The 57671-nt window shown below is 59.5% G+C and carries 50 protein-coding genes, 1 tRNA gene and 1 pseudogene (1 of these 52 only partly in view); 30 read left to right on the forward strand and 22 right to left on the reverse strand.

Annotation, left to right across the window (positions count from 1 at the left end; genetic code table 11):
* The 6 genes from BK658_RS20170 to BK658_RS20195 form a co-directional block, all read right to left on the reverse strand.
* Nucleotides 1-1488, reverse strand: the 5' portion of a protein-coding gene (locus BK658_RS20170; protein WP_123583840.1) for a hypothetical protein. It extends 522 nt beyond the left edge of the window; the window shows 1488 of its 2010 coding nt (coding positions 1-1488); it begins with the start codon at nt 1486-1488; the stop codon falls past the left edge of the window.
* A 195-nt stretch (nt 1489-1683) separates the two neighbouring features.
* The gene (locus tag BK658_RS20175; protein WP_123583841.1) at nt 1684-2565 is read right to left on the reverse strand and encodes a DUF4434 family protein; all 882 of its coding nucleotides are present in this window, start codon (nt 2563-2565) and stop codon (nt 1684-1686) included.
* A complete protein-coding gene (locus tag BK658_RS20180) occupies nt 2565-5729 on the reverse strand; it encodes an NfrA family protein (RefSeq protein WP_123583842.1) in 3165 nt (1054 codons plus the stop codon). Before BK658_RS20180 ends, BK658_RS20175 begins: the two co-directional genes overlap by 1 nt.
* Nucleotides 5726-7900, reverse strand: coding sequence for a cyclic di-3',5'-guanylate-activated glycosyltransferase NfrB (gene nfrB / locus BK658_RS20185; RefSeq protein ID WP_123583843.1), 2175 nt, complete (start codon nt 7898-7900; stop codon nt 5726-5728). The genes BK658_RS20180 and nfrB overlap by 4 nt, the downstream gene beginning before the upstream one ends.
* Complete coding sequence (gene wecB / locus BK658_RS20190) at nt 7897-9048, reverse strand: non-hydrolyzing UDP-N-acetylglucosamine 2-epimerase (RefSeq protein ID WP_123583844.1); 1152 nt, start codon at nt 9046-9048, stop codon at nt 7897-7899. Before wecB ends, nfrB begins: the two co-directional genes overlap by 4 nt.
* Nucleotides 9049-9164: 116 nt before the next feature.
* Nucleotides 9165-9617 carry a thioredoxin family protein gene (locus tag BK658_RS20195; RefSeq protein ID WP_123583845.1) on the reverse strand — a complete coding sequence of 151 codons (453 nt, stop codon included), beginning with the start codon at nt 9615-9617 and terminating at the stop codon, nt 9165-9167.
* Between the two features lie 358 nt (nt 9618-9975).
* On the opposite strand from BK658_RS20195, the gene BK658_RS20200 reads away from it, so the two are divergent.
* From BK658_RS20200 to BK658_RS20235, 8 genes are all read left to right on the forward strand, one after another.
* A complete protein-coding gene (locus BK658_RS20200; protein WP_123583846.1) occupies nt 9976-10824 on the forward strand; it encodes a transporter substrate-binding domain-containing protein in 849 nt (282 codons plus the stop codon).
* 52 nt (nt 10825-10876) lie between these two features.
* Complete coding sequence (locus BK658_RS20205) at nt 10877-11539, forward strand: amino acid ABC transporter permease (protein ID WP_123583847.1); 663 nt, start codon at nt 10877-10879, stop codon at nt 11537-11539.
* A 10-nt stretch (nt 11540-11549) separates the two neighbouring features.
* The gene (locus tag BK658_RS20210) at nt 11550-12212 is read left to right on the forward strand and encodes an amino acid ABC transporter permease (RefSeq protein WP_123583848.1); all 663 of its coding nucleotides are present in this window, start codon (nt 11550-11552) and stop codon (nt 12210-12212) included.
* Nucleotides 12209-13006 carry an amino acid ABC transporter ATP-binding protein gene (locus tag BK658_RS20215; RefSeq protein WP_123583849.1) on the forward strand — a complete coding sequence of 266 codons (798 nt, stop codon included), beginning with the start codon at nt 12209-12211 and terminating at the stop codon, nt 13004-13006. The genes BK658_RS20210 and BK658_RS20215 overlap by 4 nt, the downstream gene beginning before the upstream one ends.
* Before the next feature lie 29 nt (nt 13007-13035).
* Nucleotides 13036-13425, forward strand: a complete 390-nt coding sequence (locus BK658_RS20220) for a RidA family protein (RefSeq protein WP_123583850.1) — start codon at nt 13036-13038, stop codon at nt 13423-13425.
* Nucleotides 13426-13601: 176 nt separating this feature from the next.
* A complete protein-coding gene (locus tag BK658_RS20225; RefSeq protein ID WP_123583851.1) occupies nt 13602-14366 on the forward strand; it encodes an IclR family transcriptional regulator in 765 nt (254 codons plus the stop codon).
* A gap of 37 nt (nt 14367-14403) precedes the next feature.
* Nucleotides 14404-15621, forward strand: coding sequence for an amino acid deaminase (locus BK658_RS20230; protein WP_123583852.1), 1218 nt, complete (start codon nt 14404-14406; stop codon nt 15619-15621).
* 146 nt (nt 15622-15767) lie between these two features.
* Nucleotides 15768-16703, forward strand: coding sequence for a sugar kinase (locus BK658_RS20235; protein WP_123583853.1), 936 nt, complete (start codon nt 15768-15770; stop codon nt 16701-16703).
* A gap of 136 nt (nt 16704-16839) precedes the next feature.
* On the opposite strand, the gene BK658_RS20240 is transcribed toward BK658_RS20235, so the two are convergent.
* The gene (locus tag BK658_RS20240) at nt 16840-17115 is read right to left on the reverse strand and encodes a peptidylprolyl isomerase (RefSeq protein ID WP_123583854.1); all 276 of its coding nucleotides are present in this window, start codon (nt 17113-17115) and stop codon (nt 16840-16842) included.
* Nucleotides 17116-17168: 53 nt separating this feature from the next.
* Complete coding sequence (locus BK658_RS20245) at nt 17169-19706, reverse strand: PAS domain-containing hybrid sensor histidine kinase/response regulator (protein ID WP_123583855.1); 2538 nt, start codon at nt 19704-19706, stop codon at nt 17169-17171.
* A 143-nt stretch (nt 19707-19849) separates the two neighbouring features.
* Between BK658_RS20245 and BK658_RS20250 the strand changes: the two genes are divergently transcribed.
* Nucleotides 19850-20968 carry a PilT/PilU family type 4a pilus ATPase gene (locus BK658_RS20250; RefSeq protein ID WP_123583856.1) on the forward strand — a complete coding sequence of 373 codons (1119 nt, stop codon included), beginning with the start codon at nt 19850-19852 and terminating at the stop codon, nt 20966-20968.
* Between the two features lie 19 nt (nt 20969-20987).
* On the opposite strand, the gene BK658_RS20255 is transcribed toward BK658_RS20250, so the two are convergent.
* The 11 genes from BK658_RS20255 to BK658_RS20305 form a co-directional block, all read right to left on the reverse strand.
* Entirely contained in the window at nt 20988-22943 is a 1956-nt protein-coding gene (locus BK658_RS20255) for an acetoacetate--CoA ligase (protein WP_123583857.1), read from the reverse strand.
* 91 nt (nt 22944-23034) lie between these two features.
* The gene (locus tag BK658_RS20260; protein ID WP_123583858.1) at nt 23035-23808 is read right to left on the reverse strand and encodes a 3-hydroxybutyrate dehydrogenase; all 774 of its coding nucleotides are present in this window, start codon (nt 23806-23808) and stop codon (nt 23035-23037) included.
* A gap of 7 nt (nt 23809-23815) precedes the next feature.
* Nucleotides 23816-25207 (reverse strand): GntP family permease, encoded by a 1392-nt coding sequence (locus tag BK658_RS20265; protein WP_123583859.1) that lies wholly within the window; start codon nt 25205-25207, stop codon nt 23816-23818.
* A gap of 314 nt (nt 25208-25521) precedes the next feature.
* Nucleotides 25522-26937, reverse strand: coding sequence for a sigma-54 interaction domain-containing protein (locus BK658_RS20270; protein ID WP_123583860.1), 1416 nt, complete (start codon nt 26935-26937; stop codon nt 25522-25524).
* A gap of 136 nt (nt 26938-27073) precedes the next feature.
* Complete coding sequence (locus BK658_RS20275) at nt 27074-28654, reverse strand: ABC transporter ATP-binding protein (protein ID WP_123583861.1); 1581 nt, start codon at nt 28652-28654, stop codon at nt 27074-27076.
* A 40-nt stretch (nt 28655-28694) separates the two neighbouring features.
* Nucleotides 28695-29717, reverse strand: a complete 1023-nt coding sequence (locus tag BK658_RS20280; protein WP_123583862.1) for an ABC transporter permease — start codon at nt 29715-29717, stop codon at nt 28695-28697.
* Nucleotides 29717-30775 (reverse strand): microcin C ABC transporter permease YejB, encoded by a 1059-nt coding sequence (locus BK658_RS20285; RefSeq protein WP_123583863.1) that lies wholly within the window; start codon nt 30773-30775, stop codon nt 29717-29719. Before BK658_RS20285 ends, BK658_RS20280 begins: the two co-directional genes overlap by 1 nt.
* Entirely contained in the window at nt 30775-32643 is a 1869-nt protein-coding gene (locus tag BK658_RS20290) for an extracellular solute-binding protein (protein ID WP_123583864.1), read from the reverse strand. Before BK658_RS20290 ends, BK658_RS20285 begins: the two co-directional genes overlap by 1 nt.
* 137 nt (nt 32644-32780) lie before the next feature.
* On the reverse strand, nt 32781-33062 hold the full coding sequence (locus tag BK658_RS20295; protein ID WP_123583916.1) for a peptidylprolyl isomerase: 282 nt from the start codon (nt 33060-33062) through the stop codon (nt 32781-32783).
* 140 nt (nt 33063-33202) lie between these two features.
* Nucleotides 33203-34084 (reverse strand): esterase/lipase family protein, encoded by an 882-nt coding sequence (locus tag BK658_RS20300; protein ID WP_123583865.1) that lies wholly within the window; start codon nt 34082-34084, stop codon nt 33203-33205.
* Nucleotides 34085-34347: 263 nt separating this feature from the next.
* Nucleotides 34348-35427 carry a 3-deoxy-7-phosphoheptulonate synthase gene (locus tag BK658_RS20305; RefSeq protein ID WP_123583866.1) on the reverse strand — a complete coding sequence of 360 codons (1080 nt, stop codon included), beginning with the start codon at nt 35425-35427 and terminating at the stop codon, nt 34348-34350.
* Nucleotides 35428-36053: 626 nt separating this feature from the next.
* Between BK658_RS20305 and BK658_RS20310 the strand changes: the two genes are divergently transcribed.
* The 7 genes and pseudogenes from BK658_RS20310 to BK658_RS30840 form a co-directional block, all read left to right on the forward strand.
* Nucleotides 36054-36812, forward strand: a complete 759-nt coding sequence (locus tag BK658_RS20310; protein ID WP_123583867.1) for a carbon-nitrogen hydrolase family protein — start codon at nt 36054-36056, stop codon at nt 36810-36812.
* A 9-nt stretch (nt 36813-36821) separates the two neighbouring features.
* A complete protein-coding gene (locus BK658_RS20315) occupies nt 36822-37256 on the forward strand; it encodes a GNAT family N-acetyltransferase (protein ID WP_123583868.1) in 435 nt (144 codons plus the stop codon).
* 136 nt (nt 37257-37392) lie between these two features.
* The gene (gacA, locus tag BK658_RS20320) at nt 37393-38034 is read left to right on the forward strand and encodes a response regulator transcription factor GacA (RefSeq protein WP_071555134.1); all 642 of its coding nucleotides are present in this window, start codon (nt 37393-37395) and stop codon (nt 38032-38034) included.
* A gap of 2 nt (nt 38035-38036) precedes the next feature.
* The gene (gene uvrC, locus BK658_RS20325) at nt 38037-39860 is read left to right on the forward strand and encodes an excinuclease ABC subunit UvrC (protein WP_123583869.1); all 1824 of its coding nucleotides are present in this window, start codon (nt 38037-38039) and stop codon (nt 39858-39860) included.
* Nucleotides 39861-39893: 33 nt separating this feature from the next.
* Entirely contained in the window at nt 39894-40454 is a 561-nt protein-coding gene (pgsA, locus tag BK658_RS20330; RefSeq protein ID WP_123583870.1) for a CDP-diacylglycerol--glycerol-3-phosphate 3-phosphatidyltransferase, read from the forward strand.
* Between the two features lie 63 nt (nt 40455-40517).
* Nucleotides 40518-40593: transfer RNA gene (locus tag BK658_RS20335), tRNA-Gly, on the forward strand.
* Between the two features lie 71 nt (nt 40594-40664).
* A pseudogene (locus BK658_RS30840) lies at nt 40665-40835 on the forward strand (Arm DNA-binding domain-containing protein); the annotation flags it as partial.
* A 244-nt stretch (nt 40836-41079) separates the two neighbouring features.
* Here BK658_RS30840 and BK658_RS20340 read toward each other — a convergent pair.
* From BK658_RS20340 to BK658_RS20350, 3 genes are read right to left on the reverse strand one after another with little or no spacing between them, the layout of a single operon-like run.
* On the reverse strand, nt 41080-41559 hold the full coding sequence (locus BK658_RS20340) for a YbaK/prolyl-tRNA synthetase associated domain-containing protein (protein ID WP_123583871.1): 480 nt from the start codon (nt 41557-41559) through the stop codon (nt 41080-41082).
* 10 nt (nt 41560-41569) lie between these two features.
* On the reverse strand, nt 41570-42334 hold the full coding sequence (locus tag BK658_RS20345) for a sulfite exporter TauE/SafE family protein (protein WP_123583872.1): 765 nt from the start codon (nt 42332-42334) through the stop codon (nt 41570-41572).
* A gap of 4 nt (nt 42335-42338) precedes the next feature.
* Nucleotides 42339-43424: a TauD/TfdA family dioxygenase gene (locus BK658_RS20350; protein WP_123583873.1), complete on the reverse strand. Its 1086-nt coding sequence runs from the start codon at nt 43422-43424 to the stop codon at nt 42339-42341.
* A gap of 110 nt (nt 43425-43534) precedes the next feature.
* On the opposite strand from BK658_RS20350, the gene BK658_RS20355 reads away from it, so the two are divergent.
* The 14 genes from BK658_RS20355 (at nt 43535) to BK658_RS20420 (ending at nt 57577) form a co-directional block, all read left to right on the forward strand.
* The gene (locus BK658_RS20355; protein WP_123583874.1) at nt 43535-44464 is read left to right on the forward strand and encodes a LysR family transcriptional regulator; all 930 of its coding nucleotides are present in this window, start codon (nt 43535-43537) and stop codon (nt 44462-44464) included.
* Nucleotides 44465-45087: 623 nt separating this feature from the next.
* Complete coding sequence (locus BK658_RS20360; protein WP_123583875.1) at nt 45088-45810, forward strand: helix-turn-helix domain-containing protein; 723 nt, start codon at nt 45088-45090, stop codon at nt 45808-45810.
* Nucleotides 45811-45814: 4 nt separating this feature from the next.
* A complete protein-coding gene (gene sctC / locus BK658_RS20365; protein ID WP_311196267.1) occupies nt 45815-47470 on the forward strand; it encodes a type III secretion system outer membrane ring subunit SctC in 1656 nt (551 codons plus the stop codon).
* A 1-nt stretch (nt 47471) separates the two neighbouring features.
* On the forward strand, nt 47472-48575 hold the full coding sequence (sctW, locus tag BK658_RS20370) for a type III secretion system gatekeeper subunit SctW (RefSeq protein WP_123583876.1): 1104 nt from the start codon (nt 47472-47474) through the stop codon (nt 48573-48575).
* Nucleotides 48576-48596: 21 nt separating this feature from the next.
* Nucleotides 48597-50648 carry an EscV/YscV/HrcV family type III secretion system export apparatus protein gene (locus tag BK658_RS20375; protein ID WP_123583877.1) on the forward strand — a complete coding sequence of 684 codons (2052 nt, stop codon included), beginning with the start codon at nt 48597-48599 and terminating at the stop codon, nt 50646-50648.
* Between the two features lie 11 nt (nt 50649-50659).
* Nucleotides 50660-51067: an InvB/SpaK family type III secretion system chaperone gene (locus tag BK658_RS20380; protein WP_123583878.1), complete on the forward strand. Its 408-nt coding sequence runs from the start codon at nt 50660-50662 to the stop codon at nt 51065-51067.
* Nucleotides 51064-52353, forward strand: a complete 1290-nt coding sequence (gene sctN, locus BK658_RS20385; RefSeq protein WP_123583879.1) for a type III secretion system ATPase SctN — start codon at nt 51064-51066, stop codon at nt 52351-52353. The genes BK658_RS20380 and sctN overlap by 4 nt, the downstream gene beginning before the upstream one ends.
* Nucleotides 52337-52792 (forward strand): hypothetical protein, encoded by a 456-nt coding sequence (locus BK658_RS20390; RefSeq protein WP_123583880.1) that lies wholly within the window; start codon nt 52337-52339, stop codon nt 52790-52792. The genes sctN and BK658_RS20390 overlap by 17 nt, the downstream gene beginning before the upstream one ends.
* A 569-nt stretch (nt 52793-53361) precedes the next feature.
* Nucleotides 53362-53934: a SpaN/EivJ family type III secretion system needle length determinant gene (locus BK658_RS30380; RefSeq protein WP_123583881.1), complete on the forward strand. Its 573-nt coding sequence runs from the start codon at nt 53362-53364 to the stop codon at nt 53932-53934.
* Nucleotides 53931-54839 carry a FliM/FliN family flagellar motor switch protein gene (locus BK658_RS20400; protein WP_123583882.1) on the forward strand — a complete coding sequence of 303 codons (909 nt, stop codon included), beginning with the start codon at nt 53931-53933 and terminating at the stop codon, nt 54837-54839. Before BK658_RS30380 ends, BK658_RS20400 begins: the two co-directional genes overlap by 4 nt.
* Nucleotides 54832-55494: an EscR/YscR/HrcR family type III secretion system export apparatus protein gene (locus tag BK658_RS20405; protein ID WP_311196268.1), complete on the forward strand. Its 663-nt coding sequence runs from the start codon at nt 54832-54834 to the stop codon at nt 55492-55494. The genes BK658_RS20400 and BK658_RS20405 overlap by 8 nt, the downstream gene beginning before the upstream one ends.
* 9 nt (nt 55495-55503) lie before the next feature.
* Complete coding sequence (locus tag BK658_RS20410; protein ID WP_123583884.1) at nt 55504-55758, forward strand: EscS/YscS/HrcS family type III secretion system export apparatus protein; 255 nt, start codon at nt 55504-55506, stop codon at nt 55756-55758.
* A gap of 6 nt (nt 55759-55764) precedes the next feature.
* Nucleotides 55765-56544, forward strand: a complete 780-nt coding sequence (gene sctT, locus BK658_RS20415; RefSeq protein ID WP_123583885.1) for a type III secretion system export apparatus subunit SctT — start codon at nt 55765-55767, stop codon at nt 56542-56544.
* Nucleotide 56545: 1 nt separating this feature from the next.
* A complete protein-coding gene (locus BK658_RS20420) occupies nt 56546-57577 on the forward strand; it encodes an EscU/YscU/HrcU family type III secretion system export apparatus switch protein (RefSeq protein WP_123583886.1) in 1032 nt (343 codons plus the stop codon).
* Nucleotides 57578-57671 lie beyond the last annotated feature (94 nt).

Below are 57671 nucleotides of genomic sequence, written 5' to 3' on the forward strand. Positions count from 1 at the left end.
TGCGTTGACAGCCTGCCAATAACCTTTGAGGGCATCACGAGCAGCGCTGCCATCGAGCCCGTCGGCGGTCAGTTTTTGGTAGGCGCGGGCGTATGCCGCCATGACCTGAGTGTAAGGTGCGGTCAACGTACCGTATTTGTTCGCGGCAGCGCAGGTCTGGTTGATGGTTTGCAAGCCGGCGTTGATCTTCGGTTCGATACGCTTCAGGGCATCCCAGTCTTCGAAGCGTACGGCGAAGTAATAGGGCACGGCGTAGAAGTAGTCGGACTTGGTGGCGATCTCTTGGGGGTACTGCTTACAGAGGAAATCCAGCGCGGCATAGCGGGTGGTGTTTTCCACCAACTCCTCGGCCATGTTCAGCGCTTCGTTCTGGCGCCCTTCGATGGACAGCGTCCAGGTCAGGAAGTGAATGTTATGACCCAGATAATGCAGCGGGTACGGGCTCTGCGGGTCGATCTGATGGGTGTAGGCGCGGTCGACCGATACCGCCGTATAGTTGGCGACGCTGGCCAGGGCATTGTTACCGGTGCGTTGGTAAATATGTGAAGCCATATGCACCAGATGACCGATGGCCGGGTTCTGATCGCGAAAGCGGTCGGCCATGGGCAGGCCGCTGGCGGGGAAGGGCGACTCTTCAATGGCATGGATATAGAAGTGGTTGGCGCCGGTGTGCAGTTTGTCCTGCACCAGTACCCGGTTGAGCACTTGTAATGCCTCATAGGCGGCGGAGGTGGGTTTGACTTTATCGGACACTGCTTCATCGCCCTCCCACCATTTCCAGGGGCTGAGGTTGAGCAGGGCATCGGCATACAGCGTAGCGGCGTCAAGATCGTCGAAGTAGTTTTCCGAGAGGGTTTTCATCGCGTCGGCATAGCGCCGCTTGCCTTCGTCGGGCAGGCTGAGCTTGCCGTCCTTCTCGCTGTAGAGAGTCAGGAACGCCTTGGCGTAATCGACCTCGCGTTGCAATTGCCGTTCGCTGAAGCGCTCTTTGGCGGCGGGGTCCTTGAGGCGCGCCATGGCGTTGTCCAACGCTATGTGTGCCGAGCGGTAGGCCAGTTGATCACAACCCGTGGTGGCGTCGCTGTTGATGTTGGAGTTGGCAGACAGCGCGATGCCCCAATAGGGCATCGACGCGCCTTCATCGAAGCGGCTGGCCTGGTAGAACGCTCCAATAGCCTCGGAAAAATTGAAGCCGTATTGCAAGGCGATGCCCTGGCTGTAGAAGGCTTCGACCTGATCGGCGTCTTTGAGACTCACCAGTGGATAGTGTGTGCCACCGAGTCCTGAGAGCAGGTGAGCGTTGTCGGTGTCCTGCTGGCTGACGCACTGATGCAGCACCTCCAGATATGGCGTGTCGGGTGGTGCGGGAGCAAAGCTTTTCAGGTTCTCGGTCGCGCCGTGGCCCAGGGTGTGGGCCTGGGCAACAGGAAGTCCGGCCAGTAGCAGATTGCCAATCAGGGTGGCGCGCAGAAGGCAGGGTACGTCCATGAGTCAGTTGCTCCTTGAGACCTCATCCGTCTGCGACGAAGTATTGTTGAACTTCGCTGAAATACCAGTCTGCCATCACACTGTTCCAGTGCAGCCATCCGGCTATTTGCTCATCGCTGTCCGGTACTGGCGTGTGCGTTTGGCGATGTACAGCTGGTCGAGGATCAACGCCCAGAGCGCCAACACGCTTGAGCTTCAATGGTTTTGTACAGCGCCTGGCTGGTTTTTATGTTGATTGTCCAGAATCACCCGTCCCCACGGACGGTAGCGCAAGTCGAATATGGCTGTTGGATGGCAGCCACTGGGCGTGGCGTCCGGGGTGGCCGGCTCGGCACGGAACGGTTGGCCTTCGGCGCTGACCTGGCGGAACGCTTCACGCACGATACCGACCGAGCAGGGCAGTGCACTGGCGTAACTGTTGCGCACCACCGGCGGCAGGCGTCCCGTGCCGGCGCCGTCCTGCCACCAGACCCGAATCCCGCTGCCGGCCAACTTCCCCAGCCAGTCTGCATTGACCTGCGGCGCCAGTTTGCCGGCACTGAACGCGCTGATGTGTAGCGGCGCGTCAAGTTGGTGGGCGAAGTCCTGGAGTTGCCGTTGCAAGTGCTCGCGCCTGTCGACAGCGGTGAAGTGCGCGTCATCCAGTTCCATCGGCAAGTACCAGCCGCTGACAGGCAGCTGCCAGTCCTTGCGCAGTTTTTGCTGCTGGGCCAGTGACTGCCCAAGTTGCGCTTGCCAGTAGGATGCCAGCCCGGCGCTGTCGAGCTGGTCGATACGCTGGTAAAACGCCGGGTCCATCGACAGCCCGAGCACCAGTTTCAAGCCCTGCGCCTGAGCCAGGCGCAGACTGTTGGCGAGCCAGCCGCTTGCTTCGCCAAAGGCCGAATCACCGTACGCCGTCCACTGCACGATGACGGTGGTCGCGCCTTGTTCGGCGCTGGCTTGCCAGACCTGTTGCCATTGCGCCTGACTCAGGCTGGCGTCGACATTCAACGGTTGATAGAAAATCCGCTCATCAGCGCAAAGCTGTTGGCTACCCAGTATCAGCAAGCAGAGAACAAGCATCGTTCGATTCATCAGAAGTTCAACTCCACGCCCAACAGCGCGCCATTGCCACCTTCATACAAATTGCCGCCCAGCGATTGTTGATACTCGGTGCGCACGGTCAGGTGCGCGCGGTAGGCGTTGTAAGTGTCGTCGTCGAACCACCATTGCCAACGCAGGCCGAGACCGGTGCGCAGGTCCTGGCGCCAGTCGTTGTTCGGGTCCTGACTGGCAAACTCGAGGAAGCCATACGGCATGATGGTTTGCGCGCTGTTGAACGGTAGCTTCCAGGCGTGCCCTTGCTGGAAGCGTGACAGCCATTGATGGTCACCGGCTTTGGTCCACCATGCCGCATCGAGGTAGAGAAAACGTTCTTCCCAGTCACTTTCATCGATGCGCCAGTCGTTGCGGAACCGGCCTTGATCGAGGAACGAGGCGGTGGAGCGCAGTAAATAGTCGGTGCTGGTGTGGCCGTCTTTACGGTGGTCGTTGAGCTGGTCCCAGAGCTGATTCGGGTTGAGAAACTCACCCAGACTCAGGCCTTGCTTGTTCTGTTCGTCGAAGGTGTTCTGTTGGTAGACCTCGGCGTAGAAGTTGATGTTCGCCGTACCCCAGGGTTTGTAGCGCAGGCCCAGGCCCGTGCCGACGGATTCTGCGTAACTGGAGCGACCAGTGGCGCCCAGCAATGCCCGGCCATACACCGACAGCGTGCTGCCGGCGCGGCTTGGTTCATCACCCAGGGCATGGTCCCACATGGCGACCTGCACATTTTGCGAGGCGGCGTGACGAGCAGTGCCTTGGGTGTTGTCGGGTCGCAGGATGTCGTTGGTCGAAACCCCGGCCGGCGACCAGGTGCTGGCGAGGGTCAGGCTGTCACGTCTGGACAGGGTTTCGTGGGCACGACGTTGGCGATAGCGGCGAGCTTCGAGACTGCCGCTGTCGTCGTCAGCGGCCACCGGGTTTTGCTCAAGGTCGATGACCCGGCGCAGTTCCTTGCGCGCCGAGGCGCTGTCTGCGACTTCGTCGTAGCGCCAGGCCAGGGTCTCGCCGAGGCTATAGTCCTCGGGGAAATTATGGGTGGCGATTTGCAAGTAGGGAATTGCGCTAGCCCGCTCTTGGCGGTTTTCGGCCCCGGCCAGACGCATGCCGTAGTCGGCGCTGTAGCGCGGGTTTTTCGGGTCGCGGCGTACCGCTTCGGCCAGCCATGCAGTGCTTTGCGGCAGATCACCAGCCTTTTGCGCGGTCACCGACGCGGCATAGAAGTGCCCGGCGTCAGGGGATTGCTGCAACGCCTGACGTTGACGCTCAAGGGCCAGTGCGTCATTGCCCCGGGCTTGGGCGATGGCCGCACCGAGGGCCCATTCGTTGCTGCCGCGGGTGTGGCTTTGTTGCCAATAGCGTTCAGCGTCGTCGGTGTCACCGACGGTCAATGCGCTGCGGCTGGCAGTGAGGCGGGCGTTCTCGGTGAGCTGGCTGTCCGGCACGCTGCGCCAGATACGCAAGGCGCCGGCGGAGTCACCAGCGGCTTCCAGGGCGTAGGCCAGCGGTAAGCGACTGCCGCGATCTCCGAGTTTCTCCGCGGTCTGGTAATAGACCGCCGCCTCACCTGGCAGGTTGGGCAAAGCGCAGCGACCCAGGGCACGGAATTCGCCGGCTTCTTTGGGCTGTGCACCGATAGCCTGACGTACCGCGTCGCACTGGCCGTTCTCGGACAGTTGTCCGAGCAATTGGTCGCGCGTCGCAGCGTCGACCTGATTCAACAGCAAGGCCATGCGTTTTTGCTGGGCAGGGGTTGTCGTCGACGAGCCATAGAGCCCGGCCAGACGCTGCAACATGACCGTCGGCAAACGTGCGTCGTGGCGGTCAAAGGCGTCTTCCAGCAATTGCTGCGCATGATCACGCTGGCCATTGTTGAGTGCCAGGTAGGTGGCTTGATTGAGTGAGTCGAGGTTGCCGGTCTGTTGGTAATGCCGTTCCCATAGCGCGGCCGCTTCACTGTTACGGCCCTGCGCCTGAAACAGTTCGGCCCGGCGCTGCACCACGTCGGCGGTTTGCGGTTGGCTGGCGAGCCACGCCATGACTTTGTCGCTCTGGCCCTGTTGCTGCCAGACATCGAGCAAGCGTTCGCGGCGTTTGCTGTCCCAGGGGGCGGGCAGACGCTGGTTTTGCAGCAGGTCGGTGGCCTGCAGGCGTTGTGCGAGAACCAGCCAGGTCTGCGGATCATCGCTGGGCGAGCAACCACGTAATTGGGCAAGCGCGGCGTGCGGGTCGCGACGCGACAGCCATTCTGCGGTTTCCAGGCACGGGCGCTGCAACTCGCCGCTCAGGCGTTGCACGGCCTGCGTGTCGCCGGTTTGCCGTGTCAGTTCCCACAGTCGTTGGCGCTGGGCCGGGTCGGCGAGGTCGCCGGCCGGCAGTGATTGCATCCAGCGTTGAGCCTGTTGGAGATGGCCCATGGCAACCGCTCGGTCAACCATCGCCAGCCGCGCCTTGCGTGCCGCTTCCGGGGTTGGCGCCTGTTGCAGCAGATCCTGCAAGGGCTTTTCCTCGAGGCGTTGCACATAGGCGTTGGCCAGTCGTTGCCAACCTTCGGCGTCCAGTTGTTTACGCGCGGCCAACGGCGCGAGTTGCTCGATGGTGCCGTTCCAGTCGCGCAGTTGCTCGGACCAGTTGGCGCGGGCCAGACGCAGGATGTTGTCGTCACCCTTTGGCGACAGTTGCGCCAGCCAGTCGTGGGCTTTGAGTGCACCACCAAACTTGGCCACGCTCATGCTGTAGGCCTGCCACAGGCGCACGCGCTGGTTCAGAGGGCTGGTGTCCAGCCATTTTTCGACCTGTTCGGAGGTGGGTGGGTCCTGTTCGATCCAGGTCAGTCGCAGGTTGAGCAGGACCTCGCTGTTGTCCGGGTTGTCCGGCAACGCTTGCACGGCGTCTTTGTATCGCCGTTGTTTGGCCAGGGCCTCGACCAGCAATGCCCGGGCCTCGTCGTTTTTCGGGACTATGGTCAGCAAGTGGTGCATCAGTCGTTCGACTTCAACCCAATTGCCTTTTTTCGCTTCGCGGTAGCTGCGGTCCATGTACGGGAAACTGCGGAACTGCTCGAAATCGCTCAGCGGCGCCGCATCTACCCAACTGGCAGCGCTCAGGCTCAGCAACAGGCTAGCGAGCACCAGTGGATGACAAGTACCCGGCCTCATGCGACCTCCCGGGCAATGCGGAAAGCTGCTTGTTGTTCCGCAGATTGCTCGGCCAGTGCCTGTTGCAGAATCTCTGGGGTGATCATGCCGCGTTCGATCAGGTGATCGCCCAGCGACATGCGCTCGGCGTCGAAGTCGATCAGCGCCTGATTGAACAGCGTTGTCGGGACCATGCCACGCACTTGCAGCAGGTTGCCGAGCAATACCTGGTGATGGCCTACGCGCTCCAGCAAGGCTTCATCATCCTGATGGCGCTCAAGCACTTGCAGCATATGACGGACATCCTCGTTTTGCAGCGCGCTGGGGTACCAGTAGCGGATGCCCAGAGTGACTCGGCCCTGCGGTGCCAGACGGCAGCGAACCGGGCGTTTCAATTGACGGCTGATGGCCCCCAACGAAACCTGACCGACCGGACCTTCGGAGGCCAGCACCAGGGTTGTGCCTTCTTCGGCGACCGGCAACACGCCGTAGTGGGTGGCGACTTTGCGGGGCACGCGGTCGATCAGCTGTTTGTCGAGCTTGAACGGATTGAGTGGCGCCCACTCCAGATCCAGTTGCTCGGCCAGGGTTTCGACCAGTTGGGTGCTGTTGATGTGCTCGCGCAGCAGCAGTTCATGACCGAGGCGACGACGCACCGGGTTGGTGATCGCGGCTTCAAGTTGCTCTTCGGTCAGCAGGCCTTTTTCTACCAGTCGATGGCCCAGCGGTGTGCGTTGGGCCTTGGCCAGCGCCGGGAACTCATGGGTAGTCTTGTCCCAGGCCACGCGGCGCGAATCGCCCATTTCCATGACCTGGCGCAGGGCGCGCAGGTTGGCGAAAAAATTCACGAAGTTGCTCCACATCATCCGTGGCGCCGACAGCAGGCCCTGTCCCAGACCGTAGAAACGGGTGACGAACCAGGCGCGCTGGAACAGACGGTTGAGCAGCATCAAACCGTTCAGCCAGAGCAGCGCTGAAAGCAGGATGCTGTCCGAGAGAATCGAGGGGAAGCGCCAGGCGTTCGGTGAAATCAGGGTGACCAGCCACATTGCCAGCAGCACCAGAAACAGCAGATTGACCATAAAACTCAGCAGATAGGCGATGAGTCCTCGACGGTCGCGCCAGAGGAAATAGTTCAGCGAGCCCTTGCTGCTCCAGCCGAGGTTTTTGGTGCCCTGGAACACGATGCCGACAATCCAGCGCGATTTCTGTCGGATCGCGTGCTGTAAATCACGTGGAAAGTGTTCGCGTACGCAAATGACCTGGGAGAACGCGCGGTTCATACCCACGACCCACTTCTGTTCCAGCGCCAGTTTCGGGTCGGTGACCGAGTAGCGGGCGAAGATGCACTTCATGCCTTTTTGCTTGAGGCGGAAACCAATGTCGTAGTCTTCAGTCAGGCTCTGCACGTCGAAGGCGATGCCATCACCGTCCTCCAGTAGGGCGCTGATCGCCTTGCGACTGAAGCAGGTGCCGACGCCGGCGCTCGGCACCTGGCCGGTCAGCGCTTCGCGCACGATCACGTCCTTGCCGTGGTTCTCGGCGAACTCATCGACATAGTGCCCGGCGGTGAAGCCGTTCCATTCCGGCGCGTAGGGGTAGACCGGAATCTGGATCAGGTCCTTGTTCGGCAGCAGGTAGTTGAAGAGGCGCAACTCCATCGGCGAAATCACGTCTTCGGCGTCGTGCAGGATGAACCCGGCGAACTCGATTTTCGCTTCGCTTTCAAAGCGCAAAATCGCGTCGATGATGTTGTTCAGGCAGTCGGCTTTGCTGGTCGGGCCGGGGCGGGCGCAGACCACTTTGTGCACGTTGGGATAGTGCTGGCACACGGCATCGACGTCGGCCTGGGTCTCGGCGTCGTTGGGGTAGGTGCCGACGAAGATCTGGTAATTCTCGTAGTCGAGGGTCGAGGCCGCGAGCCGGGCCATTTCACCGACCACGCCGACTTCGTTCCATGCCGGAACCATAATCGCCAAGGGCTTCTCGGGGATCTCATAGAGTCGCTGTTCATCGGCACGCTTGAATTTCTCGTAGATCCGCCAACGCCGGATCAGCTTGCGACTCCAGTAGATCAGGTCGATGAACAGGTCATCCAGACCCAGCACAAACATCAACAAGGCCAGGGTGATCGCAAGGTATTTCAGGCCAAACAGTACGTATGCAAAGAAATCGACAAACGCCAGGCTCATAGCGTGCTACTCGCCGAGTGCGCGCTCAACCAGGTGCATAGGCGTTTGGCGATACGTTCACTGGCGTGCCCATCACCATAAGGGCTGTGGATGCGGCTCATGCGTTTGTAGGTGGCCTCGTCATCGAGTAGCTGGCTGGCTTCCTTGACGATCTTCGCGGTGTCGGTGCCCACCAGCAACACGGTGCCGCCCTCGAGCACCGATGGCCGTTCGGTTACTTCGCGCAGCACCAGCAACGGTTTACCAATGGCGGGGGCTTCCTCCTGGATGCCACCGGAGTCGGTCAGGATGATGTGTGCCCGGCCCATCAGCCAGACGAAATGCTGATAGTTCTGGGGCGCGATCAGATAGATGTTCGGCTTGTCCGAAAGCATGTCATACACGGCGTTTTGCACCCGCGGATTCAGATGCACCGGGTAGACGAACTGGACATCGGGATAGCGCAGGGCCAGGTCAGCCAGGGCCTGGCAGATATTGCGGAAGCCTTCGCCGAAGTTTTCCCGACGGTGGCCGGTGATCAGCACTATGCGCCGATTGTCGTCGAGCATTGCCAGCGCAGAGCCGGCGGCGGGGTGCCAGTGGATTTCCTGCTGATGGGTACGCATCCACAACAGTGCATCGATCACTGTGTTACCGGTGATCTCGATGCTTTCCAGCGGCACACCTTCGCGCAGCAGGTTGTCCTGGGCGTTACGGGTCGGTGAAAAGTGCAGGTCGGCAATCACCCCGGTCAGACGTCGGTTGGCTTCTTCCGGCCACGGTGCGCGCAGGTTGCCGGTGCGCAGACCGGCCTCGATGTGGCCGATTGGCAAGTGACGATAAAAGGCGGCGAGGGCGGCGATGAAGCTGGTGGTGGTATCGCCGTGTACCAGCACGATGTCTGGATGCAGGCGTTCATAGCTTTTATCCAGGTTCATCAGCAGTTGCTGAGACAAGCCGTTGAGAGACTGGCCCTGGGTCATCACTTGCAAGTTTTCATCGACCGTCAACTCGAACGAGTCGAGCACTTGTTTGAGCATTTCCAGGTGCTGCCCAGTGGAACAGATGTTCAGCTCGACACCAGGCCACTGACGCAGAACCCGGGCCAATGGCGCCATCTTGATGGCCTCCGGCCGAGTACCGAAAACCATCATGACTTTGAACGACATTGCCCCTCCCGAACCGATATGTTGCTCGAACCTCACGGTTTGGGCGAACGCTTTTCAATCGGTCCATTAAAGGAAAGCAGTGGATCGAGGGGTTGTCCAATACGCCTTTGAGCTTCTCAGCGAGCTTTGCTGATGACGGCGGCTCGACGATCGACCAGTCGATGTGCCCGTGGGACGGTACGCAAGGTACCAAGGGTATGCCGCAACCATGACAGGTCATGGTGAGGTTTGCGCACGACAGATTTGTGTCGGGCCTTACCGATGAGGCTGGCAAAGACAGCGTTCAAGGCTTGTGCATCTTCAAAGCCTTTGAGTTTCTTCAGCAGTTTCCCGTTGCGATAGAACAACAGGGTGGGGGTACCCCTGACCTCGGGGTGACGGGGGCATTCGGCGGTATTCAACATGTAACAATCGGCGCGATCTTTATAGGCCTCGGCGGTCTCCCGAAAAATCGGCCCGGCAAACTCACAGGCGCAGCAGTGCGGATGACCGAAATACAGGACGACCGGGCGATAGTTTCTCAATGCCCGGAGGTATTGCGGTGCGAGCGAGTGGGGTGTCGAGCTCATTGAAGTCTTCCTTGTTCAGCAGCAAGACGAAGTGAAAGCGCGTGATAACGCTAATGCCGTCTGCAGGGGGCGTCTACTGTCAGAGTTGACAGGTACAGGGCGCTGACGTGTCTCGTTTTGAAGCGCACCTGACCTCAAATGTGGCCCCACTACCCGTGCCTGTAGCCAACGGTAGCGCTTGTGCGCTGCGTCGTTTGGTAACGCCTTTTTGTGCTTTCTCGTATCCCGTTGATTCGATTCATATTTCATTTGCCGTGGGATTTTCCTGTCGGGCTATGGCACACTTTCTGCTGTCTATTCCGTTGTTACATACCAAGTTCCGGTATAGCGGAATAAACATCATCCTGGAGTGCCCGTCATGCAGCGTCGACTTTCCTTGTTTACAGCGTGTGTTTTTCTCTTTGCGGCCACAGCCTCTGTCGTGGGCATTGCCCAGGCGGCGGACAGCAAGCTCGACAACGTGTTGAAGCGCGGGCATTTGATCGTGGGCACGGGCAGCACCAACGCGCCGTGGCACTTCCAGGGCGCGGACGGCAAATTGCAGGGCTTTGATATCGACATCGGGCGGATGGTCGCCAAGGGTTTGTTCAATGACCCGAGCAAGGTCGAGTTCGTGGTGCAGTCGTCGGATGCACGGATTCCCAATTTGCTGACCGACAAGGTCGACATGAGTTGCCAGTTCATTACCGTCACCGCCAGCCGTGCGCAGCAAGTGGCGTTCACCCTGCCGTACTACCGCGAAGGCGTTGGCCTGCTGTTGCCGGCCAACAGCAAGTACAAGGAAATCGAAGACCTGAAAGCGGCCGGCGACAGCGTCACCGTGGCGGTGCTGCAAAACGTCTATGCCGAAGAACTGGTGCACCAGGCGCTGCCCAAGGCCAAGGTTGACCAATATGACAGCGTCGACTTGATGTACCAGGCAGTCAACTCTGGCCGTGCCGATACAGCTGCCACCGATCAGTCTTCGGTCAAATACCTGATGGTGCAGAACCCTGGCCGCTATCGCAGCCCGACCTACGCCTGGAGCCCGCAAACCTATGCCTGTGCGGTCAAGCGCGGCGATCAGGACTGGCTGAACTTCGTCAATACCGTCTTGCATGAAGCGATGACCGGCGTTGAGTTCCCGACTTACGCGGCGTCCTTCAAACAGTGGTTCGGTGTCGATCTGCCTTCCCCAGAGATTGGCTTCCCCGTCGAATTCAAATGATCCCGTGAGAGTGGGGCGCCCCTGATGCGCCCCGCTCAAGGTACTGCTGACCATGAACTATCAGTTGAACTTTGCCGCCGTCTGGCGCGATTTCGACACCTTGCTGGCGGGGCTCGGCCTGGGTCTTGAACTGGCGTTGGTGTCGATCGCCATCGGTTGCGTGATCGGCCTGCTGATGGCGTTTGCTTTGCTCTCAAAGCACCGCACATTGCGGGTGCTGGCATCGGTGTACGTGACGGTGATCCGTAACACGCCGATTCTGGTGTTGATTCTGTTGATCTACTTTGCGCTACCGAGCCTGGGTATTCGGCTGGACAAACTCCCGTCGTTCATCATCACCCTGTCGTTGTATGCCGGGGCGTACCTGACCGAAGTGTTCCGCGGCGGGTTGTTGAGCATCCCTAAAGGCCTGCGTGAAGCCGGGCTGGCGATTGGTCTGGGGGAGTGGCAGGTGAAGGCCTACGTCACCGTGCCGGTGATGTTGCGCAACGTGTTGCCAGCGCTCTCGAACAACTTCATTTCGCTGTTCAAGGACACCTCGCTGGCGGCGGCGATTGCCGTGCCGGAGCTGACCTATTACGCGCGCAAGATCAACGTCGAAAGCTACCGGGTGATTGAAACCTGGCTGGTGACGACAGCGCTCTATGTTGCGGCCTGTTATCTCATCGCGATGCTGCTGCGTTACCTCGAGCAGCGTCTGGCGATTCGCCGTTAGGAGCGCCTCCATGTACGAGTCCCCAAGTTGGTTGCATGAGTTATGGGTCGCCCGCGACACCCTGTGGTCGGGCTTTTTGACCAGTGTGCAGTGCTCTGTCCTGGCGATCATGCTGGGCACCCTGATCGGCATCGTTGCCGGGCTGGTGCTGACCTACGGCACGGTATGGATGCGTGCACCGTTTCGTTTTTACGTCGACCTGATCCGTGGCACGCCGGTGTTTGTGCTGGTGCTGGCCTGCTTCTATATGGCGCCCGCGCTGGGTTGGCAGATCGATGCGTTCCAGGCCGGAGTGCTGGGGTTGACGCTGTTCTGCGGTTCGCACGTTGCCGAGATCGTTCGCGGTGCGTTGCAAGCATTACCACGTGGGCAGATGGAAGCGAGCAAGGCCATCGGCCTGACGTTTTATCAGGCCCTCGCTTACGTGCTGTTGCCCCAGGCGCTGCGGCAGATTTTGCCGACCTGGGTCAACTCATCGACCGAAATCGTCAAGGCCTCGACCTTGCTCTCGGTAATCGGTGTGGCCGAGTTGCTGCTGAGTACCCAGCAGATCATTGCGCGGACCTTCATGACCCTGGAGTTTTACCTGTTTGCCGGTTTTCTCTTTTTCATCATCAACTACGCCATCGAATTACTCGGCCGGCATATTGAAAAGCGGGTGGCCTTGCCATGATTCAAGCTCAAGTTTCGACACAGAACGCCAGCCAGGCCTTGCTGGATATTCGCGGTCTGCACAAGCAATACGGGCCGCTCGAAGTGCTCAAGGGCGTCGACCTGACCATGCAGCGTGGCAACGTGGTCACGTTGATCGGCTCCAGCGGCTCAGGCAAAACCACGCTGCTGCGCTGCGTGAACATGCTCGAAGAGTTCCAGGGCGGGCAGATCCTGCTCGATGGTGAGTCCATCGGTTACCACGAGGTCAACGGCAAGCGCGTGCGCCACTCGGAAAAAGTCATCGCCCAGCACCGGGCGATGACCGGCATGGCGTTCCAGCAGTTCAACCTGTTTCCGCATCTCACGGCGTTGCAGAACGTCACCCTTGGCCTGCTCAAAGTCAAAAAGCTGCACAAGGATGAAGCGGTGGTGCTGGCGGAAAAATGGCTGGAGCGTGTCGGCCTGCTGGAACGCCGCGACCACTATCCGGGTCAGTTGTCGGGTGGTCAGCAACAGCGCGTGGCGATTGCCCGGGCGATTGCGATGAACCCAAGCCTGATGTTGTTCGACGAAGTGACGTCGGCACTCGACCCGGAACTGGTCGGCGAAGTATTGAGCGTGATCAAGGGCCTGGCCGAGGATGGCATGACCATGCTGCTGGTGACCCACGAAATGCGTTTTGCCTTTGAGGTTTCGGACAAGATCGTTTTCATGAATCAGGGGCGTATCGAAGAGCAGGGGCCACCCAAGGATTTGTTCGAACGTCCGCAATCTCCGCGTTTGGCGGAATTTCTCAAGAACACTCGTTTTTAACATTCAATTTCAGATCAGGAGAAACACTCATGAGTATTACTCGTTACGGCGCCGGTAGCACCGCCGGTGGCGGCCAGCCTCGTCCTTTCGCCCGTGCGGTCGAAGCCGATGGCTGGTTGCATGTGTCTGGCCAGGTGCCGGCGGTGGATGGCGAAATCATTGCCGGCGGGATCGTCGAGCAGACTCACCAGACCATGCGCAACCTGATCGCGATCCTCGAAGAAGCCGGCTATGGCCTCGAAGACGTGGTGCGCACGGGCGTGTGGCTGGAAGATCCACGGGATTTCTGGAGCTTCAACAAAGTCTTTTCCGAATACTTCAGCCCGGAACACGCACCGGCCCGGGCCTGTGTGCAGGCGAACATGATGGTCGATTGCAAGGTCGAGATTGATTGTGTGGCGTACAAGAAAAAGGCCTGAACCGAGGTGCGCCCATCGCGAGCAGGCTCGCTCCCACAGGAGTTTGGTGGTGTGGCTGCAATCTGTGGCAGTACACAAATCCAATGTGGGAGCGAGCCTGCTCGCGATGGCGGCCTAACCGTCGCCATCTCACTCTGGTTAAACTCCCCGGCGAATTTGAATGGGAACCCACTGACATGACCGAAGACACCATCAAGCGCCGGGCCCGCGGTCTGGACCGGGCGTTCGATATTCTCGATTTCCTCAAGGAAGTCGGCCAGCCGCTGCGGCCGAACGATATTGCCAGCGGTATCGGCAGTCCGAAATCCACGGTTTACGAACTGGTCGCGTCCCTGCTTGAACGACGGATTCTCGAACCGGTGGGCAAGGAAGGTCACGTCTACCTTGGCCGGCAACTGTACTTTCTGGGGCAAGCGCATCTGCGTCATTTCGACCTGAGCCGCGAGGCCGATCACGCCTTGCAGGAAATCGTCAGCCAGACCCGCGAAACCGCGCAGATGTGCCTGCTCAACGGGCGCAAATATACGGTGGCGCTGATGAAGGAGGGCGAGCGGCATTTCCGCATTTCCTCGGACATTGGCGAGAACGCGCCGATCCCGTGGACCGCTTCCGGACGCTTGTTGCTGGCGCACTTGAGCGACCAGCAAATCATCGACCTGATCGATGAGGAAGACTTCATCCTGCCGGGCGGAGAACGTCTGCCGCTGGAGCGTTTTCTGGCGGAAATCCGTCAGGCCGGTATCGACGGATTCTTCTCCTTCGATAGCGTCGCCGACACCTTTACCCATTGCTTCGCCGCCCCGGTGAAAGACCCGAGCGGCGTCGCGATTGCGACCCTGTGCATTGTCGCCCCAAGGGCCGATGCGAAGAACAATTACAACGACTATCGCCGGGTGCTGATCGACAGCGCGAACAACCTGGCCCGTCGCATCAACGAATAACAGTGGCCGTTCGCGGCCGCGTGTGAGGAGTTAGAACATGCCTTCTGCCTTGAACATCGCCGCCGTAGAAAAGGGCGCCGGCCAACCCGGCGCCAATCTGGTGTGTGACGTCAGCCTGCCGGCGCTGGTGCTGCACCGCGAAGCGCTGGAGCACAACATTCGCTGGATGCAGGCATTCGTCAGCCACAGCGGTGCCGAGCTGGCGCCGCACGGCAAAACCAGCATGACCCCGTCGTTGTTTCGCCGCCAACTGGAGGCGGGCGCCTGGGGCATAACCCTGGCCACTGCGGTGCAGACTCGCGCCGCCTACGCCCATGGCGTGCGCCGGGTGTTGATGGCCAATCAGTTGGTGGGGGCGCCGAACATGGCGCTGATCGCCGAGTTGCTGGCAGATCCGGCATTCGACTTTTACTGCATGGTTGATCACCCGGACAACGTTGCCGACCTCGGGGCATTTTTCGCCGCGCGCGGCCTGCGCCTGAACGTGATGATCGAGTACGGCGTGGTCGGCGGCCGTTGCGGCTGCCGCAGCGAAGCCGAAGTGCTGGCATTGGCTGAGGCGATCAAGGCGCAGCCGGGGTTGGCGTTGACCGGTATTGAAGGTTACGAAGGGGTGATTCACGGCGACCAGGCGGTTAGCGGAATTCGCGAATTTGCTGCGTCTCTGGTGCGCCTCGCGGTGCAGTTGCAAGACAGCGGCGCTTTCGCCATCGCCAAGCCGATTATCACCGCGTCGGGTTCGGCCTGGTATGACCTGATCGCCGAGTCCTTCGAAGCCCAGAACGCTGCCGGACGTTTCCTCAGCGTGCTGCGCCCCGGTAGTTACGTGGCTCACGACCATGGCATCTACAAGGAAGCGCAATGCTGCGTGCTCGATCGTCGTAGCGACTTGCACGAAGGCCTGCGTCCGGCGCTGGAAGTCTGGGCGCATGTGCAGTCGTTGCCGGAGCCGGGGTTTGCGGTGATTGCCTTGGGCAAGCGCGACGTGGCCTATGACGCGGGGCTGCCGGTGCCGTTGCTGCGTTACCAGGCGGGTGTGCTGCCAGCGATCGGTGATGACGTCGGTGCCTGCAAAGTGACGGCGGTGATGGATCAGCATGCGTTCATGACGGTCGCGCCCGGGGTTCAGTTGCGCGTGGGCGACATCATCTCGTTCGGTACGTCTCACCCGTGCCTGACCTTCGACAAATGGCGCACTGGTTGCCTGGTGGATGAGCAGTTGAACGTCATCGAAAGCATGGAAACCTGTTTCTAGGTCCTCCACGTTCTCGTTCCCACGCTCTGCGTGGGAACGAGCCGCCACGGACGCTCCGCGTCCATTCGTGAGGTGACGCAGAGCGTCACAGGATGCATTCCCACGCAGAGCGTGGGAACGATCGACACACCAGAGAACCCACTAACATGAACACCCTCAGCAATCTCGGCACCGACACCCCGCGCATTGCGCTGATCGGCGAGTGCATGATCGAGTTGCAGCAGCGCGCCGATGGCAGTCTGCAACAGAGTTTTGGCGGCGATACCCTGAACACCGCGGTCTACCTGTCTCGTGAAATGGGCGATGGGGCCACGGTGGATTATGTCACCGCGTTGGGCGACGACAGTTTCAGCGATGCCATGTGTCAGAGCTGGTCCGAAGAAGGTATCGGCCTGGGCATGGTCCAGCGGCTGCCGGGACGTTTGCCCGGTTTGTACTGCATCCAGACCGATGCTTCGGGTGAACGTCGTTTCCTCTATTGGCGCAACGAAGCCGCCGTGCGCGATTGCTTTACCACGCCAGCGGCGGCACCGATTCTTGCGGCGCTACCGGATTACGATGTGCTGTATTTCAGTGGCATCACCCTGGCGGTGCTGGGCGAAGCAGGGCGCAAAAAGCTCATCGAGACACTGATCGAAGCCCGTCAGCGGGATGCGCGGATCGTTTTTGACAACAACTATCGGCCGCGTTTGTGGAGCAGCGTCGAACAGGCTCGGACGGCGTACCGCGAAGTCTTGCCCTATGTCGATCTGGCTCTGCTGACAGTGGACGATGAACAGGCGTTGTTCGGCTTTTCCGATGATGCGGCGGTGTTCGCGGCCTACGAGCAGATTGGTATACCGGAAGTGGTGCTCAAGCGCGGCGCCGAGCCGTGTCTGATTCGCTGTGGCGGTGAGTCGTTCGAGGTCCCGGCGCAACGCGTCGAGCGGGTAGTGGACACCACGGCGGCGGGGGATTCGTTCAGCGCAGCGTATCTGGCCAGTCGGCTCCGTGGCGCAAGCCCGGCCGAAGCCGCAGAGGCCGGGCATCGGTTGGCGAGCCGGGTGATCCAGGTGCCGGGGGCGTTGATCCCCAAAGATTGAGGTTCAATGGCCGCTTGCTGCGCAATCGGATCGCGAGCAAGCTCGCTCCCACATTGATTGCAGTCACACTACAAAACCTGTGGGAGCAGCCGGGCGACGTTCCGTTTGCTCGCGAAGAGGCCCTCAAGCCAATCCATCAATCGCGGTAAAACACCTGCACCAGGTGATAACCAAACTTGCTCTTGATCGGCCCATGTACGACACGCAGCGGTTTCTTGAAGATCACCGCGTCGATAGCGCCGACCATCTGCCCGGGCCGAACTTCGCCCAGATCACCCCCGCGTTTGCCGGACGGGCAGGTGGAAAACTTCTTGGCCAGCACATCAAAGGCTTCGCCCTTGGCGATGCGTTGTTTGAGCTGTTCGGCTTCTTCGGCGGTTTTCACCAGAATATGGCGGGCTTGAGCTTTCATTGGGGCAGTTACCTTGGAGCGGTGGTGGCGGCGGGGCGCGATTATGCCTCAAATCATCCGGTTCGGCGGATCATGTGGCGAATCTTGCCGGCCAGTTGTTCAAGGGTGAAGGGCTTGGCCAGCAGGTCCATGCCCTCGTCGAGAAAACCCTGACGTTCGGCGGCTTTTTCCGCGTAACCGGTCATGAACAGCACGTTGAGCCCAGGCCGATGCTGACGGGCGATTTCCGCCAGTTGCCGGCCATTCATACCGGGCAGGCCGACATCGGTCACCAGCAGATCGATGCGCAGGTCAGACTCCAGCAACGGCAGGGCGTTTTTTGCATCTTGCGCCTCATGAGTGATGTAGCCCAGTTCGTTCAGTACATTGAGCACCAGCATACGCACCGCAGGGTCGTCTTCGACCAGCACCACCGACTCACCCGCCGTCGCATAGGGGCTGCCCCGGCTGACTGCCGCCAGCGAGGTGTGCTGAGGCGCGTTGTGCAGGCGCGGCAAATACAGGCGCACCGTCGTGCCTTGTCCAGGCTCACTGCTGAGGGTCACATGGCCGCCGGATTGCTGGGCGAAGCCATAAATCATCGACAACCCCAGCCCGGTGCCCTGGCCGATAGGTTTGGTGGTGAAGAACGGATCGAAGGCCTTGGCCAATACGCGCGGAGTCATGCCGGTACCGTTGTCGCGTATGCCGAGCATTACATAGTCACCGGCCTTGACTGGCTCAAGGGTGCTGATGTCGTTGCCATCGAGGTAGCTATTGGCGGTTTCAATCACCAGCTCGCCGCCCTCAGGCATCGCGTCGCGGGCGTTGATCACCAGGTTGAGCAGGGCGTTTTCCAGTTGGTTGGCATCGGTGTTGACCGGCCAGACTTCAGGTGCCAGCTGAAACTTCAGCTCGATATGCTCGCCCTTGGTGCGGCGCAACAGCTCTTCGAGAGAATGCACCAGCGTGTTGGGCTCAAGCGGTCGACGGTCCAGTGATTGTCGGCGCGAGAATGCCAGCAGTCGGTGAGTCAGCGCGGCTGCCCGGTTGGCTGACGACACGGCCGCATCGGCAAAGCGGCCGATCTCATCGCTACGCCCATCGGCGATATAGCGCTGCATCAGGTCCAGGCTGCCAATAATCCCGGTCAGCATGTTGTTGAAGTCGTGGGCAATACCACCCGTGAGTTGGCCGACGGCTTCCATTTTTTGGGCATGACGCAACGCATCTTCGGCGCGTTCACGCTCAAACATTTCGTTTTGCAGGCGATGGTTTGCTTCAGCCAGTGCCTTGGTGCGTGTGTCGACCCGTTCTTCCAGCGTCTCGTTGAGGTTGCGCAAGGCTTCCTCGGTCTGTTTACGCTCGGTTTCGTCGATCACGAAAATGTAGAACCCATTGACTGCGCCGTCAGAACCAAAGCGTGGCAGGTACTTCATCAGTGCATAACGCGGTCGGCCGTCGCGGTGTGGTGAATAGGCCTCGAAACTGCAGGCTTTGCCCGCCAGCGCGGCGCTGATGTGCTCGACGCGGGTGGCATAGAGTTCGTCGCCGAGAATTTCGCGAATGGTTTTGCCGTACAGCTCCTGCGGGGTCATGCCGTACCAGTCCAGGTACGCGCTGTTGTTCAGGCGAAAGCGTTGTTCATGATCGACATAACCGATCAGCACCGGCATGGCGTTGATGATCAGCTGCAGCTCGGTCTGGCTTTGCCGTAACGCCTGTTCGGTGTGCTTGCGCTCGGTCAGGTCCAGTGCGGCACCGAGAAAACGCAGGGGGCGACCGTGGTGATCCTTGTAACAGCGGCCTCGGGCAAAGACCCAGCGCACTTCGCCACTGGCTTGCAGCAGTCGGTATTCCTCGGCGTATTCGCTGCCATGGGCGATGCAATGCTTGATGCTGCGGGCGACCATGGCCCGGTCTTCCGGGTGCACGCCGTTGAGGTATTCGGTGATGGGCAGTTGGCTGGCGAGTGCCGGATCAACACTGTGCAACTGGGCGAAATGGGCATCGGCAATAAAGCGATCTTCGCCGATATCCCAGTCCCAGGTGCCCACCGCGTCGGTGGCGGCGAGGGCCAATTGCAGACGCTCTTCGGTTTCGTGCTGGGCCTTGAGACTGGCCTCCGAGCGTTGTTTGAGCTCCAGGGCGATGCGTCGGCGCTCATTGGTTTCGATCGCAGTGACCAGGATCCCGGACACCTGCCCATGTTCGTCACGAATCGGGCTGTAGGTCAGGTCCAGCCAGAAGTCCGATTCACCGCCATCGCGTTGCAGGCTGAAACGCTGCTCGCTGTAGGAACGCACTTGGCCTTGTAGGACAGCGCTATAAATAGGCGCCGTGAAATCCTTAAGTTCTGGCCATGTCTGGTGCGTGGGTTGTCCGAAAGCCTGCGGATGCTTGTTGCCGGCCAGCAGCGCAAAGCCGTCATTGTAGATCTGCGAGAGCTCTGGTCCCCATAACAACAGCATGGGCATGGGCGAGTGAATCACGATGTCCACGGCGGTGCGCAGGCTCTGCGGCCAGTGGCTGGCAGAGCCCAGCGGGCTTTGTGCCCAGTCGAGTCGGGCAATCAAGGCCTGGGCGTCGCCGCCGGTAGGGGATCCGTTCATTGGGGTTCCTGCATCATGTCCGTGCTACATGTCTGTACTGGGGCATCTACTATTCTTCGAAGGAGTAGACGCTTGGACGCGTGAAAAGTGGCGTGCCTTGGCAATTTTCGTTCAATGGAAGGCTCAAGGGATATTTTTTTGCCATGGAAATTCACTCGCTGCTAAGAATGCTGGCCAGCCAGGATGGCTCCGATCTTTACCTGTCGACTGGCGCACCGCCTACCGGGCGCTTCAAGGGGACACTTCGAACACTGGCCCACGAAGTGTTCAAGCCCGGCGAGATCGCCCGGATTGCCGAGACCCTTATGGACGTCGAACAGCGTGCAGAGTTCGACCGCGAGCTGGAAATGAACCTGGCGGTTTCTCTGGTTGGAGTCGGGCGCTTTCGCGTCAACATCTTCAAGCAGCGCAATGACGTATCGATCGTGGCGCGCAATATCAAACTCGATATCCCGCGCTTTGAAGACCTTAAACTACCGGCCGTGTTGCTTGAGACGGTGATGCTCAAGCAGGGGCTGATGCTGTTTGTCGGCGCCACGGATTCGGGCAAGTCGACATCGCTGGCAGCGTTGATCGATTACCGCAATCGCCACAGCAGCGGGCACATCATCACCATCGAAGACCCGGTGGAGTATATCCATAGCCATCAACAGTCGATCATCAACCAGCGTGAGGTGGGCGTCGATACGCGCAGTTTTCATGCCGCCTTGAAGAACACCCTGCGTCAGGCCCCGGATGTGGTGCTGATCGGCGAAATCCGCGATCGCGAAACCATGGAGCATGCATTGGCATTCGCCGACACCGGGCACCTGGTGCTCTCCACCTTGCACGCCCACAACGCCAATCAGGCGCTGGACCGGATCATCAACTTTTTCCCGGAAGAACGCCGTGGGCAGTTGCTCAATGATTTGGGTAACAACCTCAAGGCCTTCGTTTCCCAACGCCTGGTACGCACTCGCGATGGACAGCGCCGGGCGGCGGTGGAGGTGATGCTGGGTACGCCAACCATTGGCGATCTGATACGGCGCAATGAGCTTCACCAGCTCAAGGAGATCATGGAAAAGTCGGCAGAGTCGGGAATGAAGACGTTTGATACGGCGTTGTTCGATTTGGTTGTCGAGGGCGCGATCGATGAGGAGGAGGCGTTGAAATTCGCCGACTCGGTGAATAACTTGCGCTTGCGCCTGAAGTTGCACGCGGACAATGTACCGAATGCCGAACCCCCATCCACCGAAACCGGTGAATGGGGGCTGATGGATTGACATCCCCCTACGCGGGTTTTCAGTTCGCCAGCTCCGGTCGATTCCGAAATTGCTCCAGCGCTTCAGGGTTGGCCAGTGCATCGGTGTTTTTCACAGGCAGGCCGTGCACGACATTTCTGACGGCCAGCTCGACAACCTTGCCGCTGATGGTTCGCGGTATATCCGTCACCGCCACGATCTTCGCCGGCACATGCCGAGGCGTGGTATTGGCGCGGATGACCTGGCGAATCTGCTGCTCAAGGTTGTCGTCCAGTGTCACGCCGTCACGCAGTCGCACGAACAACACCACGCGCACGTCATCCTGCCATTGCTGGCCGATGGCGACCGAGTCCAGTACCTGATGGACTTTTTCCACCTGACGGTAGATTTCCGCGGTGCCGATGCGTACGCCACCGGGGTTGAGTACCGCGTCGGAGCGCCCGTGGATCAGCCAGCTGCCATTGGGTCGTTGTTCGGCGTAGTCACCCTGAGCCCAGACGCCCGGAAACTGGCTGAAATACGACGCGCGGAGTTTTTCCTGCTGCGGGTCGTTCCACAGGCCGATCGGCATCGCCGGGAAGTGCCGGGTGCAGACCAACTCGCCTTTTTCACCGATCACCGGCTGACCTGCCTCATTCCAGACTTCAACGGCCATGCCCAGGCCCTTGCACTGCATCTCGCCACGGCGTACCGGCAGGACCGGATTGCCGGCGATGAAGCAGGAAATGATGTCAGTACCGCCGGACATCGACGATAGGCATAACTCGCCTTTGATCTCGCGATAAACGTAATCATAGCTTTGCGGCGACAGTGCCGAGCCGGTCGAGAGCAGGGCTTTCAGGCTGCCCAGGTCGTGGCTGAGGCGCGGTTGGATCTCATTGCTTTCAAGGGTCGCGAGGTATTTTGGGCTGGTGCCGAAGACACTGATGGCTTCGCTGTCGATCAGGTCGATCAAGCGTTGCGGGCCGGGGTGGAAAGGTGAGCCGTCGTACAGCACCACGCTGCTGCCGACCGCCAATGCCGAGACCAGCCAGTTCCACATCATCCAGCCACAGGTGGTGTAGTAGAACAGTCGGTCGTCAGGCCCGAGGTCGACGTGCAAGCCGTGTTCCTTGACGTGTTGCAGCAGCACGCCACCGACGCTGTGAATGATGCATTTCGGCACGCCAGTGGTGCCGCTGGAGTAAAGAATGTACAGCGGATGCGCGAAGGGCACCGCGACGAACCCGGGCTCGCCGCCTGGGCGATAAAAGCTGTCCCACAACGCAACATTGGCTTGGGTTTTGTAGTCGTCAACGCGGGCCTGTGGTCGGGCATAAGGCACGATGATCAGTTGCTGCAGCGATGGCAGGCGTTCGAGGATTTCGTTGACCTTGATCGTCTGGTCGATCTCCTTGCCGGCGTAGCGATAACCGGCGCAGGTGATCAGTACTTTCGGTTCGATCTGGCCGAAGCGGTCGACTACTCCATGCGTACCGAAATCCGGTGACGAGCAGGACCAGGTCGCTCCCAGACTGGTGGTCGCGAGCATGCCTACCAGGGTCTGCCAGGTGTTCGGCATGCAGGCCGCGACTCGATCACCCAGGCCGACACCAGCGGCTCTCAGGCTTTTTTGCAGGCCGGCGACGTGCTCGGCCAATTCACAGTAGCTCAAGGTTTCGCGCTGGCCATTCTCGGCGATGGCAATCACGGCGGTTGTGTTATCGCGACGACGCAGCAGGTGTTCGGCGAAGTTCAACGTGGCGCCGGGAAACCACTCGGCGCTGGGCATCTGCGGGCCTTCACGCAGCACCGTGCTCGCTGGCTGGTGAAACTTGATCTCGAAAAAGTCGACGATGGCCTGCCAGAAGTCTTCGCGTCGATCGATGCTCCATTGATGCAGAGCGGGATAGTCCGCGAGTGTCAGGTTGTACCGCTGATTGCTGAAGCGCCGGAAGGCATCCATACGGGTTTTGCCGATGCGTTCGGCGCTGGGTTGCCAAAGAACTGCTGACATGGCTTGCCTCTTTCTTTATGACTGCACATACGCTTGTCGGATCGTTCCCACGCAGAGCATGGGAACGATCATCAATCATCATCAGTAAAGGCTACTGCGCCAGCCAGCCACCATCAATATTCCACGCCGCGCCACGCACTTGGCTGCCGGCTTCACTGCACAGGAACAGCACCAGTTCACCCAGTTGTGAAGGTGTCACAAACTCCAGCGACGGTTGCTTCTCGGCGAGTAAATCATGTTGTGCTTGTTGTGGGTCGACCCCGGCGGCGGCGCGGTCGTCTATCTGTTTCTGCACCAGCGGCGTCAGTACCCAGCCGGGGCAGATGGCGTTGCAGGTGACGTTGCTGGTGGCGGTTTCCAGGCCGACCACTTTGGTCAGGCCGATCACCCCGTGCTTGGCGGCGACGTAGGCAGCCTTGCCCACCGAGCCGACCTGGCCGTGTACTGAGGCGATGTTTACGATCCGTCCCCAACCTTTGGCGCGCATGCCTGGCAGGCTGAGACGAGTGCTGTGGAAGACCGACGACAGGTTGATCGCAATGATCGAATCCCAACGTTCCACGGGAAAGTCTTCCACCGCAGACACGTGCTGTATGCCCGCGTTGTTTACCAGAATATCGACGCCGCCGAACTCACGCTCGGCGTAGGCGATCATCTCGGCAATTTGCGCGGGGTCACTGACGTCGGCCGGGTGATGGCCGACCTTGCCGCCAAACTGCTGCACCTGCGCGATGACTGTGGAGGCATCGCCGAAACCATTGAGGATCAGGTTGGCGCCGGCCTTGGCCAGGCTCAGCGCGATGCCCAGACCGATGCCGCTGGTGGAGCCGGTGACCAGTGCGGTTTTGCCCGAAAGAGTTGTCATGAATGCCTCACACAATGCCGGTGGCGTAGAAAGTGCCGATGACTACGAAGACCGCCAGGGTCTTGATCAGCGTAATACAGAAAATGTCTTTATAGGCTTCGCGGTGGGTCAGGCCCGTCACCGCGAGCAAGGTAATGACGGCGCCGTTGTGCGGCAGGGTGTCCATGCCGCCACTGGCCATGGCTGCGACCCGGTGCAGCACTTCCAGCGGAATGTTCGCCGCATGGGCTGCCGCGATGAAGTCATTGGCCATCGCCGCCAGGGCGATGCTCATGCCTCCCGAGGCCGAACCGGTGATACCCGCCAGCAGGGTCACGGTGATCGCTTCATTGACCAGCGGGTTGGGGATGCTTTTGAGCCAGTCGGCCAGTACCAGGAAGCCGGGCAAGGAGGCGATGACCGCGCCAAAACCGTATTCCGATGCGGTGTTCATCGCCGCCAGCAAGGCGCCACCGACCGCGCTTCTGCTGCCCTCGGCGAGCTTGCCGCGGATCGCCTGGAAGCCGAACACCAGCACCATGATGATGCCGACCAGCAACGCGGCCTGGACCGCCCAGATGGCGGTGAGCTTGGCGATTTCGGTGGTCACCGGCGCAGCCATGCCCGGCAGGCTCAGGCTATGGGTCTTGCCGTACCACAGCGGAATCCAGTGGGTGAACAGCAGGTTCATGACGCCCACCAGCAGCAACGGCGAGAGCGCGATCCACGGGTTCGGCAGCTTCACGTCTTCGGCGGTTTCCGGCTCGTTGCGCAGCTCTGTGCCGTAGCCTTCGCCATTGCGCTGGGCTTTGTTGCGCTGACGCTGGAGGAACAGCATGCCGGCGCAAAACACGAAGATCGTGCCGATCAAACCTAGCCACGGCGCGGCCCAGGCGGTGGTGTTGAAGAAGGTGCTGGGGATGATGTTCTGGATTTGCGGGGTGCCGGGCAGGGCGTCCATGGTGAAGGAAAACGCGCCGAGGGCGATGGTCGCCGGGATCAGCCGTTTCGGGATATCGCTCTGACGGAACATCTCCGCGGCAAACGGATACACCGCGAACACCACGACGAACAACGACACGCCGCCGTAGGTGAGCAGGGCGCAGACCAGCACGATCACCAGCATCGCCTGGCGCGTGCCGAGCAGACGAATCGCTGCGGCGACGATCGAACGCGAGAAGCCCGACAACTCGATCAGCTTGCCGAACACCGCGCCGAGCAGGAACACCGGGAAGTACAGTTTGACGAATCCGACCATTTTCTCCATGAACACGCCAGTGAAGGCGGGCGCAACGGCAGAAGGGTCAGTGAGCAGGACCGCGCCAAGGGCGGCAATCGGAGCGAAGAGAATGACGCTGTAGCCACGGTAAGCAGCCAGCATCAGCAGCGCGAGGGCTGCCAAGGCAATGATCACACTCATGGTGTGTCTCCTGGATTGTTATTTTTTTTGGTGGATCTTTTGTCGGAGAGGGCGTTAGCGAGTTTCGTGCCATTAAAGCAACTAGCTGAAATATAAGGATATTTATTATTTTTTCGACGATTGAAAAATCATTTGTCTCAAATTAGAGATTTGTAGTGGTTTGGATGGCCCTATCGCGAGCAGGCTCGCTCCCACATTTGTTCAGGGTTGACCGGGAAATGCGAGTCTAATGCGATTTAGTGTGGGAGCGAGCCTGCTCGCGATGGCTGCGATACGGTTTCAAGTCATGTCTATAAATGGAGATCTATATCTCTTTATTGAGACTCCGCAATCCCCAGCACCACCATCTTCTTGTACAGCGTCGAACGCCCAAGCCCCAGCCGTGTCGCGGCTTCGATCACCCTGCCACCACAGTGCGCGAGCGTGCTTTCAATCAACTGCCGGTCGAAGCGTTCGCGTGCCGCACTGAAGGTCTCATTGGCATGCGTTTCAATGGCCGGTGACGCAGAACGCTGTACCGGCACAAAACTGCCAATCGCTGCACGAATTTCCGCAGCATTCAGGATCAGGTCATCGCTGAGCAGCGCGGCCCGCTCCAGCACGTTGCGCAATTCACGGATGTTCCCCGGCCAGGCGTGTTGGCCGAGTAATTCCAGCGCCTGGCTGTCGAGCTCATGCTGGCTGCGCAGCTCTTCCAGGATCGCTTCGCTCAGGGCCGGCAGGTCGTCGAGGCGCTCGCGCAGGGGTGGCACCTGAATCGGCAACACGTTGAGGCGGTAATACAGGTCGGCACGAAACTCGCCGCGTTTGATCGCCGCCTCGAGGTCGGTGGAGGTCGCAGCGATCACTCGCACATCGCTCTGAATCACTTCGTTGGAGCCGACCGGTTCGAATTCTTTTTCCTGCAATACCCGCAGCAGCTTGCTTTGCAACGGCAGCGGCATGTCGCCGATTTCGTCGAGAAACAAGGTCCCGCCCTGAGCAATCTGCAGCTTGCCGGAGCGGCCCTTGCGATCTGCACCGGTGAAGGCGCCAGGCGCGGTGCCGAAAAATTCGGCTTCGAGCAGCGCTTCGGGAATCGCCGCGCTGTTGATGCTGACAAAGGCTTTGTGCGCCCGTGGCGAAGCACCATGAATCGCCTGGGCCAGCAGTTCTTTGCCGGTGCCGGTTTCACCCAGCAACAAGACCGGGGACTCGGTGCTGGCGCTACGTCGGGCGCGGCGTTTGACCTCCAGGCTGGCAGCGCTGGTGCCGATGAAGTGGGCGAAGGTGTACTTGGCTTGCCGGGCACGCAGCAGCGAACGCGTGGACGCAAGCTCTTCCTGCATGCTCAGGTAACGCTTGAGCATCGGCGACAGGCTGTGCAACTCATCGAACAGCGCGAAGCCGATGGCACCGATTACCGCGCCGGCGTCATCGTGAATTGGCAGGCGCATCACCACCAGAGGCTCTTTGGGCGTGTCCTGCATGTCCAGAAGGATCGGTCGACCGGTACGCACCACCTCGCGCAAAAGGCTGCCGGGAATTACGCTTTCGCACGCCTTGCCGATAGCCCCTTCGGCGGACGCCAGGCCAAAGCGCTTGGCATAACGTTCGTTCATCCAGACGATGTTCGCGTCACGGTCGACGATCACCGTGCCTTCGCTGGATTGCTCGATGATCTCGAACAATGAGCGGATCGCCAGCATGCGCACACGTTGGTAGTCCTTGAGGCTTTCGGTGGTGTTCATGGCTTCACTTCCAGAATGTGTTTTGACTGTGCTGGCCCCTTTGCGAGCAAGCACGCTCCCACAGGGTCTTGTTAGTGCCGAAGATCCAATGTGGGAGCGGGCTTGCTCGCAAAGGCCATGACGCGGTCCGATGCGATCATACCCAGCCCGGATGCGCCGCGGCCAACAGCTCTTTGGTATAGGGGTGCTGCGGCGCGGCGAACACGTCATGGCTGGCGCCGCGTTCCACGACTTTGCCGTCCTTGATCACGATCATGTCATGGGCCAGGGCTCGAATCACTGCCAGGTCATGGCTGATGAACAGGTAGGTCAGGCCGTATTTTTCCTGAAGCTGGCGGAGCAGGGCGACCACCTGTTTTTGCACCGTGCGATCAAGCGCCGAGGTCGGTTCGTCGAGCAGGATCAGCGCGGGTTTGAGTACCAGGGCGCGGGCGATGGCAATCCGTTGGCGCTGACCACCGGAGAATTCGTGCGGGTAGCGGTGGCGGCTTTGCGGGTCAAGGCCGACTTCTTTCAGCACCTGAATGACCTGGGTCTCGCATTCGGCAGCACTCGATTGGCTATGGACTTCCAGCCCTTCGCTGATGATCTGTGCGACTGACATTCGCGGGCTGAGGCTGCCGAACGGGTCCTGAAACACTACCTGCATCTGCTTGCGCCAAGGCCGCAGCTGCTTCTGGTTCAGGCTGTCGAGCGCCTCGCCCTGAAAGCGGATGCTGCCGTCGGAGTCGAGCAGGCGCAGGATCGCCTGGCCGAGGGTGGACTTGCCGGAACCGGATTCGCCAACGATGCCCAGCGTCTTGCCACGTTGAATGCTCAGGCTGATGCCGTCGACTGCATGCAACCAGGTTTTACGCTGGAACAATCCGCCGCCCAGCGGAAAACGTACGTTGAGGTCGTTGACTTCAAGCACTACTTCACGCTCGTCACGAGGCAGGGGTTCGCCTTCCGGTTCGGCGTTCAACAGCAGTCGACTGTAGGGATGTTGCGGGTGGTTGAAGAGGCGCTCGCACTCGGCTTGCTCGACGATTTCCCCGGCGTGCATGACGCAGACACGCTGGGCGATGCTGCGCACCAGATTGAGGTCGTGGCTGATCAACAGCAGCGACATGCCCAAGCGTTGTTGCAGTGATTTGAGCAGCAGCAGGATCTTGCGTTGTACCGTCACATCGAGCGCGGTGGTTGGTTCATCGGCGATCAGCAACTCGGGCTCGCAGGCCAGTGCCATGGCGATCATCACCCGTTGCCGCTGGCCACCGGAGAGCTGGTGCGGATAGGCTTTCAGGCGCTCTTCGGGGTTCCGGATGCCCACCAGTTCGAGTAGCTCAAGGGTGCGCTTTTGCGCTGCCTTGCCACCCAGTCCCTTGTGCACCAGCAGGGTTTCGCCAATCTGTTTCTCGACGCTGTGCAACGGATTGAGAGAGGTCATCGGCTCCTGGAAAATCATCGCGATGCGATTGCCGCGCAAGGCTCGCAACGTCCCGGCGTCTGCGCCGAGCAGCTCCTGGCCTCGGTAGCGAATACTGCCCCGGGTTTCGGTGCCGACATCGGGTACCAGTTGCAGGATCGAGTGGGCGGTCACCGATTTGCCCGAGCCGGATTCGCCGACCAGTGCCAGGCATTCGCCGGGGCGGATGTCCAGGCACAGGTTACGCACTGCGGCCTGGCCATTGAAGGCCACATTGAGGTCACGGATTTCGATCAGGTTGTCGCTCATATCAACAGTCCGCTTCAAAATCGAGGATCAAAATCGCGGCTCAAGAGCGCGGATCAAACGCATCACGCATTGCTTCACCGATAAACACCAGTAAAGAAAGAATCAGCGCCAGGGTGAAAAACGCCGTCAGCCCGAGCCATGGTGCTTGCAGATTCTGTTTGCCCTGACCGATCAACTCGCCCAGCGAGGCGCTGCCGGCGGGCATGCCGAAGCCAAGGAAGTCGAGGGCAGTGAGGGTCGAAATCGCCCCGGTGAGAATGAACGGCAGGTAACTCAAGGTCGCGTTCATCGCGTTTGGCAGAATGTGCCGCACGATGACTTTACGGTCGGTCAGACCCAGCGCGCGCGCCGCTTTGACGTACTCCAGATTGCGCCCGCGAAGGAACTCGGCGCGCACCACGTCCACCAGTGCCAGCCAGGAAAACAGCGCCATGATCCCCAGCAGCCACCAGAAATTCGGCTCGACAAAACCCGACAGGATGATCAGCAGGTAAAGCACCGGCAACCCTGACCAGACTTCCTGCAGGCGCTGACCGAGCAAGTCGACCCAGCCGCCGTAGTAGCCCTGCAAGGCGCCGGCGGCGATGCCGATCAGCGCGCTGATGAAGGTCAGCGCCAACGCAAACAATATCGACACCCGGGCGCCGAAAATCACCCGCGCCAAGACATCGCGCGCCTGATCGTCGGTGCCCAGCCAGTTAACCTTTGAGGGTGGACTCGGCGCCGGCTGATTGAGGTCGTAGTTCGGCGTGTCGTCACTGAACGGGATCGGCGGGAAGAGCATCCAGCCGCCGTCCTTGTGGATCAGCTTCTGCACGTAATCACTGCGGTAATCGGCCTGGAATGGCAGTTGCCCGCCGAACTCTTGCTCGGTGTAGCGCTTGAACGCCGGGAAGTACAACGAGCCCTGATAATCGAGTACCAGCGGCTTGTCATTGGCGATCAACTCACCACCGAGGGTCAGGACGAACAGGCCGATGAACAGCCACAGCGACCACCAGCCTCGACGGTTTTTCTTGAAGCGTTCCAGGCGTCGGCGCGCCAGGGGCGAGAGATTGAGCATCAGGCGTTCCTCGCGGCGAAGTCGATGCGCGGGTCGACCAGGGTGTAGCAAAGGTCACCGATGAGTTTTATCAAAAGACCGAACAGGGTAAAGATGAACAGCGAGCCGAACACCACCGGGTAGTCCCGGGACACCGCCGCTTCGTAACTCATCCGCCCCAGGCCATCGAGGGAAAAAATCACCTCGATCAACAGGGAACCGGCGAAAAACACGCTGATGAACGCCTGCGGAATACCTGAAACCACCAGCAGCATTGCATTGCGAAACACGTGGCCGTAGAGCACTCGGCGTTCACTCAGGCCTTTGGCGCGGGCGGTGACCACGTATTGACGGGTGATCTCGTTGAGGAAGGAGTTCTTGGTCAGAATGGTCAAGGTAGCGAAACCGCCGACTACCAGTGCCGTCACCGGCAGCACCAGGTGCCAGAAGTAATCGGCCACCTTTCCCAGCGTCGACAACTGATCGAAATTCTCCGAGACCAGTCCCCGTACCGGAAACCAGTTCAACGATGTACCGCCGGCAAATACCACGATCAGAAACATCGCAAACAGAAACGCCGGCATTGCGTACCCGATAACGATTGCGGTGCTGCTCCAGATATCGAAAAGGCTGCCGTGATGCACGGCTTTGCGAATACCCAGCGGGATCGATACCAGGTACGTGATCAGTGTTGCCCAAAGCCCGAGGGAGATGGTCACCGGCATCTTTTCAAGGATCAGGTCGGTGACCGTGGCACCGCGAAAGAAGCTTTTGCCGAAGTCCAGTCGGGCATAGCTGGTGATCATCAGCCACAGGCGTTCCGGTGCCGGCTTGTCGAAACCGTACTGTTTTTCGATGTCCTTGATCAGTTGCGGATCAAGCCCGCGACTGGCTCGCGAGCCGTGACTGATGGCGTCACCGGAAGAGCCGATGCTTGCGCCGCCGATGCCTTGCAGGTGAGCGATGGCCTGCTCGACCGGCCCCCCCGGTGCGGCCTGCACGATCACGAAGTTGACCAGCAGAATAATCACCAGCGTCGGAATGATCAGCAGCAAACGTCGAAATATATAAGCCAGCATCAATGCGGCCCTCCGGGTTTGCCACGGCTGATGCGTTCGACGGCCATCTGTTCGTTGGTCAGCGGCGTCGGGTTCATTTCCCACCAGCTCTCGATGGCTTCGTCATTGCTTGCTTGTACCGCCGGAATGCCGAAACGGTTCCACCACACGGTCGAGGAGCCTGGCGGGTAATAGTTGGGAATCCAGTAGTAGTTCCATTGCAGCACCCGGTCCAGTGCATGGGCATAACGCAGCATGTCGGCCTGGGTGGTGGCTTTGACCAGGCCGGTAATCAGCGTGTCGACGGCCGGGCTTTTCAGCACCATGTAATTATTGGCGCCGGGGTCGGTGGCGGCGGCGGAGCCGAAGTAGTTGTACAGTTCGCTCCCTGGCGAGGTAGTCACCGGATAGCCGGTGACGATCATGTCGTAGTCACGACTCATCAAGCGGTTTACGTACTGCGACGAGTCGATCCGGCGGATATCCAGATTGATGCCGATCTGCGCCAGGTTGCGCTTGTACGGCAATAGCAGACGGTCCATGCCGTTCTGGCTGATCAGGAAAGTAAACGCCAGCGGTTCGCCCTCGGCGTTGACCAGTCGATCGCCATCGGCTTTCCAGCCGGCTTGTTCGAGCAGCGCCAGTGCCTGCAATTGCTTATCGCGGATCAGGCCGCTGCCGTCGGTTTTCGGTGCTTCGAATACCTGGGTAAAGACCTCGTCCGGAACCTGCCCGCGCAAGGGTTCGAGAATCGCCAGCTCACCGACATCGGGCAGTTGCCTGGCCGCCAACAGGCTATTGGAAAAGTAACTCTGCTGGCGAATGTACATATCGCGCATCATCTGCCGGTTACTCCACTCGAAATCCCAGAGCATCGCCAGGGCCTGGCGTACGCGGCGGTCCTGGAACATCGGCTTTTGCAGATTGAACACAAAACCCTGGGCCGGTTGTGGTGCCTCTTTGGCCAGATGAGCCTTTTGCAAGCGGCCGTCGCTCAGCGCTGGACCGTCGTAACCGATTGAATACGCGGTGGCCGAGAACTCGCGGTTGTAGTCATAGGCGCCGCCGCGCAGCACCTGACGAGCGACATCGGTGTCGCCGAAGTACTCGATACTGAAATGGTCGAAATTGTACAGGCCGCGGCTGACAGGCAGGTCCTTGCCCCACCAGTCGGCATTGCGCTGAAAGGTAATGCTGCGTCCCGAATCAATCTTGCCGACGCGGTACGGGCCGCTGCCCAGTGGTGCTTCGTAACCGCCGCCATTGGCGAAGTCGCGGGTTTTCCACCAGTGCTCGGGAAATATCGGCAGGGTCGCAATGTCCAGGGGCAGGGTGCGGTTTTCGTTGCTCTTGAAGTCGAAGCGAATGGTGCGCGGCGACTCGACTTCGACGCCTTTGACGTCGGCGAATTGGGTGCGATAGCGCAGGCTGCCCTGGGTCATCAGCAGGTCGAAGGTGTAGCGCACGTCTTCGGCGGTGATGGGCGTGCCATCGGCGAAGCGAGCCTTGGGATCGAGGTAGAAACGCAGCCACAGACCATCGTCGGCACGCTCCATTTTCTCTGCCACCAGCCCGTACACGGTGTAGGGCTCATCCAGAGACCGTTGGGCCAGTGGCGAGTAAATCATCCCGTCGACCTGGGTCACACCAATACCCTTGTCGATATACGGTAACACGTGGTCGAAGTGGCCGATTTCCATCGCCGAGCGGCGCATGCTGCCGCCCTTGGGGGCTTGCAGGTTGGTGTAGGCAAAGTGACTGAAACCGGCAGGGTATTTGGCCGGTTCGCCATACACGGTCAAGGCGTGTTGTGGCGCAGCGTTCACGGCTGCGGTGCTCAGCAGCAAGGCCAGGGCCGTGAAGATCAATGAGGGGAAAGCCAGTCGCATTGTCAGCCTTAAGAGCCGGATGATCGATAAGCACAATTTGTACGCTAGCAGCGCGTGACTCGCCAGCCATAATCATTCGATCCAAACGCAACGGCCCACCAGAAGGTGGGCCGTTGTTTGAGCAAATCGCGGAATGATCAGTCCTGGCGGCTGGTCACTTCCAGCAGGTGGTAACCGAACTGGGTCTTCACCGGGCCTTGTACGGTATTGACTGGTGCGCTGAAGACCACGGCGTCGAATTCCTTGACCATCTGGCCAGGACCGAACGAACCGAGGTTGCCGCCGTCACGGCTCGACGGGCAAGTGGAGTTGGCTTTGGCGATTTCGGCGAAATCAGCGACGGCTTCGATTTGGGCTTTCAGTTCGTTGCACTTGGCTTCGGTGGCAACCAGGATGTGGCGGGCAGTGGCTTTGGCCATGAGAAAAATCTCCATTCAATGTTCAAGTAAGGTGCTGAGCCTACCGGATTCAGTGACCTATTTCTCGTCAAAGTTCCGTCAATCCATTGCCTGCTGTCGCGACGTCTTGCGTTGCGGTTGTGACCAGACATCAGCAGACCCTAGAGACCGACGCCTTTCAAGCGTTCGGCATGCAGCAAGTACAATTCGACGGGGTCGATGCCTTTGCGTACCAGACCTGCCGTTTGATTGATCGCATCCAGGTGGTCCATTGGGTAATCGGAGCGCAGGACGGTGCCCAGATGCGAGCTGTAGCGGCCGACCATCCCGTCGTTTTGCTCAGCCTCGCGAGTGAAAAACCTGGAAAACCCTCGACAAAAAGCGTGCAGCGGATCGAGCGCATGCAGCCCTGTATCCAGCAGGTTGCCCTGCAAGGTGCCACTCCAGGAGTAGTAGCGAACGCCGTTGACCCATTCCTCGCCGTTGCCACCCCAGGTCTTCGGCAGGCCTTGGGGGTATTTGGCGTTGAACTCAGCGACGCCGTCGGTGGTTAAAGCGTTGAGGGCGGCGACGGCGTTCTGCGGGATTTTCGAACTGCCACTGATAAACGACAGGAATTCGACGAACAACGTCGAGACCGCCACTGCGACGTGTTCTGGCAGGTGGCCGGGGGTCAACGCTTTGCGCAAGTAGTCGGCGAGCTCGGAGCCATGGTTCGGTCCGCTGACCGAGGTCACCGAAGCGATGTTTTGGGGTGCCATCGCTGCGGCATAACGAGCGGTCAGTGCACCTTGGCTATGGCCGATCAGATTGACTTTGCTCGCGCCGGTGCCAGCCAGCACCAGGTCGATTTGTGCCAGCAGTTGCTCGCCACGGACCTCATTGCAGTGAGCGGCCGAGAGGTGGGGTATGAACACTTGAGCGCCAGTGTTCCTCAGTGCCTGTTTCACGCCATGGAAGAGTTCCAGTTTGCCGATGCTTTCGAATCCGAAGAGACCGTGGACCAGCAGGATAGGGTGTTGCGTGATTGCATTCCGTTGCATGTGCGTACCTGTATTCCGTAAGTTCGAGTGGGGTTCACGTCCTCACTCTAATGCAGGGCGGCAGGCGAGCGGTGTGGGAAAAAACCGCTAGAAACTGTTGAAAGCGGAATAGAAATAGCAGGAAAGATCAGATTTTTGCGAGGCATTGCTCGGAACATTTTGAGATCTTTTCTTCAGTGATTGTCTGGCGCTGCCGTTCCAGAGGTGCAACTGGAACGGCAGTGCCGGGCAATTGATCGCTGAGTACTTGTATGCGGGTTTGTTCAGATGCCCGCTTCAGGTCCGCGCAGCTTCAGACTGGCGTTGCGCAACAACTGCTCGGTCGCCTCCCACCCCAGGCAGCCGTCAGTCACCGAAACGCCATAGCGCAGCGACGTGCTTAACGGTTGGCAGCCTTCGAACAGATGGCTTTCAAGCATCATGCCGATCAGCGAGCGATTGCCGCTCAGGCGTTGCTCAAGCACTTCGTTGAACACCACCGGCTGGCGTAGCGGGTCTTTACCGCTGTTGGCGTGACTGCAATCGACCATGATCCGCGAGGCAATCTTCAGTTTCTGCAAGTCCACCTGTATGTGCGCGACGCTCTGAACATCATAGTTTGGCCCACGATGCCCGCCACGCAGTACCAGATGCGTATCCGGGTTGCCCTGAGTCTGAATGATTGCCGGGTGCCCCTGGCTGTCGACACCGAAGTGGCGATGCGGATGCGCCGCCGAGCGCATGGCATCAGTGGCGATGCCGACACCGCCATCAGTGCCGTTCTTGAAACCGACCGGCATGCCCAGGCCGCTGGCCATCTCACGGTGAATCTGTGATTCGGTGGTACGCGCACCGATCGCGACCCAGCTCAGCAGGTCATCGAAGTAGCTGGCGGCCATGGGTTGCAGCAGTTCGGTGGCGATCGGCAAACCGAGGCGAAGCATTTCACGCATCAATTCACGGGAGAGGGTCAAGCCACCGACCATATCGTCGCTGCCATCCAGGTGCGGGTCGTAGGCCAGGCCTTTCCAGCCCACCGTGGTGCGAGGCTTTTCGATGTAGGCGCGCATTACCACGAGCATTTCATCGCTGACGTCGGCCGCAAGCCGGGCGAGCTTGCCAGCGTATTCGAGGGCGGATTGCGGGTCGTGTATAGAGCAAGGGCCGACGACGACCAGCAGACGGGAGTCTTCACCGTCGAGAATCGCGCGGACTGCTTCACGGTGGGCAGCGACCTGTTGGGTCAGCGTGAGGCTGAGTGGCAATTGGTGCTTGAGTTGCAGCGAGCTGGGCAAGCGCTGGGTCAGCGTTTCATTGGCCGGGCTCAAGGTGGACAGCGGCAGAGCAGAGATGGACGAGTTCATATTCGGGCTTCCTGGGCTGGCGGCGGGTTCGGTCCCGCGCGCTCGGCCCTACTGGGGTGTTCGACAGTTGGCCGGGTTGGCTTCGAGTGTGTGCATGCCACCTGTGGGTGACCGATCGGAGGCGGCAGGCTGTCCCGAGCGGAGGCTGGTAAATCGCCAGGCGGAAAAACTGTCGTAACGGTAATAAGTGGCGTAGTTCATGTCGTGATTCCTTGAAGTCAGTGATGTCGCTAAAAATGTATGGGGCTGAAAAAACAAAACCCCCGGTCGGGAAGCCGACCGGGGGTTGAGAATTCTCTGGTAGGCGACCCCTTGAGTAGTGGGCGCCATGTGGGTATCAGGCGCGCCAGTGGCTAAACCAATACCCAAAATAAAAGTTTACCGGTGCGCAGACGCCATTTACCCGTGCAGCCGCAACCGAGCGCGGGGCGCTGGCGATGCGAAGCTGTGAAGGGGTATGCGGCATGGTCTGTCTCCGATGAATGCGCCGAGCTTACTAGAGGCGGGTGTGCAGATTCAATCAGTAAATACTATCGGCTCGCAGGTCAGTTTCTATGGCTTAAGCACGGCGTAGCTTTGTGCCACACTTCGTGATTGCTTGCGGACACTCATCAAGGACAATGCAGATGACGACACTGACCATCGCCGCCGCACAATCGATCTCGATCGCCGGGGACCTTCGCGCCAATATTGCCCGGCACCAGCACTTCATCCAGGTCGCCGCCGAGCAGGGCGTGCAACTGTTGGTGTTCCCCGAGTTGTCGCTCACGGGGTATGAGCGTGGATTGGCGGCGCAATTGGCGATCGCGCCGGATGCAGCGGTTTTGCAGCCACTGCGGGATCTGGCTCAAGAGCTGGGTATTACCACCGTCGTCGGAATGCCGATTCGTCTATCGACCGATTCGCCGGTACTGATTGGCGCGCTGGTACTGGCTGCCGATGGTTCGCTGGGGGTCTACAGCAAGCAGCATCTGCATTCGGGCGAGGAGGAGGCGTTTGCACCGGGGTCGGGCGGTTCGCTGCTGACAATCGGTGACGATACGATCGCGTTGGCGGTGTGCGCTGACTTTTCGCATGCCAGCCATGCCGCTGCGGCCGCCGACATGGGGGCGAACCTCTACGCCGCAGGCGTGCTGATTACCGAAGGTGGCTATGCTCCGGACACCGCGTTGCTGCAGGGTTATGCCGGCGAGCACTTGATGGTGGTGCTGATGGCCAATCATGGCGGTGCAACGGGCGGCTGGGAGTCTGCGGGGCGCAGTGCAATCTGGGCGCCGGACGGTTCGCTGATCACAGCGGCCCCGGGAACCGGGGATTTACTGGTGATCGCCCGTCGAAATGCCAGCGAATGGCGCGGGGAGGTCCTGCCCGTGGTCAGTGCATGAGGAGGGCAAATGGATCTTGAACTGCGGCCGGCCTCGGCGGAACATTTGTCATTTGCGCGAGCACTGACGTGCCAGACGATGCTTGGCTATTACATTCGGCATGACCTGCCGTGGATCGACGAGGCTTTCGATGTTGCCTGGGCAGGTCGGGAAAACTGGCTGATTTGCCAACATGCATCGGTGCTGGGTTTTATCAGCCTGAGCCACGATTCGAAGGCCCTGTACATTCGCGAGTTGCATGTGGTGGAGGCCTCTCGCGGTCAGGGCGTTGGCACCTGGGCCCTCGAGCAGGTGTTTTCGAAAGCCTGTGCAGAGCGACGTCCGGCGTTGCGTTTGACGGTGTTCAAGGACAATCCCGCGCAAGCGCTTTATCAGCGCATGGGCTTGCAGATTGTCGGGCAGGACGACTGTTTCCTGAGGATGGAGCGTAAATGTCTGCGCTGAAACGTCTGCAAAGCGTGTAGCTCAAGCCATTCAAGACGAATTGAAACTTTTTATATAGCGCTTGCTGCTAGGTCTACCGGATGCTTTTTGCTAAGGTGTTCGGCAACCAATAAGACCATTATCGCGAGGTGTCTGCTTGATTAGGGTGCTAGTAGTCGATGACCATGATCTCGTTCGTACAGGTATTACACGAATGTTGGCTGACATCGATGGTCTGCAAGTAGTCGGCCAGGCTGAGTCGGGGGAGGAATCCCTGCTTAAAGCGCGTGAGTTGAAACCGGATGTGGTGCTGATGGACGTCAAGATGCCTGGGATCGGCGGTCTTGAAGCCACGCGCAAGTTGTTGCGCAGCCACCCGGACATCAAAGTCGTCGCTGTAACCGTGTGCGAGGAAGATCCGTTTCCTACCCGACTGTTACAGGCAGGTGCCGCAGGCTATCTGACCAAGGGCGCAGGGCTAAATGAAATGGTGCAGGCGATTCGCCTGGTATTTGCCGGGCAGCGTTATATCAGTCCGCAAATTGCCCAGCAGTTGGCGATCAAGTCGTTCCAGCCGAGCAATGATTCGCCCTTCGACGCACTGTCAGAGCGGGAGATCCAGATCGCCCTGATGATTGTCGGCTGCCAGAAGGTCCAGATCATTTCCGACAAGCTATGCCTGTCGCCGAAAACCGTGAACACTTACCGTTACCGCATTTTCGAGAAGCTTTCGATCAGCAGCGATGTTGAGTTGACGCTGTTGGCGGTTCGTCACGGCATGGTCGATGCCAGTCTCTGATAATGACTGACCCGTTTGATCCAAGCGCCTTCCTTTCGACCGTCAGTGGGCGCCCTGGTGTGTATCGCATGTTCGACAGCGATGCGCGCCTGCTGTATGTGGGCAAAGCCAAGAACCTGAAGAAACGTCTGGCGAGTTATTTCCGCAAGACCGGCCTGGCACCCAAAACGGCTGCATTGGTTGGCCGCATCGCCCAAATTGAAACCACCATCACCGCCAACGAAACCGAAGCGCTGCTGCTTGAGCAGACGCTGATCAAGGAATGGCGGCCGCCTTACAATATCCTCCTGCGAGACGACAAGTCCTATCCGTACGTATTTCTTTCGGATGGCGATTTTCCACGCTTGAGCATCCATCGCGGTGCGAAAAAGCTGAAGGGCAAGTACTTCGGTCCTTACCCGAGTGCCGGTGCGATTCGTGAAAGCCTGAGCCTGCTGCAAAAGACCTTTTTTGTTCGTCAGTGCGAAGACAGCTACTACAAGAACCGCACGCGACCTTGCCTGCAATACCAGATCAAACGGTGCAAGGCGCCCTGCGTCGGCCTGGTCGAACCGCAGGTCTACGCCGAGGATGTACGTCACTCGGTGATGTTCCTCGAAGGTCGCAGCAATGCGCTGACAGACGAGCTGTCTGCAGGCATGGAGCAGGCGGCGAGCACCCTCGATTTCGAGCGGGCGGCCGAGCTGCGGGATCAGATTTCCCTGCTGCGCCGGGTGCAGGATCAACAGAGCATGGAAGGCGGAACGGGAGATGTCGATGTCATCGCGGCGTTCATCAACCCGGGCGGTGCCTGTGTTCATCTGATCAGTGTGCGTGGCGGACGGGTGCTGGGCAGCAAGAACTTTTTCCCGCAGGTGGGTATTGAAGAGGATGTTGCCGAGGTGATGGCGGCGTTTCTTGGCCAGTACTTCATCAGCAGTCCCGAACGCGACTTGCCGAGCGAGTTGATCGTCAATGTGGTCCACGAGGACTTTCCGACCCTGATCGCGGCCATTGAAGAGCTGCGTGGTCGCGAGTTGACCATCAGCCATCGGGTACGCGGTACGCGAGCACGCTGGCAGCAACTGGCCGTGACCAATGCCGAGCAGGCGCTCGGGGCGCGTCTGGCCAACCGTCAGCACGTTGCCGCGCGGTTTGAAGCCTTGGCGCAAGTGCTTGACCTCGATGAGCCGCCGCAACGACTGGAATGCTATGACATCAGTCATTCGAGCGGCGAAGCGACAGTGGCGTCTTGCGTGGTGTTTGGCCCGGAAGGGCCGCTGAAGTCCGACTACCGCCGCTACAATATCGAGGGTGTCACGCCGGGCGATGACTACGCGGCGATGCATCAGGCGCTGACTCGACGCTTCAGCAAGCTGAAGGAAGGCGAGGGCAAGTTGCCGGACATCTTGCTGGTCGACGGTGGCAAGGGGCAGTTGTCCATGGCGCGTGATGTACTCAACGAGTTGGCCGTGCCTGACCTGATTCTTCTGGGTGTGGCCAAGGGCGCGACGCGCAAGGCCGGGTTTGAAACGCTGTATCTCAATGACGCCGCCCATGAGTTCACCTTGCGCGGGGATTCTCCGGCGCTGCACTTGATCCAGCAGATCCGCGATGAGGCTCACCGTTTTGCAATTACCGGTCACCGCGCGCGACGTGGCAAAACCCGCCGCACTTCAACGCTTGAAGGCGTTGCCGGGGTAGGGCCGACACGGCGGCGTGACCTGTTGAAACATTTTGGTGGATTGCAGGAGCTGTCTCGTGCAAGCATCGAAGAGATCGCCAAAGCACCGGGGATCAGTAAAAAGCTCGCTGAGTTGATTTATGCAAACCTGCACAGCGAGTAGAATGCCCAACTCACCTCGTAGCCAGTTGTGCCGATGAATATCCCTAATCTGATCACCGTTCTACGCGTTCTACTTATCCCGATCTTCATTTTGCTGTTTTACCTGCCGTACCAATGGAGCTACCTGGCGTCCGCTTCGGTCTTCGCGTTCGCTGCGGCTACCGACTGGCTGGATGGCTATTTGGCCCGCCGCCTGGAACAAAGCACACCGTTCGGGGCATTTCTCGATCCGGTAGCCGATAAACTGATGGTCGCAGTGGCACTGGTGCTGCTGGTGCAAGAGCACGGTAACGTGTGGCTGACATTGCCGGCAGCGGTCATCATCGGTCGTGAAATCGTCGTTTCCGCTCTCCGGGAGTGGATGGCCGAACTGGGTGCGCGAGCACATGTTGCCGTCTCGAACCTGGGCAAATGGAAAACCGCTGCGCAGATGCTGGCGCTGGTGATCCTGCTGGCCAATCCGTCGGACTTCAGCTTTTGGGTTCTGGTGGGTTATACCTTGCTGATGGTCTCCGCAGGCCTGACGTTGTGGTCCATGGTGCAATATCTGCGTGCTGCCTGGCCGCATCTGAAAACCGATGTAGAAAAAAAATAAAACTTTTTTGAATCAAGGGGTTGACGAGACTTCTAAATTCTATAAAATGCGCCACACCAAGACGCGGGAATAGCTCAGTTGGTAGAGCACGACCTTGCCAAGGTCGGGGTCGCGAGTTCGAGTCTCGTTTCCCGCTCCAGATACAGAAAAACGCCACTCAATGAGTGGCGTTTTTTTTGCGCGTTATTTTATTGGTACGTCCGTTCGCAACGTAAAAAACCTCGTAAAAATTGCAGCCTCAAGGACGTGGATGGCTTGCACCTATTCGTCAGCTCGAAGGGTGCCAAGAGCTGGCATTTTCGTTTCAACTGGCTGGGTAAGCCGGCTCGCATTTCCTTGGGAATGTATCCGGAAATAAGCCTTAATGTAGTGGTCAACTAATCCCGGACACGACGTTAAGTTTTTTCTCGGCCTGCGCGGGTATGGACACGCACGGGCATGACTGTCCGACAGATAGAACATGTCGACTTGAGGTTGGAGCCATAGAGCTGTGTGGTCCCTGTGGAGACTGGCTTGGCAGCGAAGTTTTGGCGATCATAAAGGCCTCTTCGCCGGCAAGCCCTGCTCTACAGGGACTGTGTTCAGCCTTGTTTGAGCGGCACTCCCCCAAGCAGTAGCAGTGTGCTCAGGCCTGGGTGATATCCAGCAACCGAGGTTTGGCAATCGCCAGATAATCCTGCGTATCGAGCACCATCGACGCATCCAGCCGACCGGCGTTGAAGGCGATTTCGCCGTAGCCTGTGGTCAGGGCCGGGTCGACGATCAATTGAATCCGTTCATCGAAGACGAACGGAGGGATGGCGCCGATCGGGCACCCGGTCAGTTCCATGACGGTTTCGGCTTTCACCAATTCGGCTTTTTTTCCGCCCAGGGCCGCTCCGACCTTCTTCATGTCGAGCTTCTGGTCCCCCGGCAGTATCGCCAGGGCATATGGTTCAGACTGACCCTTGAGCGAGCAGAGCATGGCCTTCGCGCCCTGGCCGGGCTCAGTGCCACGGATTTCGGCGACCCGCGCCGACTGGCCCTCGGCATCGTGCATCAATACCCGGTAGGAGGCTGCGCGGGCATCGAGTAACGCCACCAGGCGATCGAACATGGGGTGCATGGAGTTTTCCTCAGGTTTGCAGGAGCAGGTCGTAGGACAGTTTGCTGATCAGGATCACCAGCAACACCAGGAACAGGGCACGGACAAAGGGCACGCCTTTATGAACCGCCAGCCAGGTGCCGGTCAGTGCGCCCAGGATGTTGAATACCGCCATGGGGATGGCGATCAGGTAGAGCACGTTACCTGTCGGAATGAAGAATATCAGCGCCGCGACGTTGGTCGCGATGTTCACCAGTTTGGCCGACGCCGAGGCATGCAGGAAGTCGAAGGCGAAGCAGCGGATAAACAGGAAGATCAGGAAGCTGCCGGTGCCGGGACCGAACAGTCCGTCGTAGAAGCCGATGGCGCCGCCGATGACAATCGCCAGCAGTTTCTCCCGGGTACCGATGCGCATGGGTTTGTGCAGGGTGCCGAAGTCCTTTTTCCAGAAGGTGTAGATCGCCATCAGCACGATCAACACCAGCACCGCCGGCCGGATCACCGACTGGGGGACGTACGACACCGTGGCCGCTCCGAAGAAGGCCATCACAAAGGCCGCACAGGCGGCGGGGATCACCAGACCCCAGTCGATCACCACCTTGCGCACGAAGGACCGGGCCGCGAATGCGGTGCCGAAGCCTGCCGCGACCTTGTTAGTACCCAGCAGCGCCGCCGGTTGTGCCGTGGGCAGCACGTTGAACAGCGCGGGTATCTGGATCAGTCCGCCGCCGCCCACCGCCGCATCGATCAGGCCTGCGGCGAAGGCGAACACGCAAAGGATGACAATATCGACCATGAAATCAGGCCCTGACGATGAAGGGTTGGTCAGGGGCCAGGGGTACCACGCGTGCCGGGTCGTTGACCCCGAAGACGCGCAGCATCCAGCGGTCGTGGCCGTCGTAGCGGGGGGTAAAACCGTCCCGGGCATGCAGGGTTTTCTGATTCTTGAAGATCAGCATGTCCCCCGGTTGCAGCAGAATGTGATGCACGACATCGGGATGATTGGCGGCGGCGGCGAACAGTTGCAGGGCAAACTGCGCGTTGGCGCAGGTCGCTGCGACACTGGCCTTGTTGTAGCGGCAATACAGGCTACCGGTTGCGCATCTGTACAGCAGGGGGACGTTTTCCAGCACATTACCCTGTTTGCCGAAGGAGGCCGGTCGGCGAATGGCGAAGTGCGGTTGTGACAATTCTTCTTCGACAGAGGCTGGCAGCATGGCCAGCACGTCACCAATGGCGACGATGCGCGTTGGCACGCCGAGCTCGCAGCGCAGACCGGTCAGGGACAGGTATTCCGGACAGGCCGACAACTGCGAGACGGGTTCGCAGGTCAAGGGCAGGTGAGGGTTGTCGACATGCATGCCCAGGTCCATGCGCGAGCCATAGGAGCTCTTTTCGGTCTCTCGCTTGTGCTTGGGCGATACGTGGCGGAACACCGTGTCGTCGTTTTCACCCTCGTACGCTACCGGATGGGTTTGCAGGGTTTGCAGCACGGACAGGATAGCTCCGGCCAGAATCGACAGGTTCTCGATACCCGGCTTCATGTCGTAGGGCGTAGCGGGCAGTTGCGGGTCCAGCGGCAGCCCCCTGACGATCATCGCCACCTCACGGGACTGGGGAAAGTTGCGCAGCCGCCGGATTTTCTCGGCACACAGGGCGCTCTCCAGCAACTGCCCCAAGGCCGGCATGCGGCGGATGCCCGAGGCGCTGTCGGTTACGGCCAGCGATGCCAGGCCGGCTTGAAGAGTGCGCTGTTCTTCGAACGACACATGAATTTGCGGTATCTCCTGTCGGATCGAAGTCGCTGATTTTTTCCCCGGCCGTTCACGAATTTCTTCATCGACACGGGCCGCGGATTCCCCAACTATTTCATCCAGCTTTGACACGTCCTTTTGCTCCTGTTTGCCTACATCCTTGTGGGTTGAACAGGAAGGCTAACGGAAGGGGTTTTTTTATGTTGCAATGCCACGTTGTGAAATCTGCAATGAGGTGGTGAATGGCACTCGATATGTTGGGGAGTTTTGAAGCCTTTGCGACGGTAGCTCGCAAGCGCAGCTTCATCGCGGCGGCACGAACGCTGGGGCGTTCCCCGAGTTCGCTGACCCGCGCCGTTCAGGCCCTGGAGGAAAGTGTCGGGGTCAAGTTGTTCAATCGCTCGTCCAATGCCGTGAGCTTGACCGAGGCGGGTGAGCGCTTGTTGCCCCACGCTTATAAAATGCTGGATTTGCAACGTGAGGCGGATGAAGACCTGGCCGGTCTCAGCGGCCTGGCCTACGGCTGGATCCGTTTTTCCGCCCCCGAGTTTCTCGGACATGGACTATTACCCCGGTTGATCGCGCAGTACTGCGAGCTTTATCCCGACGTAAATGTCGATGTGATTTTCACCGATGAGACCATCGACCCGGCCAAGAGCAAGCTGGACTTCTCGATTCGCGGCGCATTTCCGCAATCCAGTGACCTGATCGGTTTTCCGCTCTGGAATTATTCACGTCACCTGTATGCCAGCCCCGGGTATCTGGAGCGGTGCGGGATGCCCGACTCCATCGAGGCGCTGGAGGCGCACTCGCTGATCCTGCATACGGCGCCGCGGATTCTCAAGGATTGGAACTTTCGCAGCGAGGAGCAGGCCATCAGCTTTCGGGTTCATCCGAAGTTTCGTTTCAGCTCCGGTGTGGCGGTGTTCCAGGCGGCCCTGGCAGGCATGGGGATTGCCCGCCTGGCGGACTGGCTGGCGGAGCCCGAAGTGGAAGCGGGGCGCCTGCTCCGGGTCTGTCCCGAATACATGCTCACCTCCAGCAGCGGCGAAAGCCCGCAGATGCACGCAGTGTACCCGGCCGGTAATCTGCCGCTGCGGGTGAAGTCGCTGTTGGAGGTGATCCGTGGCTTTGGCGAAAGCCTGGACCGAAAGCATGCACTGACGCTCTAGGCGGCTACCAGCCGCCGTCACTTCTTGAATGCCAGGTATGTTGCCCAGGTCACACCACTCCCTGCCTGCGCGTTGCTCAGCAATGGCCTCCCTGGATTATGGCGCTCAGTCCAGGCTGTTCGCATTGCCGACAACCGCATGTTGCACCCAAGCAAAGCCCCGTAGCACTCCATTGAGCATAAACCGGCCGTCGCTTCAGGGGTGTTCGGTTTTCTGATTTTTGGCAATCAGAATCCTTGAGCATTTCCCGGCTGCATGTGTCCATTCGTGTCTCTTTGCCCTCAGGCGCTCCTGCCTTTGATGGTTGCGTTTTTACATGGCTAGGAGTTTCGAACGGAACCTGCGGCATCTCCTGAGTATTTTAAGAACACTCCTATTCGGCATGCTCCGAGCAACTTGTGCTGCACCGCCATCTGATCGTACTCGGGTATCTCGTTTCGGGTGGTCTGAACGGTGAGTCTTTTGGTAGGGAGCCCTCGTGTCTGCCACTTCTGAGCTTGTCATCAGTTTCTCATCAAGATTGTCCGGAGAAGGCTCTTCATCATGGTCGTCGGGAAAGCAACCCGGGTGACGACGATGAGGTGGTTGATGTGAGGGTAGGCGAAGAGCCAGGGCGGGATGTGATGCTGGAGCAATGGTGCGCCGTTGCGAGGTCTGGCGAGCAGGTTCTTCGTATTCACAACGGTCGCAACGCATTATGCCTTGCGCATCGCGAGAGCACGGTGCAGTGGTGTCTGGCTCCTGACTGGCAGGGTTTGCTGGTGGTGCGTTCAGGTCTGCAGGTGGTCAGTGGGAGTGCGCAGGTGCTGTCTCTGTCGCAAGCGAATCTCGTCAAGTTGCAGTTCTTTATTGATCAGGGTGTTGTGTCTGAGGTGCGGTCTGCGCATGGCGAGCCCTGGGCGGTGCTGAGGGAGGGCTGCACTCGGGATCAGACAGTCTCGGATCTGGAGTCCTGGTATCTCACCCTTGCCCTGCAAGGCCATGCGGCCTACCGGGCGTTTGCTCATCGGCTGCGTAGTGGTGAGAGCTATCAGTTGCTCGGTTTTTTGCTGGGGCAAGGTTCGAGCAGTGAAAAGCTGCAAGACCTTGCCAGGCGCTATGGCGTGTCGGTCTCGCACTTTCGAAGGCTTTGCCATCAGGCGCTCGGCGGTACCGCGAAGTCCGAGCTGCGTGAGTGGCGCACGGCGCGAGCGCTTCTGACCATGGCCGAAGGTGCCGTTTCCCTGACAGACGTTGCTCTGGAGTTTGGCTATGCCTCCTCCTCGCATTTTTCCAAAGAAGTCCGAGAGCTGGTCGGGGTCGCACCGAGTAGTTTGATCGATATAACCCGCCTTTCGAGCGAATGAATTCATGATGTTGAAAAGTATCTATCCGCGAGCGGTCATGCTTGCGCTGTGCTGTGCGTTGCCCATGACTTCGTCGCAGGTGTTGGCTCGTGATGGAGAGGGCTATGTGGCCCGTCAGGAAAACCTGCGGACGTTCTTCGACGCACTGTCAGCGCCTCTGGGCAAGCCGATCATCCTCAGCAAAGCAGCCGCCCGCCGCACCATCAGTGGAGAGTTTTCGTTAGCCGCGCCGCAACAGACGCTGGAGCGGATTGTTCGGCAAATGGCACTGATCTGGTACAGCGATGGCCAGGCGCTGTACATCTACGAGGCGGCCGAGGCGAAGAGCGCTGTCATCGCGCTCAATACCATCACGGTTGAGAAGCTGGATGCCTTCTTGCGCCGTTCCGGTTTGCGGGATAGCCGATACCCGCTGCGTCACGATGGCCTGCGGACCTTTTACGTTTCCGGTCCGCCGATTTATGTCGACATTGTGATGCAGGCCGCGCAGTTCATGGACACTCAGAGTGCCGACTTGCAGCTTGGGCAGCAGCGCATTGGCGTTATCAACCTGCGCAACACCTTCGTCGGTGATCGCAAATACGAGTTGCGTGATGAAAGTATCACCGTGCCTGGTATGGCGACGGCCATCGAGAGTCTGCTCAAGGGCGAAAGCCGTGGTGTCGACACGGCGATCAGCAAGGATGGAGGAGGGCGTTCGGGTGGCATGCCGAGCTTTCCATTGGAGGGACCAGGTATCTCCGGGTCAGGAGATACGACCGCACCGCGGATCATCGCCCGTGATCTGGCTGCGGGTAACATCCGCGTAGTGGCCTATCCCGACACCAACAGCCTGTTGGTCAAGGGGCTTCCAGAGCAGGTGCGCTTTATCGAGAACCTGGTTGCGGCACTCGACGAGCCAAAGCGCCATGTCGAGCTCTCACTGTGGATCATCGATCTGCAGAAGGACGATCTCAATGAGCTCGGGGTCGACTGGAAGGGATCGCTCAAGGTTGGTTCGAAGGCGCAGGCATCGCTCAACGGAGGTTCGCTGAGCACCCTGGACAGCACTTCGTTTATGGCTGCCATTGCAGCGCTGGAAACCGACAACCGCGCACGGGTCGTTTCGCGTCCAGTGGTACTGACTCAAGAAAACGTTCCGGCGATTTTCGACAATAACCGCACGTTCTATGCACGACTGATTGGTGAGCGCAGCGTCGAGCTGGAACACGTCACTTACGGTACGTTGATCAGCGTTCTGCCAAGGATTTCGGCATCCAGCGAAATCGAGATGGCGCTCAATATCGAGGACGGGAGCGAGGTCGAGTCTTCCAGGGAGCAATCCGAAGGAAGTGACGCGCTGCCGACGGTTGGCCGTACACGTATCAGCACGGTAGCCCGAGTACCGCGCGGCAAAAGCCTACTGGTCGGAGGCTTCACGCGTGACGAGAGTGGAGAGGTGATCAGGCGTGTCCCGGTGTTGGGACACATCCCCTATCTGGGGCGTTTGTTCAGCTATCGACAGACGCGTAAATCCAACACGGTTCGGGTATTTCTGATTCAGCCCAAGGAACTCGATAGCCCGCTGGAACCCGGTGCTGCGCAGATTGGTTCGCAGGTGATCGGCGATGTGGCGCGTGACCAGGCCGACCGTGCGGTGCTTCGCGCAATGGAGCGTTGATATGGCAGCCATTGGCGGGGTGCTGTCGCGCACGCAAATGTTGCGCCTGCATCAGGATAACGAGCCCCAGATAAAGGCCGGGGACGGCCCCGACGACGATGCTACGCCAGCGGCCAGCGTTCAGCGTTTTGTCCAGAGCAGTGACGAGATGGCGGCTTCGCTACGTTCACAATTTCGGCGCAGGGGAGATTTCGGCAGCAAGTTCGAAGGGTTGGCGGAAAGCTTCGAACGGGTCTTGGACGAAGATGTGATTCCCAAAGCCCAACAGATCCAGTCGCTGGCGAAGCTTGCCGAGCGCAGTATCGAATGGTTACTGGCGCAGGCCCGGGGATTGTTTCCCGACGACAGCGATCTAGTGCTGGTACTGCGCGAGCTTTTGCGTGCAAAAGTGATGGCCGAGGCGACCCGCCAACGCCTGGAAACCCTGCTGCAACAGGTGCTCACCCAGTCGCCGCCCAAACGCTTGAAGGCGGGTATCAACTCGGCGCTCAAGGCCAAGATGTTCGGTAAAGCGCTAGCGTTACGAGCGGCCTTGATGCGTGACACGTACCGCTCGTTCCTTGAGTCCGACGGCGGCCCGGCCGAGTCCTATGAGGACTGGGTGGCCATCTACGGCTATCAGCATCGCGGCACAGTCCTGGAGTTCATCGAGGCCGCGCTGCTGACGGACATCGATGCCCAGGACCCCAGTTGCTCGCGCGACGAGTTTGGCCAGCTGCTGAAAAAGCTCGGCGATCTCAAACGGCTTCGTTCGGTCGATGTCGTGTTCATCCAGCGCCTGCTTGGGGACGAGTTGGTTTGTCGGCACAACGCTAGCGAGCCGGACTGGCTGGTGTTCTTGCTGGGGCTGTTGCAGTTTCCCGACGCGCTTGAGCAATTGTTGCTCGGCCTCTTTGGTGAGCGGTTGTTGCTGGTGGAGCACCGCGAGCGTGCGCAGCTCCTGCAGTTGTTGCGCCTCACCTGTCTTGCGCTGCCCTTGGAACTGTTCGGCGATGACGAGTCGTTGCAGCGGGTCGCGGTGCAATTCACGCATCTGGCCGACCTGGTGTTCGCCCACGAAACCATCGAGCAACACGCCACTCTGGCCGGTCGTTTCACCTCCTAGTTTTCAAGGTCCGTATTCATCATGCTCGACAAACTTTTGCGCAGTGTCACCTCACGACCAGAGCTGCTGATCCTGACGCTGATGGTGATGATCATCGCCATGCTGATCATTCCGCTGCCGACGATGCTGGTGGACTTTCTGATCGGTCTGAACATCGTCATTGCGATCCTGATTTTCATGGGCTCGTTCTACATTGAACGGATCTTGAGTTTTTCCACCTTTCCCGCGCTGTTGTTGATTACCACGCTGTTCCGTCTCGCGTTATCGATCAGTACCAGTCGATTGATTCTGGTGCAGGCCGATGCCGGTGAAATCATCGCGTCTTTCGGTCAATTCGTGATTGGCGATAGCCTGGTGGTGGGCTTCGTCATCTTCTCCATTGTCACCATCGTTCAGTTCATCGTGATTACCAAGGGCTCGGAGCGCGTCGCGGAAGTGGCGGCGCGGTTTTCCCTCGATGGGATGCCGGGCAAGCAGATGAGTATCGACGGTGACCTCAAGGCCGGCGCTATCGATGCCAAGGAGGCTCGTGAGCGACGCAGTACGCTGGAGCGCGAAAGCCAGTTGTACGGATCCTTCGATGGTGCGATGAAGTTCATCAAGGGGGATGCGATCGCCGGGATCATCATCATCTTCGTCAACTTTCTGGGTGGCATCGCCATCGGCGTCGGGCAATTGGGCATGGATATGTCCACGGCCCTGTCGACGTATACCTTGCTGACAATTGGCGATGGTCTGGTGGCGCAGATTCCCGCGCTGTTGATTGCCATTGGTGCCGGCTTCATCGTGACCCGGGTTAATGGCGACGAGGCCAACCTGGGACGCAACATGATGACTCAGTTGCTGAGCCATCCTTTTGTACTGGGCATCACTGCCTTGCTGGCTGTCGGCGTAGGTGTGCTACCCGGGTTCCCGATCGGAGTGTTTCTGATCATTGCCAGTGCGTTGGCGGCGTTACTGTTCTTCCGCTACCGGTCGAAAAAGAAAGCGTCGGGTACTGCCTCCGCCACGCCCTCAGAGGGGCCGGAGGGTGAGTCCGACAGTGAGCTGGGCCTGATCGAAAATGTCGATGATATGGCTACCGAAACGATCGCCCTTATGCTGCTGGTGCCAAACGCCCGTCTCGATGAGTTGCGCGAAACTCGGTTATGCGAGCGTTTCCGCAGTCAGTTTTTCATCGATTACGGCATCCGGATTCCTGAACCCCAGTTGCGCGGTGCCGATTCACTGCCGCAGGGGCAGGTGGCGGTTCTGATCAACGAGGTCCGTGCAGACCAGTTTGATATCCACTTCGATCTTCTGCGCGTTGTCGATTACAAGCCGGAACTTGAACACCTTGATCTGGATTTGACCACTGGCGTCGATAGCAACAAGCAAGTCAGCGTCTGGATACGCAGCACCGAGCGCGAAAAACTGCAGAACCTGGGGCATCAGTTGCGCCCGGCCTATGACGAATTCTATCGCTGTCTGGTGACCCTGCTGGCCCGCAATATCTCGGAATTTTTCGGCGTGCAGGAGAGCAAGACGCTGCTCGACGAGATGGAAGCGCGCTACCCGGACCTGGTCAAAGAGGTCTATCGCCACGCCACGGTGCAGAAAGTCGCCGAGATCCTGCAACGTCTGATCGCCGAGCGCATCTCGGTGCGCAACATGAAACTGATTCTTGAATCGCTTGCTCACTGGGCCTCGCGCGAAAAGGACGTGATCGCCCTGGTCGAGCATGTACGCGGTGGCCTGGCGCGCTACATCAGTAACAAATTCGCCAACGGCAATGACCTGCGGGTGTTGCTGCTTTCACCGGAATTTGAAGACGTGGTTCGCAAGAGTATCCGGCAGACCTCCGCCGGCAGCTTCCTCAACCTGGAGCCCTCCGCCAGCGAAGACCTCATGGATCGTCTGACGGTCGGTCTCGATAGCCTGCACATCCCTCAGAAAGACATGGTCATCCTGGCCTCGGTGGATGTGAGGCGCTACATCAAAAAACTGATCGAGGGCCGTTTCCGGGAACTGGATGTGGTCTCGTTCGGTGAGATTTCCGACACCATCTCCGTGAATGTGATCAAGACCCTTTAGGACAATTCTCTATGCAAAACATCGATATCGCCTCTTTGCTTCGTGAGGCACTGACGCTCAGCGGCTGCAGCGATAAGCAAATCGGCACTTTTGACGGACACAGCACGATCGAGCTGGAGCTGACCAGTCTGCCTGCCATCAACATTGGTGTGGTCGATAACGACTTATGGTTCTGGAGTGGTCTGATCGAGACCGGTGACATGCTGCTGGCGCATCGTTCCGAGGACCTGTTGCGCTTCTTGATGCGAGGGTGTGCATTCGCCCGGACCGAGCAGATGCAACTGGTCGAGACCAACGGCATGCTGGAGGTTCGGGTGATGCTGGCTGACTCAGCCTGTGCAGATGCCGCGTCGTTGGCGGATACGGTGGATGCTTATCTGACGGCGTTGACTTCGCTGTGCGATCTCGTTCGCCAATGAGCCGGGTGTCGCTGGAGCGCCGTGCCGCCCATCCACTTCGCTTGAACGGTCCGTTGCTTGACGCGGCATTGCACGGCGTTGTCATTGGCGAAGTATGCGAGGTGCGCGGCGACTGGCGGGATCCCGAGGTGAGCGCTCGAGCTCAGGTGATTGGCTTCAGCCCTGATGCGGTATTGCTCAGTTTGTTGGGTGACGCACGAGGGTTGTCGCGTGAGTCGTTGATCGTGCCGACCGGTGCATTGCTCAGCCTTCACTGCAGTTCCGCCATGCTGGGAAGCGTGATTGACCCCCAGGGCCGGATAGTCGAACGCTTGGTCCCCGGTGATGCGTTCAACGGTCGCGACTGTCCGGTGGATGCCGCTCCGCCGAGTTACGACCAGCGCCGTCCGGTGAACCAGCCGATGGTAACCGGCGTGCGGGTTATCGATGGGCTGCTTACCTGCGGCATCGGTCAGCGCATTGGCATTTTTGCGGCGGCGGGATCAGGCAAGACCTCATTGATGAACATGTTGATCGCTCACAGTGAAGCGGACGTGTTTGTGATCGGGCTGATCGGTGAGCGAGGTCGAGAAGTCACGGAGTTTGTCGACATGTTGCGCCATTCGGATCAATGCGCGCGCTGCGTGGTGGTCTACGCGACTTCGGATTTTTCCTCGGTGGACCGGTGCAACGCGGCGCTGCAGGCAACGGCCATCGCCGAGTATTTCCGTGATCAAGGTCGGCAGGTTGTGCTGATGCTTGACTCCATGACCCGTTATGCCCGCGCTCGTCGCGACCTCGCTCTTGCAGCGGGGGAAGCACCGGCCCGGCGTGGTTATCCAGCCTCGGTGTTCGACTCCCTGCCGCGTCTGCTGGAACGCCCCGGCGTGACGGCCAGCGGGAGCATTACTGCGTTCTACACCGTACTGCTGGAAAGCGACGATGAGCCGGATCCTGTCGCCGAGGAGATCCGCTCGATTCTCGATGGGCATATCTATCTGAGCCGCAAGTTGGCCGCCAGCGGTCATTTTCCGGCGATCGATGTACTCCGCAGTGCCAGTCGGGTGGCCCATCAGGTCACCGAGCGTGATGTTCAGCAACTGGCGGCCCGCACTCGAGGGGTATTGGCCCGTATCGAGGAGTTGCAGGTGTTTCTCGATCTGGGCGAATACCGGCCGGGTGAGAGCGCAACCAACGATCAGGCCATGGCCTGTCGTGAGGCACTGATGGAGTGGCTCCGCCAGGATCTGAGCGAGGGATGTGCGCCCCACGTCGCGCTGGAGAGCCTGCATGCTCTCCTTGGCTAATGTCCGTCGCCTGCTGGGGTTTAGCGATCACCGACAACATGAGTGCGCACGGGGGCTGGATAAGGCCTTGGGCTCATTGGCGCCGCTTGAACGTGAGTTGCAGGAGATCGAGCAGCAGGCTCAGGGGCTCGATGAACTTCTGGCCAGCCACCACGCCACGGATCAGCGGTTGAGTCACGCGCAGTTGCTGGCGCTGTTACGGCGCCAGGCGGTGATTCGCCGGCAGATCGGCAGCCTGGCGTTGGATCGTGCCCGGGTGATGGACCAACACGAGGAGGTGGCCCTGGGGGTCGAGCGTCTGCAACAGACCCGCAAGGTTTTGCAAAAGAAGCACTTGAAGTACCAGAGCCTGGAGCAACGTTTGTTAGTTGAGCGTCGTTCACGTCTGTGGCGCCAGGAAGAAAACGACATTGATGAATTATTGGTGAACTTGAAATGAGCATCGTGAGCCCGCCTGTAGCGGTAATCCGTCCGGTCAATGTTCCTTTACCCGGCGATGAGCCTGACCAGAAAAATGAACCGCCGGTCTCTGAAGACCACAACGAACTGGACGAGATGCCACAGGGCGCACTCGTGTTATTGGCACAATTGCAGCCATTGCGCGAGCACGTGTTAAAGCTTGCATCAGGAGCGCTACGCTCGGGGCCGGTGACTGCAATCGGGGCGGCCATGGCACCGGCACCGGTCAATCAGAAAATGCATCCGCCAGTGAAGAAACCGTTCGTGCCTTTATCACCAGTGCTCAGCAACGGTCAGTTGGCGTTGCCTGCTCCCCGGTTGCTGGCCGCTGCGCAAGCTCATTTGCCCCTAAAGGCTCCCGATCCAGCCTCTGCATCAGTCCTGGCTCAGGCCTCAGTTTCAGCCTCAGTTTCAGCCTCAGTTTCAGTTTCAGTTTCAGTTCCGGTCCCGGCCCCAGTTCCGGCTTCGGTCCCAGTTCCGGCGTCAGCTCCGGCTTTGGTCCCGGTTCCGGCGTCAGCTCCGGCTCCGGTCCTGGTTCCGGCTTCAGCCTTGGCCCCGGTACCGGTTCAGCCCTCCGGTGTCGCGGTTGCTCAGGCGTCTGTTGCCAGTGCGCCCGCCGCCAAACTCGATCAGGCCGCCACGCATTTTGTCGCCGAGGCCGGCGCTGATGTTTCGGTCAAGCAGGATTCCCCTCAACCATTGCCAGCGCAGCCGTTGCCTTTGATGGACAAACACGTGGGTGTACAACTCGCGAAGAAACCGCCAATGCCCGCTAAGGCCGCCCCCTTACCGATGCTGAAACCTGAAGCCAACATCGATAAGGGCGCTTCGAACTACCTTCAGGTGCCCTTCAGCAAAGGTGATGTCGCTGGCCTGATCACGATCAGCAAAGCGGGTGCCGAACGTCCTGATCAGCTACTGCTCAACCCCAGCAGTGCATCGATTTTCAGTCATTTGAGTGACAACCTGGCGCAGGCCCCGGACCCGCGTTGGCGTCTGACTGATCAGCAGGGTCGTGAGCACAGTCACGGACATAACCAGGGCCGTCCGGATGAGGAGGCTGAAGAGGGCACCCATCAGGCGTTTCAAGACAAGCGTCAGCAAGGGAGGCTGGAGACGTGAAGTCGACTCTGGCCTTGCGCCACGTAGCGGCGGCTGAGTACGAACGGCGCCACGCGGTCGCGCGCTGGCAGCGTGACGGGCACCCTGCGCGGCTGTGCCAGCCGCAGCCGCAGACCCGCTATATCACTTTCTGGGCACAGGGCTCCCACGGTCTCTGGCAGGGCATGGTCGGGGCTCGCGAGTGGCTGCAAGCAGTGTGGCCGCAGTGGTCGCAATTGCTCTCCAAGGGGTGCCCTGATCAGGACATCCTTGCGCTGTTCTCAGGGGTGAGCAAACCCGTCGACATCGCCCCCCATCTGCTGGATTACCAGCGCCTGTTTGAGTTCAAGCTCACTGACGGGGAGTCACTTCAAGGGGTTTGTCTGCCCTGCATTGCCACGGCCCAGAGTGACCTGTGGGTGATCGAGGGGGCGGGTCACCGCAAGGAGGCGCCACGGCCACTGCAGGCATGGCTGCAGGCAGTGCCGCAGACTTTGCGAATCGTGCTCGGCAGCAGCGACCTGGGTCGACTGCCGCATCCGCAGTTGGTGCGGGGCGATGTGCTGTTCATTGCCGAGCAAGCCCGACAACTCTTTATGGCCGATCAATGCATCGGCCAATTCACCTTTATCGAGGAAGGTCTGCACATGCAACTCACCCCCCCAGATAGCGCTTCGCCGATCGCTCCCTGTGTGCTATCGCAACTGCCGGTCAAGCTGGAATTCGTACTGGGCGAACTTACCTTGAGCATGGCCCAGCTCAACGAGTTCATCGAGCGTCAGGTGCTGCCACTGGAGCCCATGGCCGCGAGCCATGTTGAGGTTCGTGCCGGCGGTAAGCGCATCGCCATTGGCGAACTGGTTCAACTGGACGACCGACTGGGTGTCGAGCTGCGCGAGGTTTTTCGGGGCATTGGTGATGAATGACGTTTCAATGATCGGGCTGTTGGCAGTGGCTTCATTGCTGCCATTCCTGATTGCCGCCGGCACTTGCTACATCAAGTTCTCGATCGTCTTCATCATCGTACGCAACGCCCTGGGGTTACAGCAGGTGCCCTCGAACATGACCCTCAACGCCGTTGCGCTGTTGCTGGCAATGTTCGTCATGAGCCCGGTGGTTCAACAGGGATATGACTATTACAAGGAAAACCAGGTGGAGTTCACCAGCATCGATGCGGTGGTGGCGTTCACTGATAACGGTCTGGGCAGTTACCGCGAATACCTGGTCAAGTACACCGACCCGGAACTGGCGCAGTTCTTCGAACGAGCGCAGATGGCGCGCGCGGATCAACAAGCCAGCGATTTCGAGTCCGAAGAGGAACTGCAACCCTCTCTGTTCGCGTTGCTGCCGGCCTATGCGCTGAGCGAAATCAAAGCGGCCTTCAAGATCGGTTTCTACCTGTACTTGCCCTTTGTCATCGTCGATCTGGTGATCTCCAGCATCCTGCTTGCCTTGGGCATGATGATGATGAGCCCGGTGATCATTTCCGTACCGATCAAGTTGGTGTTGTTTGTTGCGCTGGATGGCTGGTCGCTGCTTTCCACCGGGTTGATCGGGCAATACCTGTCCCTGGCTCAATGAGACTCTGCAATGAATGATCTGGTGTTTGCCGGAAACAAAACCCTGTACCTGATATTGATCCTGGTGGCTTGGCCGATCATCGTGGCCACGCTGGTGGGATTGCTCATTGGTCTGTTTCAGACCGTGACTCAGCTTCAGGAACAGACCTTGCCCTTCGGTTTCAAGCTGCTGTCGGTGTCGATCTGTCTGTTTCTGCTGTCTGGCTGGTATGGCGAGACACTGCTGAATTTCAGTCGGGAAGTCATGCACCTGGCCCTGAAGTGACCTCCCATGAATACAAGCCTTTTTTTTGATCTGCATGGCTGGTTGGCCGGTGCGGTAATTTGCTTCGCTCGCCTGGCACCGATTTTTTTCATGCTGCCGTTTCTCAACAACAGCGCGCTGACCGGCGCACCACGTAACGCGGTGATCGTGCTGGTCGGCATGGCGCTTTGGCCCTATACCCCGGACACACTGCCTCGCCTGGACTCACTGGGCTTCTACGCCCTGTTATTGCGGGAGGCCGGGGTGGGGGTGATTCTCGGCTGTCTGTTGTCCTGGCCGTTCTGGGTGCTGCACGCCATGGGCAACCTGATCGATAACCAGCGCGGAGCGATGCTCAGCAGCACGGTCGACCCGGCCAACGGCGACGACACGTCGGAGTTGGCCAATTTTCTCCAGCTGTTCGCAGCGGTGATCTACCTGGAGGGCGGTGGTATGGGGCTGCTGGTGGAAACCCTGGGCCGCAGCTATCAACTCTGCTCGCCGGTACTTGGCTGCGAGCTGCGGATTCAGCCGTTGCTCGGGTTACTCGATCCTTTGGTCAGCAAAACGCTGATGATCAGTTCGCCGGTGGTTGCGACGCTATTGCTCACTGAGGCACTGCTCGGTCTGCTGGCGCGTTTTGCGCCGCAGATGAACGCGTTTTCGGTGTCGCTCACCGTCAAGGGAGCCATCGCGTTACTGGTGTTGATTCTGTATTTCGGTGCGCACTTGCCTGACGAAATTCTGCGCATGGCCACCAAGCCGGATCAGTTTGCGGACTGGATCGTCCGGCCGGAGGCCCGCTGAGATGTCCAGCGCCTCGAAAACCGAAAAACCCACGGCAAAGAAACGCCGTGATGCGGCGAAAAAGGGCCAGACCTTCAAGGCCAAGGACCTCTCCAGCTCCTGCCTGATGCTTTGCGCGATCATTTACCTGGCAAGCAGTGGGACGTTGTTGGAGGTGATGGAGGTGTATCGACGGATCATCGCTTCGGGTTTCGCCGGCGATCAGCAGCGGTATGCCGCCGAACTGGGAGTGCTGATGTTCAGGGTCGTCGCTCCGCTGATCGTGGTGTGTTTTCTCGCCAGCGCCTTGCCGACGTTGTTGCAGACCGGGCTGGCCATCGCCAGTGAAGCGCTCAAGCTGAACTTCGGCGCGTTGAACCCGATCAACGGATTCAAAAAACTGTTCAGCCTCAGAACGGTCAAGGATGCCGTTAAATCCCTGTTGTACCTGGGCTGTTTCGCCGTTGCTTTCTCGGTGGTCTGGCTGACTCAGCGGCATTTGCTGTTTGCGCAACTCTATGCGCGACCTGTCGACTTGTTCCCGATCTGGGCTCATCTGCTGTTGGTGCTGGTGCTGACGTTTCTGGCGTGCATCCTGCTCATCGTCATCCTCGATGCGCTGTGTGAGTACTGGCTGTACATCAAGGATCTGAAGATGGACAAGCAGTCGGTCAAGCGCGAGCACAAGGAGCAGGACGGCAACCCGGAAATCAAGAGCCGGCGGCGCGACCTGCATCAGGAACTGCTGTCCGAGCAGGTCAAATCCGACATTCGTGGTTCACGAGTCATTGTCGCCAACCCCACGCATATCGCCGTGGGGATTTACTTCCGTCCGGAAGTCACGGTGATGCCGTTTATCTCCCTGATGGAAACCAACCAGCGGGCATTGGCCGTGCGCAAGTATGCGGCGGAAGTCGGCGTGCCGGTGATCAGTGACATTGCCCTGGCCAGACGAATCTTCAAGACCCATCAGCGCTACACCTTCATCCAGATGCAGGAAATCGAAAATGTTCTGCGTCTGCTGGTCTGGCTGGAACAGGTCGAACAGGCCTGACGGGGGCCTCGCTACAACCGCTGCTGCCATGAGACATCGACGAATACCACGATGAGCGCTTTGTGGCGGTTCCCTTTTCCGTTTACTGGCTCAA

Origin of the sequence: Pseudomonas brassicacearum (assembly GCF_003732175.1) — a bacterium.
Classification (GTDB): Bacteria; Pseudomonadota; Gammaproteobacteria; order Pseudomonadales; family Pseudomonadaceae; genus Aquipseudomonas; species Aquipseudomonas brassicacearum_G.

Excerpts from the sequence above, each read along its gene's own strand:
- BK658_RS20175 (WP_123583841.1), bottom strand. The coding sequence starts at position 2,565 with ATGAATCGAACGATGCTTGTTCTCTGCTTGCTGATACTGGGTAGCCAA.
- BK658_RS20180 (WP_123583842.1), bottom strand. The coding sequence starts at position 5,729 with ATGAGGCCGGGTACTTGTCATCCACTGGTGCTCGCTAGCCTGTTGCTG.
- nfrB (WP_123583843.1), bottom strand. The coding sequence starts at position 7,900 with ATGAGCCTGGCGTTTGTCGATTTCTTTGCATACGTACTGTTTGGCCTG.
- wecB (WP_123583844.1), bottom strand. The coding sequence starts at position 9,048 with ATGTCGTTCAAAGTCATGATGGTTTTCGGTACTCGGCCGGAGGCCATC.
- BK658_RS20195 (WP_123583845.1), bottom strand. The coding sequence starts at position 9,617 with ATGAGCTCGACACCCCACTCGCTCGCACCGCAATACCTCCGGGCATTG.
- BK658_RS20200 (WP_123583846.1), top strand. The coding sequence starts at position 9,976 with ATGCAGCGTCGACTTTCCTTGTTTACAGCGTGTGTTTTTCTCTTTGCG.
- BK658_RS20205 (WP_123583847.1), top strand. The coding sequence starts at position 10,877 with ATGAACTATCAGTTGAACTTTGCCGCCGTCTGGCGCGATTTCGACACC.
- BK658_RS20210 (WP_123583848.1), top strand. The coding sequence starts at position 11,550 with ATGTACGAGTCCCCAAGTTGGTTGCATGAGTTATGGGTCGCCCGCGAC.
- BK658_RS20215 (WP_123583849.1), top strand. The coding sequence starts at position 12,209 with ATGATTCAAGCTCAAGTTTCGACACAGAACGCCAGCCAGGCCTTGCTG.
- BK658_RS20220 (WP_123583850.1), top strand. The coding sequence starts at position 13,036 with ATGAGTATTACTCGTTACGGCGCCGGTAGCACCGCCGGTGGCGGCCAG.
- BK658_RS20225 (WP_123583851.1), top strand. The coding sequence starts at position 13,602 with ATGACCGAAGACACCATCAAGCGCCGGGCCCGCGGTCTGGACCGGGCG.
- BK658_RS20230 (WP_123583852.1), top strand. The coding sequence starts at position 14,404 with ATGCCTTCTGCCTTGAACATCGCCGCCGTAGAAAAGGGCGCCGGCCAA.
- BK658_RS20235 (WP_123583853.1), top strand. The coding sequence starts at position 15,768 with ATGAACACCCTCAGCAATCTCGGCACCGACACCCCGCGCATTGCGCTG.
- BK658_RS20240 (WP_123583854.1), bottom strand. The coding sequence starts at position 17,115 with ATGAAAGCTCAAGCCCGCCATATTCTGGTGAAAACCGCCGAAGAAGCC.
- BK658_RS20245 (WP_123583855.1), bottom strand. The coding sequence starts at position 19,706 with ATGAACGGATCCCCTACCGGCGGCGACGCCCAGGCCTTGATTGCCCGA.
- BK658_RS20250 (WP_123583856.1), top strand. The coding sequence starts at position 19,850 with ATGGAAATTCACTCGCTGCTAAGAATGCTGGCCAGCCAGGATGGCTCC.
- BK658_RS20255 (WP_123583857.1), bottom strand. The coding sequence starts at position 22,943 with ATGTCAGCAGTTCTTTGGCAACCCAGCGCCGAACGCATCGGCAAAACC.
- BK658_RS20260 (WP_123583858.1), bottom strand. The coding sequence starts at position 23,808 with ATGACAACTCTTTCGGGCAAAACCGCACTGGTCACCGGCTCCACCAGC.
- BK658_RS20265 (WP_123583859.1), bottom strand. The coding sequence starts at position 25,207 with ATGAGTGTGATCATTGCCTTGGCAGCCCTCGCGCTGCTGATGCTGGCT.
- BK658_RS20270 (WP_123583860.1), bottom strand. The coding sequence starts at position 26,937 with ATGAACACCACCGAAAGCCTCAAGGACTACCAACGTGTGCGCATGCTG.
- BK658_RS20275 (WP_123583861.1), bottom strand. The coding sequence starts at position 28,654 with ATGAGCGACAACCTGATCGAAATCCGTGACCTCAATGTGGCCTTCAAT.
- BK658_RS20280 (WP_123583862.1), bottom strand. The coding sequence starts at position 29,717 with ATGCTCAATCTCTCGCCCCTGGCGCGCCGACGCCTGGAACGCTTCAAG.
- BK658_RS20285 (WP_123583863.1), bottom strand. The coding sequence starts at position 30,775 with ATGCTGGCTTATATATTTCGACGTTTGCTGCTGATCATTCCGACGCTG.
- BK658_RS20290 (WP_123583864.1), bottom strand. The coding sequence starts at position 32,643 with ATGCGACTGGCTTTCCCCTCATTGATCTTCACGGCCCTGGCCTTGCTG.
- BK658_RS20295 (WP_123583916.1), bottom strand. The coding sequence starts at position 33,062 with ATGGCCAAAGCCACTGCCCGCCACATCCTGGTTGCCACCGAAGCCAAG.
- BK658_RS20300 (WP_123583865.1), bottom strand. The coding sequence starts at position 34,084 with ATGCAACGGAATGCAATCACGCAACACCCTATCCTGCTGGTCCACGGT.
- BK658_RS20305 (WP_123583866.1), bottom strand. The coding sequence starts at position 35,427 with ATGAACTCGTCCATCTCTGCTCTGCCGCTGTCCACCTTGAGCCCGGCC.
- BK658_RS20310 (WP_123583867.1), top strand. The coding sequence starts at position 36,054 with ATGACGACACTGACCATCGCCGCCGCACAATCGATCTCGATCGCCGGG.
- BK658_RS20315 (WP_123583868.1), top strand. The coding sequence starts at position 36,822 with ATGGATCTTGAACTGCGGCCGGCCTCGGCGGAACATTTGTCATTTGCG.
- uvrC (WP_123583869.1), top strand. The coding sequence starts at position 38,037 with ATGACTGACCCGTTTGATCCAAGCGCCTTCCTTTCGACCGTCAGTGGG.
- pgsA (WP_123583870.1), top strand. The coding sequence starts at position 39,894 with ATGAATATCCCTAATCTGATCACCGTTCTACGCGTTCTACTTATCCCG.
- BK658_RS20340 (WP_123583871.1), bottom strand. The coding sequence starts at position 41,559 with ATGCACCCCATGTTCGATCGCCTGGTGGCGTTACTCGATGCCCGCGCA.
- BK658_RS20345 (WP_123583872.1), bottom strand. The coding sequence starts at position 42,334 with ATGGTCGATATTGTCATCCTTTGCGTGTTCGCCTTCGCCGCAGGCCTG.
- BK658_RS20355 (WP_123583874.1), top strand. The coding sequence starts at position 43,535 with ATGGCACTCGATATGTTGGGGAGTTTTGAAGCCTTTGCGACGGTAGCT.
- BK658_RS20360 (WP_123583875.1), top strand. The coding sequence starts at position 45,088 with ATGCTGGAGCAATGGTGCGCCGTTGCGAGGTCTGGCGAGCAGGTTCTT.
- sctC (WP_311196267.1), top strand. The coding sequence starts at position 45,815 with ATGATGTTGAAAAGTATCTATCCGCGAGCGGTCATGCTTGCGCTGTGC.
- sctW (WP_123583876.1), top strand. The coding sequence starts at position 47,472 with ATGGCAGCCATTGGCGGGGTGCTGTCGCGCACGCAAATGTTGCGCCTG.
- BK658_RS20375 (WP_123583877.1), top strand. The coding sequence starts at position 48,597 with ATGCTCGACAAACTTTTGCGCAGTGTCACCTCACGACCAGAGCTGCTG.
- BK658_RS20380 (WP_123583878.1), top strand. The coding sequence starts at position 50,660 with ATGCAAAACATCGATATCGCCTCTTTGCTTCGTGAGGCACTGACGCTC.
- sctN (WP_123583879.1), top strand. The coding sequence starts at position 51,064 with ATGAGCCGGGTGTCGCTGGAGCGCCGTGCCGCCCATCCACTTCGCTTG.
- BK658_RS20390 (WP_123583880.1), top strand. The coding sequence starts at position 52,337 with ATGCTCTCCTTGGCTAATGTCCGTCGCCTGCTGGGGTTTAGCGATCAC.
- BK658_RS20405 (WP_311196268.1), top strand. The coding sequence starts at position 54,832 with ATGAATGACGTTTCAATGATCGGGCTGTTGGCAGTGGCTTCATTGCTG.
- BK658_RS20410 (WP_123583884.1), top strand. The coding sequence starts at position 55,504 with ATGAATGATCTGGTGTTTGCCGGAAACAAAACCCTGTACCTGATATTG.
- sctT (WP_123583885.1), top strand. The coding sequence starts at position 55,765 with ATGAATACAAGCCTTTTTTTTGATCTGCATGGCTGGTTGGCCGGTGCG.
- BK658_RS20420 (WP_123583886.1), top strand. The coding sequence starts at position 56,546 with ATGTCCAGCGCCTCGAAAACCGAAAAACCCACGGCAAAGAAACGCCGT.